This window comes from bacterium endosymbiont of Pedicinus badii, assembly GCF_002075085.1.
In the GTDB taxonomy this organism is placed as follows: domain Bacteria; phylum Pseudomonadota; class Gammaproteobacteria; order Enterobacterales; family Enterobacteriaceae; genus PRUG.
This window is the reverse complement of the sequence record NZ_LKAS01000002.1, coordinates 57,672-115,342: the sequence shown is the minus strand read 5'-3', so window position 1 is coordinate 115,342 and position 57,671 is coordinate 57,672. Positions and strand designations below refer to the sequence as shown.

At 24.9% G+C, this 57,671-nt stretch carries 60 protein-coding genes and 4 tRNA genes (2 of these 64 cut by a window edge); 34 read left to right on the top strand and 30 right to left on the bottom strand.

From position 1 onward, the window contains the following. Positions 1-234: the 3' end of a superoxide dismutase gene (locus tag AOQ89_RS01870; RefSeq protein WP_080873347.1), read on the top strand. The gene continues 390 nt to the left of window position 1, outside the view; 234 of the gene's 624 nt are visible here — the last part of the coding sequence; its start codon lies beyond the left edge, outside the window; it ends in the stop codon at positions 232-234. A 53-nt stretch (positions 235-287) separates the two neighbouring features. On the opposite strand, the gene glyS is transcribed toward AOQ89_RS01870, so the two are convergent. Together glyS and glyQ are read right to left on the bottom strand one after the other, a co-directional pair. After that, the gene (glyS, locus tag AOQ89_RS01865; RefSeq protein ID WP_080872897.1) at positions 288-2,288 is read right to left on the bottom strand and encodes a glycine--tRNA ligase subunit beta; all 2,001 of its coding nucleotides are present in this window, start codon (positions 2,286-2,288) and stop codon (positions 288-290) included. 7 nt (positions 2,289-2,295) lie between these two features. After that, positions 2,296-3,183 (bottom strand): glycine--tRNA ligase subunit alpha, encoded by an 888-nt coding sequence (glyQ, locus tag AOQ89_RS01860; protein WP_080872894.1) that lies wholly within the window; start codon positions 3,181-3,183, stop codon positions 2,296-2,298. 120 nt (positions 3,184-3,303) lie between these two features. Here glyQ and AOQ89_RS01855 point away from each other — a divergent pair, with 120 nt between their 5' ends. Then, the gene (locus tag AOQ89_RS01855; RefSeq protein WP_080872890.1) at positions 3,304-4,305 is read left to right on the top strand and encodes an AI-2E family transporter; all 1,002 of its coding nucleotides are present in this window, start codon (positions 3,304-3,306) and stop codon (positions 4,303-4,305) included. 4 nt (positions 4,306-4,309) lie between these two features. Here AOQ89_RS01855 and gyrB read toward each other — a convergent pair whose 3' ends face one another. The 4 genes from gyrB to AOQ89_RS01835 are packed head-to-tail and all read right to left on the bottom strand — an operon-like array spanning position 4,310 to position 8,491. Continuing rightward, a complete protein-coding gene (gene gyrB / locus AOQ89_RS01850; protein WP_080872886.1) occupies positions 4,310-6,727 on the bottom strand; it encodes a DNA topoisomerase (ATP-hydrolyzing) subunit B in 2,418 nt (805 codons plus the stop codon). A 48-nt stretch (positions 6,728-6,775) separates the two neighbouring features. Continuing rightward, positions 6,776-7,876, bottom strand: coding sequence for a DNA polymerase III subunit beta (gene dnaN / locus AOQ89_RS01845; protein WP_080872881.1), 1,101 nt, complete (start codon positions 7,874-7,876; stop codon positions 6,776-6,778). Continuing rightward, positions 7,851-8,210 (bottom strand): helix-turn-helix domain-containing protein, encoded by a 360-nt coding sequence (locus tag AOQ89_RS01840; protein ID WP_195909765.1) that lies wholly within the window; start codon positions 8,208-8,210, stop codon positions 7,851-7,853. The genes dnaN and AOQ89_RS01840 overlap by 26 nt, the downstream gene beginning before the upstream one ends. Next, positions 8,177-8,491: a DnaA N-terminal domain-containing protein gene (locus AOQ89_RS01835; protein ID WP_080872877.1), complete on the bottom strand. Its 315-nt coding sequence runs from the start codon at positions 8,489-8,491 to the stop codon at positions 8,177-8,179. Before AOQ89_RS01835 ends, AOQ89_RS01840 begins: the two co-directional genes overlap by 34 nt. A 113-nt stretch (positions 8,492-8,604) precedes the next feature. Between AOQ89_RS01835 and rpmH the strand changes: the two genes are divergently transcribed. Genes rpmH through mnmE form a run of 5 tightly spaced genes read left to right on the top strand, consistent with a single transcriptional unit; the run spans position 8,605 to position 12,322 of the window. Then, positions 8,605-8,748, top strand: coding sequence for a 50S ribosomal protein L34 (gene rpmH / locus AOQ89_RS01830; protein WP_080872875.1), 144 nt, complete (start codon positions 8,605-8,607; stop codon positions 8,746-8,748). A gap of 8 nt (positions 8,749-8,756) precedes the next feature. After that, entirely contained in the window at positions 8,757-9,107 is a 351-nt protein-coding gene (gene rnpA / locus AOQ89_RS01825) for a ribonuclease P protein component (protein ID WP_195909764.1), read from the top strand. Continuing rightward, positions 9,104-9,343, top strand: coding sequence for a membrane protein insertion efficiency factor YidD (yidD, locus tag AOQ89_RS01820; protein ID WP_243469330.1), 240 nt, complete (start codon positions 9,104-9,106; stop codon positions 9,341-9,343). Before rnpA ends, yidD begins: the two co-directional genes overlap by 4 nt. Beyond that, positions 9,344-10,948 (top strand): membrane protein insertase YidC, encoded by a 1,605-nt coding sequence (gene yidC / locus AOQ89_RS01815; RefSeq protein ID WP_080872869.1) that lies wholly within the window; start codon positions 9,344-9,346, stop codon positions 10,946-10,948. 12 nt (positions 10,949-10,960) lie between these two features. Continuing rightward, the gene (gene mnmE / locus AOQ89_RS01810) at positions 10,961-12,322 is read left to right on the top strand and encodes a tRNA uridine-5-carboxymethylaminomethyl(34) synthesis GTPase MnmE (protein ID WP_080872867.1); all 1,362 of its coding nucleotides are present in this window, start codon (positions 10,961-10,963) and stop codon (positions 12,320-12,322) included. Between the two features lie 8 nt (positions 12,323-12,330). Here mnmE and glmS read toward each other — a convergent pair whose 3' ends face one another. The 3 genes from glmS to mnmG are packed head-to-tail and all read right to left on the bottom strand — an operon-like array spanning position 12,331 to position 17,464. Continuing rightward, positions 12,331-14,181 (bottom strand): glutamine--fructose-6-phosphate transaminase (isomerizing), encoded by a 1,851-nt coding sequence (glmS, locus tag AOQ89_RS01805; protein ID WP_080872865.1) that lies wholly within the window; start codon positions 14,179-14,181, stop codon positions 12,331-12,333. 4 nt (positions 14,182-14,185) lie between these two features. Further along, positions 14,186-15,535: a bifunctional UDP-N-acetylglucosamine diphosphorylase/glucosamine-1-phosphate N-acetyltransferase GlmU gene (gene glmU, locus AOQ89_RS01800; RefSeq protein ID WP_080872863.1), complete on the bottom strand. Its 1,350-nt coding sequence runs from the start codon at positions 15,533-15,535 to the stop codon at positions 14,186-14,188. Between the two features lie 42 nt (positions 15,536-15,577). After that, positions 15,578-17,464, bottom strand: coding sequence for a tRNA uridine-5-carboxymethylaminomethyl(34) synthesis enzyme MnmG (gene mnmG / locus AOQ89_RS01795; RefSeq protein ID WP_143715379.1), 1,887 nt, complete (start codon positions 17,462-17,464; stop codon positions 15,578-15,580). 107 nt (positions 17,465-17,571) lie between these two features. Here mnmG and AOQ89_RS01790 point away from each other — a divergent pair, with 107 nt between their 5' ends. Both AOQ89_RS01790 and AOQ89_RS01785 read left to right on the top strand, forming a co-directional pair. Then, a complete protein-coding gene (locus AOQ89_RS01790) occupies positions 17,572-18,219 on the top strand; it encodes a DsbA family protein (protein WP_080872861.1) in 648 nt (215 codons plus the stop codon). Positions 18,220-18,222: 3 nt separating this feature from the next. After that, the gene (locus AOQ89_RS01785; protein ID WP_080872860.1) at positions 18,223-19,083 is read left to right on the top strand and encodes a 5'-3' exonuclease; all 861 of its coding nucleotides are present in this window, start codon (positions 18,223-18,225) and stop codon (positions 19,081-19,083) included. Here the strand turns inward: AOQ89_RS01785 and gmk are convergent. The 3 genes from gmk to coaBC are packed head-to-tail and all read right to left on the bottom strand — an operon-like array spanning position 19,060 to position 21,332. After that, a complete protein-coding gene (gene gmk / locus AOQ89_RS01780; protein WP_080872858.1) occupies positions 19,060-19,686 on the bottom strand; it encodes a guanylate kinase in 627 nt (208 codons plus the stop codon). The two genes, AOQ89_RS01785 and gmk, sit on opposite strands and share 24 nt — an antisense overlap. A 1-nt stretch (position 19,687) precedes the next feature. Further along, entirely contained in the window at positions 19,688-20,149 is a 462-nt protein-coding gene (gene dut / locus AOQ89_RS01775; protein ID WP_080872855.1) for a dUTP diphosphatase, read from the bottom strand. Beyond that, positions 20,118-21,332 (bottom strand): bifunctional phosphopantothenoylcysteine decarboxylase/phosphopantothenate--cysteine ligase CoaBC, encoded by a 1,215-nt coding sequence (gene coaBC, locus AOQ89_RS01770; RefSeq protein WP_080872852.1) that lies wholly within the window; start codon positions 21,330-21,332, stop codon positions 20,118-20,120. The genes dut and coaBC overlap by 32 nt, the downstream gene beginning before the upstream one ends. A gap of 94 nt (positions 21,333-21,426) precedes the next feature. Here coaBC and rpmB point away from each other — a divergent pair, with 94 nt between their 5' ends. Together rpmB and rpmG are read left to right on the top strand one after the other, a co-directional pair. Beyond that, complete coding sequence (rpmB, locus tag AOQ89_RS01765) at positions 21,427-21,654, top strand: 50S ribosomal protein L28 (RefSeq protein ID WP_080872849.1); 228 nt, start codon at positions 21,427-21,429, stop codon at positions 21,652-21,654. A gap of 3 nt (positions 21,655-21,657) precedes the next feature. Beyond that, on the top strand, positions 21,658-21,816 hold the full coding sequence (rpmG, locus tag AOQ89_RS01760) for a 50S ribosomal protein L33 (RefSeq protein ID WP_080872847.1): 159 nt from the start codon (positions 21,658-21,660) through the stop codon (positions 21,814-21,816). Here the strand turns inward: rpmG and coaD are convergent. The 3 genes from coaD to waaC are packed head-to-tail and all read right to left on the bottom strand — an operon-like array spanning position 21,813 to position 24,562. Beyond that, positions 21,813-22,310, bottom strand: coding sequence for a pantetheine-phosphate adenylyltransferase (gene coaD, locus AOQ89_RS01755; protein WP_080872844.1), 498 nt, complete (start codon positions 22,308-22,310; stop codon positions 21,813-21,815). The genes rpmG and coaD overlap by 4 nt on opposite strands. Continuing rightward, a complete protein-coding gene (locus AOQ89_RS01750; protein ID WP_080872841.1) occupies positions 22,292-23,599 on the bottom strand; it encodes a 3-deoxy-D-manno-octulosonic acid transferase in 1,308 nt (435 codons plus the stop codon). Before AOQ89_RS01750 ends, coaD begins: the two co-directional genes overlap by 19 nt. A gap of 12 nt (positions 23,600-23,611) precedes the next feature. Further along, positions 23,612-24,562, bottom strand: coding sequence for a lipopolysaccharide heptosyltransferase I (gene waaC / locus AOQ89_RS01745; RefSeq protein ID WP_080872839.1), 951 nt, complete (start codon positions 24,560-24,562; stop codon positions 23,612-23,614). Between the two features lie 246 nt (positions 24,563-24,808). Here waaC and AOQ89_RS01740 point away from each other — a divergent pair, with 246 nt between their 5' ends. From AOQ89_RS01740 to pfkA, 3 genes are read left to right on the top strand one after another with little or no spacing between them, the layout of a single operon-like run. After that, the gene (locus tag AOQ89_RS01740; RefSeq protein WP_080872837.1) at positions 24,809-25,237 is read left to right on the top strand and encodes a rhodanese-like domain-containing protein; all 429 of its coding nucleotides are present in this window, start codon (positions 24,809-24,811) and stop codon (positions 25,235-25,237) included. 43 nt (positions 25,238-25,280) lie between these two features. Next, positions 25,281-26,288, top strand: coding sequence for an NAD(P)H-dependent glycerol-3-phosphate dehydrogenase (locus tag AOQ89_RS01735; protein WP_080872835.1), 1,008 nt, complete (start codon positions 25,281-25,283; stop codon positions 26,286-26,288). A 31-nt stretch (positions 26,289-26,319) separates the two neighbouring features. Beyond that, positions 26,320-27,285 carry a 6-phosphofructokinase gene (gene pfkA, locus AOQ89_RS01730; protein WP_080872833.1) on the top strand — a complete coding sequence of 322 codons (966 nt, stop codon included), beginning with the start codon at positions 26,320-26,322 and terminating at the stop codon, positions 27,283-27,285. Between the two features lie 6 nt (positions 27,286-27,291). On the opposite strand, the gene tpiA is transcribed toward pfkA, so the two are convergent. The 5 genes from tpiA to AOQ89_RS03025 all read right to left on the bottom strand — a co-directional run bounded on the left by tpiA (position 27,292) and on the right by AOQ89_RS03025 (position 30,921). Continuing rightward, positions 27,292-28,032 (bottom strand): triose-phosphate isomerase, encoded by a 741-nt coding sequence (gene tpiA / locus AOQ89_RS01725; RefSeq protein ID WP_080872831.1) that lies wholly within the window; start codon positions 28,030-28,032, stop codon positions 27,292-27,294. Positions 28,033-28,056: 24 nt separating this feature from the next. Beyond that, entirely contained in the window at positions 28,057-28,800 is a 744-nt protein-coding gene (locus AOQ89_RS01720) for an FAD-binding oxidoreductase (RefSeq protein WP_080872827.1), read from the bottom strand. A 22-nt stretch (positions 28,801-28,822) separates the two neighbouring features. Next, on the bottom strand, positions 28,823-30,154 hold the full coding sequence (gene hslU / locus AOQ89_RS01715) for an ATP-dependent protease ATPase subunit HslU (RefSeq protein ID WP_080872822.1): 1,332 nt from the start codon (positions 30,152-30,154) through the stop codon (positions 28,823-28,825). 9 nt (positions 30,155-30,163) lie between these two features. After that, entirely contained in the window at positions 30,164-30,694 is a 531-nt protein-coding gene (gene hslV, locus AOQ89_RS01710) for an ATP-dependent protease subunit HslV (protein WP_080872818.1), read from the bottom strand. A 71-nt stretch (positions 30,695-30,765) separates the two neighbouring features. After that, entirely contained in the window at positions 30,766-30,921 is a 156-nt protein-coding gene (locus AOQ89_RS03025) for a hypothetical protein (RefSeq protein ID WP_195909763.1), read from the bottom strand. A gap of 39 nt (positions 30,922-30,960) precedes the next feature. On the opposite strand from AOQ89_RS03025, the gene rpmE reads away from it, so the two are divergent. The 3 genes from rpmE to AOQ89_RS01695 all read left to right on the top strand — a co-directional run bounded on the left by rpmE (position 30,961) and on the right by AOQ89_RS01695 (position 32,109). Beyond that, complete coding sequence (rpmE, locus tag AOQ89_RS01705; protein WP_080872814.1) at positions 30,961-31,176, top strand: 50S ribosomal protein L31; 216 nt, start codon at positions 30,961-30,963, stop codon at positions 31,174-31,176. A gap of 18 nt (positions 31,177-31,194) precedes the next feature. Beyond that, a complete protein-coding gene (gene murI / locus AOQ89_RS01700; protein WP_080872809.1) occupies positions 31,195-31,977 on the top strand; it encodes a glutamate racemase in 783 nt (260 codons plus the stop codon). A gap of 59 nt (positions 31,978-32,036) precedes the next feature. Continuing rightward, positions 32,037-32,109, top strand: a tRNA-Glu gene (locus AOQ89_RS01695). A 2-nt stretch (positions 32,110-32,111) separates the two neighbouring features. Here the strand turns inward: AOQ89_RS01695 and coaA are convergent. Further along, on the bottom strand, positions 32,112-33,065 hold the full coding sequence (coaA, locus tag AOQ89_RS01690) for a type I pantothenate kinase (protein WP_080872804.1): 954 nt from the start codon (positions 33,063-33,065) through the stop codon (positions 32,112-32,114). A 137-nt stretch (positions 33,066-33,202) separates the two neighbouring features. On the opposite strand from coaA, the gene AOQ89_RS01685 reads away from it, so the two are divergent. The 12 genes from AOQ89_RS01685 to rpoC all read left to right on the top strand — a co-directional run bounded on the left by AOQ89_RS01685 (position 33,203) and on the right by rpoC (position 46,198). Further along, positions 33,203-33,275: transfer RNA gene (locus tag AOQ89_RS01685), tRNA-Thr, on the top strand. A 47-nt stretch (positions 33,276-33,322) separates the two neighbouring features. Further along, positions 33,323-33,395 (top strand) — tRNA-Gly (locus AOQ89_RS01680). Between the two features lie 3 nt (positions 33,396-33,398). Then, a tRNA-Thr gene (locus tag AOQ89_RS01675) sits at positions 33,399-33,471 on the top strand. 81 nt (positions 33,472-33,552) lie between these two features. After that, positions 33,553-34,737 (top strand): elongation factor Tu, encoded by a 1,185-nt coding sequence (tuf, locus tag AOQ89_RS01670; RefSeq protein WP_080872802.1) that lies wholly within the window; start codon positions 33,553-33,555, stop codon positions 34,735-34,737. Between the two features lie 67 nt (positions 34,738-34,804). Further along, the gene (secE, locus tag AOQ89_RS01665; protein ID WP_080872796.1) at positions 34,805-35,179 is read left to right on the top strand and encodes a preprotein translocase subunit SecE; all 375 of its coding nucleotides are present in this window, start codon (positions 34,805-34,807) and stop codon (positions 35,177-35,179) included. Position 35,180: 1 nt separating this feature from the next. Further along, complete coding sequence (gene nusG, locus AOQ89_RS01660) at positions 35,181-35,717, top strand: transcription termination/antitermination protein NusG (protein WP_080872789.1); 537 nt, start codon at positions 35,181-35,183, stop codon at positions 35,715-35,717. 12 nt (positions 35,718-35,729) lie between these two features. After that, a complete protein-coding gene (gene rplK / locus AOQ89_RS01655) occupies positions 35,730-36,152 on the top strand; it encodes a 50S ribosomal protein L11 (protein WP_080872787.1) in 423 nt (140 codons plus the stop codon). A 3-nt stretch (positions 36,153-36,155) separates the two neighbouring features. Then, a complete protein-coding gene (gene rplA / locus AOQ89_RS01650) occupies positions 36,156-36,851 on the top strand; it encodes a 50S ribosomal protein L1 (RefSeq protein ID WP_080872785.1) in 696 nt (231 codons plus the stop codon). A 43-nt stretch (positions 36,852-36,894) separates the two neighbouring features. Beyond that, complete coding sequence (gene rplJ, locus AOQ89_RS01645) at positions 36,895-37,389, top strand: 50S ribosomal protein L10 (RefSeq protein WP_080872783.1); 495 nt, start codon at positions 36,895-36,897, stop codon at positions 37,387-37,389. Between the two features lie 62 nt (positions 37,390-37,451). Beyond that, a complete protein-coding gene (gene rplL, locus AOQ89_RS01640; RefSeq protein WP_080872781.1) occupies positions 37,452-37,832 on the top strand; it encodes a 50S ribosomal protein L7/L12 in 381 nt (126 codons plus the stop codon). Positions 37,833-37,901: 69 nt separating this feature from the next. Beyond that, the gene (gene rpoB, locus AOQ89_RS01635; protein ID WP_080872779.1) at positions 37,902-41,924 is read left to right on the top strand and encodes a DNA-directed RNA polymerase subunit beta; all 4,023 of its coding nucleotides are present in this window, start codon (positions 37,902-37,904) and stop codon (positions 41,922-41,924) included. A 29-nt stretch (positions 41,925-41,953) separates the two neighbouring features. Next, positions 41,954-46,198, top strand: coding sequence for a DNA-directed RNA polymerase subunit beta' (gene rpoC / locus AOQ89_RS01630; RefSeq protein WP_080873344.1), 4,245 nt, complete (start codon positions 41,954-41,956; stop codon positions 46,196-46,198). Here the strand turns inward: rpoC and thiH are convergent. From thiH to aroQ, 8 genes are all read right to left on the bottom strand, one after another. Then, positions 46,167-47,291: a 2-iminoacetate synthase ThiH gene (gene thiH, locus AOQ89_RS01625; protein WP_080872776.1), complete on the bottom strand. Its 1,125-nt coding sequence runs from the start codon at positions 47,289-47,291 to the stop codon at positions 46,167-46,169. The genes rpoC and thiH overlap by 32 nt on opposite strands. Positions 47,292-47,295: 4 nt before the next feature. Then, a complete protein-coding gene (locus tag AOQ89_RS01620; RefSeq protein WP_080872774.1) occupies positions 47,296-48,057 on the bottom strand; it encodes a thiazole synthase in 762 nt (253 codons plus the stop codon). A 2-nt stretch (positions 48,058-48,059) separates the two neighbouring features. Next, positions 48,060-48,260, bottom strand: coding sequence for a sulfur carrier protein ThiS (gene thiS / locus AOQ89_RS01615; protein WP_195909762.1), 201 nt, complete (start codon positions 48,258-48,260; stop codon positions 48,060-48,062). A gap of 20 nt (positions 48,261-48,280) precedes the next feature. Beyond that, positions 48,281-48,991 (bottom strand): HesA/MoeB/ThiF family protein, encoded by a 711-nt coding sequence (locus AOQ89_RS01610; protein ID WP_195909761.1) that lies wholly within the window; start codon positions 48,989-48,991, stop codon positions 48,281-48,283. A 48-nt stretch (positions 48,992-49,039) separates the two neighbouring features. Further along, on the bottom strand, positions 49,040-49,684 hold the full coding sequence (locus AOQ89_RS01605; RefSeq protein ID WP_080872767.1) for a thiamine phosphate synthase: 645 nt from the start codon (positions 49,682-49,684) through the stop codon (positions 49,040-49,042). 71 nt (positions 49,685-49,755) lie between these two features. Next, a complete protein-coding gene (gene accC, locus AOQ89_RS01600) occupies positions 49,756-51,111 on the bottom strand; it encodes an acetyl-CoA carboxylase biotin carboxylase subunit (RefSeq protein ID WP_080872766.1) in 1,356 nt (451 codons plus the stop codon). Positions 51,112-51,122: 11 nt separating this feature from the next. Further along, entirely contained in the window at positions 51,123-51,569 is a 447-nt protein-coding gene (locus AOQ89_RS01595; protein ID WP_080872764.1) for an acetyl-CoA carboxylase biotin carboxyl carrier protein, read from the bottom strand. A gap of 17 nt (positions 51,570-51,586) precedes the next feature. After that, positions 51,587-52,030, bottom strand: a complete 444-nt coding sequence (gene aroQ, locus AOQ89_RS01590) for a type II 3-dehydroquinate dehydratase (protein ID WP_080872761.1) — start codon at positions 52,028-52,030, stop codon at positions 51,587-51,589. 187 nt (positions 52,031-52,217) lie between these two features. Between aroQ and AOQ89_RS01585 the strand changes: the two genes are divergently transcribed. The 5 genes from AOQ89_RS01585 to AOQ89_RS01565 all read left to right on the top strand — a co-directional run bounded on the left by AOQ89_RS01585 (position 52,218) and on the right by AOQ89_RS01565 (position 57,480). Beyond that, positions 52,218-53,261: a rod shape-determining protein gene (locus tag AOQ89_RS01585; protein ID WP_080872758.1), complete on the top strand. Its 1,044-nt coding sequence runs from the start codon at positions 52,218-52,220 to the stop codon at positions 53,259-53,261. A gap of 17 nt (positions 53,262-53,278) precedes the next feature. Continuing rightward, positions 53,279-54,100, top strand: coding sequence for a rod shape-determining protein MreC (mreC, locus tag AOQ89_RS01580; protein WP_080872756.1), 822 nt, complete (start codon positions 53,279-53,281; stop codon positions 54,098-54,100). Positions 54,101-54,121: 21 nt separating this feature from the next. After that, positions 54,122-54,457, top strand: coding sequence for a rod shape-determining protein MreD (mreD, locus tag AOQ89_RS01575; RefSeq protein ID WP_080872754.1), 336 nt, complete (start codon positions 54,122-54,124; stop codon positions 54,455-54,457). Between the two features lie 178 nt (positions 54,458-54,635). Further along, entirely contained in the window at positions 54,636-56,093 is a 1,458-nt protein-coding gene (gene tldD, locus AOQ89_RS01570) for a metalloprotease TldD (protein ID WP_080872752.1), read from the top strand. A 28-nt stretch (positions 56,094-56,121) separates the two neighbouring features. Beyond that, positions 56,122-57,480, top strand: coding sequence for a metallopeptidase TldD-related protein (locus tag AOQ89_RS01565; RefSeq protein WP_143715377.1), 1,359 nt, complete (start codon positions 56,122-56,124; stop codon positions 57,478-57,480). Between the two features lie 5 nt (positions 57,481-57,485). Here the strand turns inward: AOQ89_RS01565 and AOQ89_RS01560 are convergent, their stop codons facing one another. Then, positions 57,486-57,671, bottom strand: partial view of a murein transglycosylase domain-containing protein gene (locus tag AOQ89_RS01560; protein ID WP_080872745.1) — the end only. 867 nt of this gene lie beyond the right edge of the window; only the last 186 of its 1,053 coding nucleotides appear in the window; its start codon lies off the right edge, out of view — the gene reads right to left on this strand; its stop codon occupies positions 57,486-57,488.

Here is a 57,671-nt window from a genome sequence, read left to right as displayed (position 1 = left end):
TGGCTAATTAAAAAAGATAGTACTCTTTTTGTAGAGTCCACTAAAAATCAAGATAATCCTATAATGGGGGAAAATATTACAGGAGTAAAATCAGGAACTCCAATTTTGGGAATAGATTTATGGGAACATGCGTACTATTTAAAATATAGAAATGAAAGAATTAAGTATATTAAGGCTTTTTGGAATGTAGTAAATTGGGATCAGGTTTCTTTGCTTTTCAAAGAAAGTAAATAATAAATAAAAAAGAGCAAAAATACTTGCAAACTATTTTTGCTCTTAATAAGTAATTATAGAAAAAATTGAAAATGTCCAAATTTTAGAAGAATAAATTTTATTTTGTTTAACAGAAGTATTCTATTTTCTTTTATTTCTTTTTCTTTAGTAAAAACTACAACATTTTTAAAAAATTTCTCTATAGGTAAGTATAGTTCTTCTATTTTACACAGAATTTTTTGGTATTTTTTTTCTTTGTACAATTTTTCAGTAAATTTACTAACTTCTAAAATTTTTAAAAATAGTTTTTTTTCAAATTTTGATTCAAATAGAGAGTTTTGTATTTTTTTTGTATCAGAAATTTTTTGATTTTTTAGAATTTTAAAAATTCTTTTAATGATAAAAAAGAATTTTCTGTCTCTTTTTGTATAAAATTTTTGCAATGCATGTATTCTTAAATAAATATCGTAAATACAATAGTTTTCTAGAGAGAAAATAGAATTAATAGTTTCTTTTTGGTATTTTTTTTTTAATAAAATTACTTTTAATCTAGAGAATATAAAAAAAATAATTTTTTTTATAAGACTTTCTTCTTTTATGAACAAATTAGTATTCTGAAAAATTCTATTTTTTTTATATAAGAAAATAGATTTTTTTATTACTTCCTTAAAATTTAAAAAAATTCTTTTATTTATTAAAATATTAATAATACCAATTGAAAGTCTTCTTAAAGAAAAAGGATCTTTTTTACTATTTGGAATTTCATTTTCTATAAAGCATCCAACAATATTATCTACTTTTTCCGATACGGCTATTACACAGCAAAAATTATTTTTTGGTAAAGAATCTTTTAAAAATCTAGGGTGGTACTGTTCTTTTTGAGCAAGATAGATATTTTTTTCTTCTCCTTGTATTTTTGCATAGCACATACCAGCAATTCCTTGCAATTCCGGATACTCAAAAACTATTTTAGTTACTAGATCACATTTAGAAAGTAAAATAGCTCTACCAATTTTTTTTAAAAAGTTAGATTTTAAAAAATTTTTTGCTATATATCTAGCAATATGGTACATTCTTCTAGTTTTATCCATCATAGATCCTAAATTTTTTCCAAAACTTAAATTTTTTAGTTTTCTTATATTTTTCACAATTGGTACTGCAGCATCTTTTTCAAAAAATTCTATTGTATCTTTCAATTTAGAGTTTAGAAATTTTTCATGATCTAAAACGACCATTTTGCTAAGATTTTCAATTTTGTTAGTAATAAATATAAAAAAAGGCAGCAAAATTTTTTTTTGATCGTACACAGGAAAATATTTTTGTATATTTTGTAAAATATGTATCAAAATATTGTTTGGAAGAGCTAAAAATTTTTTTTCAAATCTACCTAGAATAGCTACAGGATATTCGACCAATGAAGCAATTTCTTCTAAAAATTTTTTTTTTATCCTAACCACTCCTTTTACTATTTTTTCTATTTTTTTTATTTCATGTTTTATAATTCTTTTTCTTTTTTCTAAATTTGGTATTATAAAGCAGTTTTTTTCTAAAAATTTTGGATACTGTTGTGCATTTTTAAGAGACAAACTATTTGAATTTTCAAAAAATTTATTTTTTGCTATAATTCTGTTACTAGAGATTCCCATAATTTCAATTGAAAGCAATTCTTTATTTAAAAGACAAGTTACAGTTTTTATTCTTCTTACAAATTTAAAATTTTTATTATACCAATACATACCATCTATAGAAGATATTTTTTGTACAGAAAAAGTTATAATTTTTTGAAAAATCTTTGTAATTAAAGTAAGAAAATTTTTTTTTTCTATATGAAAAATTACTTTTTTATTCTTTGTATAATTAGAAATTTTTTGCACTTTATCAATTTTGAAATTGATAGAAGATACTTTTATTGCAATTCTAGTAGGAGATGCATACCAATAAATTCTTTTGTACTTTATAAAAAATTTTTTTAGATTTTTTTTAAAATACGATAGAAAATTTTTTGCTATTTTTTGTAGAGATTTAGAAGGAATTTCTTCTGTCCCTATTTCTAGTAAAAATACAAATTTTTTCATCTTTTCCTCAATTTCTTTTTTTTATGCTTGAAAAATATAATTTTGCTATTTTTTTAGATATAGATTGTAGTTCTAGAATAATTTTTTTTCTTCTAAATTGTGATATTTTATTTTTTGCTTCTATTAAATTAAATGTATGTATAGCTTTTAAAAGTTGTTCATAAGAAGAATACAAAAACTTATTATTATTTTTAATAAGATTTTTTGCCTCATCTATATAATTATATAAACAATAATTTAAAAACTTTTCGTTAGAAAATTCAAAATTATATTTTGATTGTTCAAATTCTTTATTATAATGAATTTCATGGTATTTAATATTCTCAAAATTATTTTTGTTCCATACAATTTCTTGTATGCTGTCTGTATTTTGTATATGCATAGCTATTCTTTCTAATCCGTATGTAATTTCACATAAAACTGGATTACAATCAATATTTGCTATTTTTTGAAAATAAGTGAATTGTGTTATTTCTACTCCATTTAATCGTATTTCCCAACCTTTTCCTACTGCACTCAAGCTAAAATTTTCCCAATTATCTTCTAAAAACTTAATATCGTTATTAAATATTTTTATTCCAATTGATTTTAATGATTCTAAATATAGATCTTGTATGTCTATAGGTGAAGGTTTGACAATTACCTGGAATTGATAATAGAATTGCGATCGATAAGGATTTTTTCCGTATCTACCATCTATAGGCCTTCTAGAAGGTTGTATATATACAGCACGAATTGGATTAGGATTAATAGCACTGAAATATGTAATTGGATGAGATGTACCTGCTCCTACTTCCATATCAAAAGGAATTATTAAAGTATATCCTTTAGAAATCCAAAATTTATGCAAAGAAATCACTAATTTTTGAAATGTATCACAGTTTCGTCTATTCATAAAAATTTAATTTCTTATTTTTTTTTAATATAATAATAAAAATACTATGTAAAAATTGGTTAAACAATTCTTAGCAAAAAATGCTACTTGAAATTACAAAATTAAAGTTTTGGAAATTTTATGTCTATCAAAAATAATATAGAAATATTTTCTTATTTTTTAATTTTTACTTTTTTATTACTTTTAATTCCTTTACATTTATTTCCTTGTTTTTTAGCAGGATCTATAATGTATGAAATAATATTTTCTTTAACTCCATATCTAGAAAAATTTTTTGGAAATTATAAATCAAAATTCTTTATTATTATTATAATATCGATTTCTATTTTTGGATCTGTATCGATAGGATTATTTAGTTTAGTACACTTTTTAACATCTGAAAAACAATATGAAATAGATATCTTAAAAGAAGCAAATCAAATATTTCTAAATCTAAAAAATAGTTTATCTAAACATTTTCCGTATTTTCTTCCCAATAATACAGAAGAATTAAAAGAAAAATTATTTTTTTTTCTTAAATCTAATATTTCTATTATTAGAAAAATAGGAAAAAATTTTCTTCATGGAGTAATGACTGTATTTATAGGTATAGTAATCGGATCTATTATATCTCTTAATAAACCTTCAAAAAAAAAAAAAACATACTTTATTAAAAAAATTTGTGAAAGAATATCTATTCTTTCTAGTGCATTTAGAAATATTATTTTCGCTCAACTGCAAGTTTCTTTAATTAATACATTTTTAACTTCTATTATGATACTAATTTTATTTCCGATTTTTGGAATGAATTTATTTTTTAAAAAAACTTTAATTTTGATTACTTTTATACTTGGACTACTTCCGATAATTGGAAATCTAATTTCTAATTTTATAATTATTGTATCTGCAATTTCAATTTCTTTTACTGCTGGATTTATAATGACAATATACTTGGTACTAATACATAAATTAGAGTATTTTTTAAATGCTGAAATTGTTGGAAATAGAATACAAGCTAAATCTTGGGAAATACTACTAGCTATGCTAATTTTTGAAGCAGCTTTCGGAATACAAGGATTAGTTGCTGCTCCAATTTATTATGCTTATTTAAAATCTGAATTAAGAAAAAAGAAAATTATATAAATTTTTATATATCTACATTTTTTGCGTATTCGCAATTTTCTTCAATAAATTTTCTTCTTGGTTCTACTGAATCACCCATGAGAGTTGCAAATAAGTGATCCGCTATTTTGCAGTCTTGAATATTAATTTTTACTATTCTTCTTGTTTTTGGATTCATAGTAGTTTCCCAGAGTTGATCTGGATTCATTTCTCCTAATCCTTTATATCTTTGTATCAAAATTCTAGATTTTAAATTTTTTTCTAACCAATTTATTGCTTCATCTATAGATAAAATTTTTTTTATCTTTTTATCTTTTTGAATGTATGTTTGATTTTGAAAAATATTTCTTACTATTTCAGAGAATTTTTTAGTTTTTTTAAAATCTATAGAACAAAAAAAGTTTTTATCAAATAAAAAAATTCTTTTTTTATCAGAATTTTCTTCTTTTATGAAAAGAAAAAATTCATTTGTTCTTTCTTTTTTTAAAATTTGTAATTTGTATTTTTTTTTCTTATTAGAATGTTCTTGTAATTTTTTAAAAAAAACTTCTAAAAATTCTTGCATACTTTTTTTACAAAAAAACATTTTTTCTTTAAAAAATGAAAAAGTATATAAAATGGTAGAAAGTACTTCAATAGTGTAGTTTTTAATTTTTTTAATTAATTCTTTTTTAAGAAGTGTGTATTCAATAAATAATTTTTCTAAATTTGATTCAGAAAATAAAATTTCTTTTTTATGATTAAGAATAGAAGAATTTTTACAGAATAGATGAATTTGGTATTTATACATAGATTTCTCATCTTTTATATATTTCTCTTTTTTTCCTATTTTTATCTTATATAGAGGAGGTTGAGCAATGTATAAATAGCCATTTTGTATAATTTTTGGAAGTTTTCTATAAAAAAATGTCAATAAAAGAGTTCGAATATGCAGTCCATCTACGTCTGCGTCTGTCATAATAATTATATTGTGGTATCTGAGTTTTTCTAAACTAAATTCTTTTTTTGCTACCCCGCATCCTAATGCTGTAATTAGTGAAGTTATTTCTGAGGAAGAAAACATTTTTTCAAAACGAGCTTTTTCAATGTTTAAAATTTTTCCTTTTAAAGGAAGTATAGCTTGATTTTTTCTATTTCTTCCTTGTTTTGCAGATCCTCCAGCAGAATCTCCTTCTACTAAATATATTTCAGAAAGATTTGGATCTTTTTCTTGACAATCAGCTAATTTACCAGGAAGACTTCCAGTTTCATTTCCTATTTTTTTTCTTGTTATTTCTCTAGCTTTTTTTGCGGCAATTCTTGCTTGTGCAGCAGAAAAAATCTTATTTAGTATAGATTTCGTATCGCTAGGATTTTCTGATAAAAATTCTAAAAATTTTTCGATTATTATAGATTCTACTATCGATTTTATTTCTGAAGATACTAATTTTTCTTTTGTTTGAGAAGAAAATTTTGGATTAGCAAACTTTATAGAAAGTACTGCAGATACTCCTTCTCTAATATCTTCTGCTATAGGATGAACTTTAAATTTATTTTTGTATTTCTCTTTCTGTATATAAGTATGTATTGTTCTAGTTAAGGCTGATCGAAATCCTGATAGGTGTGTTCCTCCACTATTTTGCGGTATATTATTTGTAAAACAAATTATATTTTCTAAAAAACTATTGTTCCATTGTAAAGCTAATTTAACTTGTATACTGTCCGTTTTTTTAGAAAAGTAAAAAATTCTATTGTGTATGATTTTTTTATCTTTATTGAGATATTTTATAAATCCTTTTATTCCTCCTTTTTCATAAAATAAGTACTTTTTTTTATTTTTTTTATTTTCTAAAAAAATTTTTATTTTAGAATTTAAAAATGATAGTTCTTTTAATCTTTTGATTAGTATTTTTTCTTGAAAATATACATTTTTTTTGAATATATTTAAATCTGGCCAAAATCGTATATAAGTTCCTGTTTGTTCAGTTTTTCCAATTTTTTTTAAAGGAAATTTCGGAATGCCAAAATGGTATTTTTGTAGATATACTCTACCTTCTTTTTTTATAACTAATTCTAATTTTTTTGATAAAGCATTTACAACGGAAATTCCTACTCCGTGTAAACCTCCAGAAATTTGATACGATTTATTATCAAATTTTCCTCCAGCATGCAATATTGTCATTATAACTTCTGCAGAAGATATTTTTTCTTGTGGATGAAGATCGACTGGTATCCCCCTTCCATCATCTTCTACTGATATAGAATTATCTTCATGCATTACAATTATAACTTTTTTACAAAAACCAGCTAAATATTCATCAATAGAATTATCTAGTACTTCAAAAGCCATATGATGCAATCCAGAGCCATCTTCTGTATTTCCTATATACATTCCAGGTCTTTTTTTAACTGCATCTAGTCCTTTCAGAATTTTAATATTTGAAGCATTATAGGTATTTTTCATATTTATTTTTTAAAAGTAATTTTAATTTCAAGAATATTTGCAATCATATTATAAATATATTGGCATTAAAAGATACAAAAGATTTTTTTCTTCTTCGTTTTGTATTTTTATACTAGAATGTTCGTTAGTAATAGAAATTTTTATTTCTTTGCATTTTATAGTATTTATAATTTCTATAAGATAGTTGACATTAAATCCCATTTCTATTGGATAACCTATATATTTAACATTTAAGATTTCTTTTGCACTTTCTGTACTAAAATTTTCAGAAATTATTTCTAATTTATTTTTTTTTAAAAGAAATCTAGTATTTTGAAAATTTTCACAAGATATAATAAGAACTCTCTTTAAGGCTTTTTTAAATTCACTACAATTTATGTATAAAAATCTATTTGGATTTTTTGGAAAAACGCTATGATATTTCGGATATTCCATAGATATAGTTTTAAAAGAGAAAACTAATTTTTCAATACTCATTTTTATACTACTTTTAAAAATTTGAAATTCTACAATTTTTTCGCTATTTTCTACTATTTTGTATATCTCCATAATTGAAACTCTAGGAACTATAAATTTTTCTTTAATATTAGTATTTTCTATGGTATCTAAAAAATAAGCCAGTCTATGTCCATCGGTTGCAACTACACAGATTTCTTTATTTTTGATTTCAAATAGCATTCCATTTAAGTAGTATCTAGAATCTGATTTTCCTATAGCAAAATAAGTGTATTGAATAAGATTTTTTAATTTTTTACAAGAAATAAAAAATACTTTTTTTTCTCCAATTAATTCTATATTTGAAAAATTTTTTGTTTTACAAATTGATAAAGTATACGAACTTCCATTTGAAAAAATAGAAATTTTTTTTTTTTCAACACGAATAGTAATTTTTTGTTTTTCTGATAAAAATCTAAATATATCAAAAAATTTTTTTCCAGGAATAGAAAATACTTTTTTTTTGTACTTTTTCTTTAAAAAAATTTTTGCAACAATTTCCATATCTAAGCTAGTAGATTTGATGTACATTTCGTAATTTTCTACTTCTATAAAAAGATTTTCTAATTCTGGAATAACAGATTTTTTACTAATAATACTAACTACTTTTCTCAAAGGTTGTAACAAATCACTTTTTGTAATATCTATTTTCATAATTTTTAGTTATTATCTGTTCGATTTTTTTAATTTTTTCTTTAAATTTTACGTCTTCTTTACATTTTTTCTCTATTCTTTTTAAAGAATATACAATAGTAGAATGTTTTCTATTAGAAAATATTTTTCCTATTTCTTTTAAATTGAGAATAGTTATATTTCTAATTGTAAAAATAGAAATTTGTCTGATTAAGTTTAATCTTTTCGAGTCTTCGTAAGAAATTAATTCTGAATATCGAATATTATGAATATTAGCTATTTTTTTTTGAATTTTTTTAGCATACTGAATTTTTTTTTCTTTTAGTAATTTTTTAGATGATCTTTTTTTCTCCAAATTTTTTTTTTTAAATCTGAATTTTTTTTTCCCACTGTAAAAAATAAAGAAATATTTTTTTTTTTCATACTTCTTTTAAAAAAAAGTGCAATATTTTTTGCATACAAATTTTTTATTTTTTTTAAAATAAAAAAATTAGGTGTATATATAAAAAAAATATTTTTTTTAAATTCGACTTGTATTGGTTGAATAAGACTATCGAATTCTTTTTTAAGAATCTTATTTTTTAGTTTTTTAGTATACTGATTCCAAATTTTTATTAAGAAATTCTTTATACTCATAAAAATTGTATAAATAATAAATGTATTGTTTACTTTATTAAACTTTTTTTTTATAATAAAAAAAATTTATAATTTTTATTATAAACTAAAAATATACTAAACTTATATATTTTATGAAAAGAACTTATCAACCTTCCGTACTAAAAAAAAATAGAAAGCATGGATTTCGTTCTAGAATATCTACTAAAAATGGTAGAATCATATTGGCTAGAAGAAGAATGAAAAATAGAATTCATCTAACAGTTTCTTCTAAATAATTTTAAAATTGAAGAATTTTGGTTTCTCTAAAAAATTCAAATTACTAAAACATCAAACACACTTTAGTTCTTTTTATTATAGAAAATATTTTTTTTGTAAAGAAATAAAAATTTTTTTCAAAATAAATTATTTAGCACATCCTAGATTAGGAATAAACATACCAAAAAAAAACGTTTCTTACTCTTTTCAAAGAAACAAAATAAAAAGAATTATTAGAGAAACATTCAGAAAGAATAAAGTTTTTCTTAAGAATATGGATTTTCTCATTTTTTACAATAAAAAAATAAAAAAAGTAAAAGATTGTTCTATACTGCAAAAAAAAATGGTGAAACTATGGAAAAATTTCTACTATATATGAATTATAAAATAAAAAATTTTTTTCTTCTTTTGTTGATTTTTTATCAAAAAGTTATTAATCCTATTATAGGAAAAAATTGTAGAAACATACCAAGCTGTTCAGAATATGCTATAAAAAAAATTTATAAATTTAATCTAGCAAAGTATACTTATTTAGTTTTCAAAAGAATTTTTAGATGCCATTCCATAAAACTATCATTATTTAATAAACATTCTAATTTTAAAGAGAAAAAATAGATGGATTCACAAAGAAACTTTCTTTTTATTTCTCTATTACTAATTTCTTTCATAATATTCAATATATGGAAAGAAGAAAATTCTCAGAAAAAACATCTGCAAAAATTTGAAGAAAAAAAAGAAGATTACAAAAATGAAATTGTTCAAAAAGATGGGAAAAAACAGTATATTTTTGTAAGTACAAATTTTTTATCAACTTCTATTAACTTATTTGATGGAAATATTGAGAATGCCACCCTTAATACGTATTTGGATTCAATTTACTCGAGAAAACCATTTTGTTTATTAGAAAAAAATTCAAATTATGCATACTATGTAAAAAGCGGTTTTTTAGATTCAAATGGTCCTTTAGATAGAGAAAACAACAGATTTTATTTAACTAAACAAGAGGATTTATTACAAGGTTCTAAGAAAATTAAAAAAATTGAATTGGTAAGAAAAAGTAAGTCAGGTGTTCTAGAAAAAAAAATATTCACATATTTAGAAGGAAAATTTTTAATCAATATTTCTCATGAAATTTTTAATTTCAGTGATAAAGATGTGACGGTACAATTATATAATGAAATTCATCAAACTACCTATCCAACTCAAAAAACCACAAATTCTAGTTTTTTTTTACAATCTTATAAAGGTTTTGCGTATTCTTCTGACGGGAATAGATATAGAAAGTATGATTTTAAAGAAGCAAAAAAACAAAATTTATATGTACAGACTTTTTCTGGATGGATTTCTGTAATACAAAAGTATTTTTTAACTGCTTGGATACCTAAATACCCAGAAGAAAAAATATTTTATACGAAAAATTTTGGTAAATTTTCCATTATAGGATCTAAAACGTATCCAATAGAAATAAAAAAAAATACTTTCAAAAAGTTTTCTACAAACTTATGGATAGGTCCAGAAGTACAAGAAGAGCTCTCCAAAGTAGCTCCGAATTTAGATTTAACTATAGATTATGGATGGCTTTGGTTTATTTGTAATCCGTTATTTAAATTACTCAAATTTATACATAGTTATATAAAAAATTGGGGATTTTCTATAATATTGATTACTCTGATAGTAAGAGGTCTTATGTATCCTTTAACAAAATCACAATATATATCGATGGCAAAAATAAAAATGCTACAACCAAAATTATTAGAAATAAAAGAAAAATTTCCTGATAATAGACAAAAACAGAGTGAACAAATAATGAATTTGTATAGAAAAGAAAAAGTTAATCCTTTAGGAGGATGTTTCCCAATATTAGTGCAAATGCCTATATTTTTATCTTTATACTATATGTTATCTGGATCAATAGAATTAAGGCATTCTAAATTTATTTTTTGGATTTTAGATCTTTCTTCAAAAGATCCGTACTATATTCTTCCAATTATCATGGGATGTACTATGTTTCTAGTTCAAAAAATTTCTTCTTCTTATAAAGAAGAAAAAAGTATAGATCCAATACAAAAAAATATTGCAAATATGATACCTATAGTGTTTACAGTTTTCTTTCTTTGGTTTCCTTCTGGTTTAGTTTTGTATTATATAGTAAGTAATTTGGTTACTATACTACAGCAAAAAGCTATATACAGAGTACTAAATAAGAATAAAAATAAATAAATAAAAATAACTATGTTTCATGATACTATTGCAGCAATTTCTACAGCTAATGGAATTAGTGGAATAGGAATAATTAGAATATCAGGAAAATTAACAAGAAAAATTTCAAAAAAAATTCTTAGAAAAGTTCCTGAAATAAGAAAAGCAGAAGTTTTACCTTTTTATATTAAAAATATTCCAATTGATACAGGAATCGCAATATTTTTTTCTTCTCCTCATTCCTATACAGGAGAAGATATTTTAGAATTGCAAGGTCATGGAAATCCAGTTATTTTGCAAGAAATACTAAATTATATTATATCTTTTAAAAACACAAGGATTGCAAATCCAGGAGAATTTTCTGAGAGATCTGTACTAAATGGAAAAATGAGTGTACCACAAGCAGAATTAGTATCTGAACTGATTTATGCAGAAAATTCGTATTTTGCATACTCTATATATTCATCGTTAAAAGGAAATTTTTTATTACATATAAATAGAATAGAAAAAAAAATTAAAGATATTAGGATCTTCATAGAATCTAGAATCGATTTTATAGAGGGAGAAATTGATGAACTATACTATCAAAAATTATTAGAAAAAATTAATAAGGTAGAATATATTTTAAAAAATTTTATAGAAAAAAACAAAAAAAATTTTTCTCTTTATAAAAATAAAAATATAGTAGTTTTCGGACCTCCAAACGTTGGAAAATCTACTTTATTTAATAAAATAGTAGAAAAAAAATCTTCCATTGTTACTAGTACTCCGGGTACTACAAGAGATATTATTTCAAATAGAATTTATATAAAAGGAATACCTATAACTATTTCTGATACAGCAGGAATAAGAAAATCTAAAAATCGAATTGAAAAATTAGGCATAAAAATAGCAATAAAAGCAGTCTTAAAATCTTTTCATGCAATTTTAGTATTAGATGCTAGAAAATATAAATTTGAAAATTGTATACCTAAAGAAATAATTAATCGTATAAAAAAAAAATCTATCACTATTGTAAGAAATAAATCTGATCTTTCTGGAGAAAAAGAACAAGAAAAAATTATTAGAGGATATAAAATAATTACAGTATCTGCAAAACTTGAAAAAGGACTAGATTTTCTTAAAAAAAGAATAGAAAAAATTGTTATAAAAAAGAAAAATAAAATATTTAAAAAAGAGTCTTTCTTTATAAGAGAAAGACATATTCATCTTTTAAAAGAATCCTATTTTCATATATTAGAATGCAAAAAAATTTTTTTAGAAAATAAAAATTGTTTAGATATTTTAGCAGAAGAAATTAGAATTTCTGAAAGAAAAATACTAGAAATACAAGGAAAAAAAAGAAAAGAAGAAATAATGAAAGAAATTTTTTCAAAATTTTGCGTAGGAAAATAATTAACAACTTATTCTACAGTAACCGATTTAGCTAAATTTCTTGGTTGATCTATATTGTTTCCTTTAAATAAAGCAGAATAGTAAGATAAAATTTGTACCATAATGGTCTGTAAGATAGGAGAAATAGTATCTTCTATTTTAGGAATAGTCAAAATATTAGAAATTTTCTTATGTTTAAAATGCAAAGATACGTCTTCATCGCAAAAAATATAGACAAGTCCGTTACGACAAATAATTTCTTCTACATTATTAATAACTTTTTTTGTAAAAGAATTTTTACTTATTAGCACTAAAACTGGCATACTTTGGTCTATTAAAGCTAAAGAACCATGTTTTAATTCTCCTGAAGTATACGCTTCTGCATGAATATAAGTTATCTCTTTAAATTTTAATGCACATTCCATAGCGATTGGGTATAGTTTACCTTTTCCTAAAACAATCAAATTTTTGTACAAATTTAATTTTTTAGAGATACTTTTTATTTTTTTTCTTATAGAAAATATTTTTTTAATTATTTCTGGAATTTTTTTAATAGATTGAAGAATTTTAGCAATTTTTTTTTCTTTTATTTTATTTTGAATTCTACCTATATAAAGACAGAAAATTAATAAACAGGTCATTTGAGAAGTAAAGGATTTAGTAGACGCTACACTGATTTCTAATCCAGAAGGAATAATGATAGAAAAATCAGAATTTCTAGAAGCAGAAGAGTATTCAGAATTACATACGCTTAAAGAAGCTAAATACTTAAACTTTTTTATTAAATTTAAACTTTCTAATATATCTGCTGTTTCTCCAGATTGTGAAACTGTAACAAATAAAGTATTATTTTTTACAACAAATTTTCTGTATCTAAATTCTGAAGCAATTTCTACTGAACAAGAAATTCTGCATATTTCTTCCACCCAATATTTAAATACTAAAGAAGCATGATAAGAACTTCCGCAAGCTACTACTTTTATACTTTCTACTTTGGAAAGTAAATCTTTTGCTTTTCTGCATTTCAAATTTTCTATAATAATTCCTTTTTTTACAAAAAATTTTTTTGTTATTTTTTCCAAAATTTTAGGTTGTTCTAGTATTTCTTGAATCATGTAGTGTCCTTTAGAAACTTGAGTAAAATTTCTAATTTTATTTTTAAATACTTTAAAATTTCTAAATATTTTTTTTCCACTTTTATCCCAAATATCTATTTTTTTTTCTGTTATTTTTGCTATGTCTCCTTCTTCTAAAACAATAATTTTTTTAGTAAATGGTAAAATTGCAAAAATATCAGAAGATAGAAAATTTTCCTCCTTACCTATTCCTACAATAAGAGGACTTTTAAATCGTACTAAAAATATTGCATTTGGATTATAAGAATCTATTATAGCTAAAGCATATGATCCAGTAATTTCTTGAAGAGTGTTCTTAATAGATTTTACAGAGGTTTGATTTTTTGAATTATTTTTTACAAACCAGTGAAGCAAATGAGCTATTGTTTCACTATCTGTATCACTTTGAAATTTGTATCCTAAATTTTTTACTTTTTTTTTCAAAAAATCATTATTTTCAATAATTCCATTATGAACCAATGCAATATGATCGGATATATGAGGATGCGCATTATTTAAATTTGGTATTCCATGAGTTGCCCATCTTGTATGAGCGATACCAATTTTTCCATGTATTTTATAATCTTTAATTTTTTTTACTAATTTTTCTACTGTTCCTACGGTTCGAAATCTTTTTATACGATTATTTTTATCGATATATGCTATTCCAGAAGAGTCGTATCCTCTATACTTAAGAAAAAATAGTCCTCTTAGTAATTTCTGTATTACATCATTTTTTGAAATTATTCCAAATATTCCACACATAAATTTAAAATTTATTTTTTTTTATAGAAAACTGTTTTACTCTACTAATTACGATATCTGTGTTTTTAACATCTTTGGTAACTACTGTGCCAGCACCTATAAAAGCACCTCTTCCTATTTTAATAGGAGCAATGATTTGACTACTTGATCCTATAAAAGCTTTGTCTTCTATAATTGTTTTTTGTTTTTTATATCCATTATAATTACAAGTAACAACTCCTGCTCCAATATTAACTTTTTTTCCTATTTTAGCATCCCCTAAATAGCTAAAATGCTTAACTTTGCTTCCTTTTCCTAAAAAAGTATTTTTCATTTCTACAAAATTACCTACTTTAGAATTTTCTTTAATAATATTTTTGTTTCTAATTCTCGCAAAAGGTCCAATATGACAATTTTTTTCTATATGAGAATTTTTTATAATACAATTGGAATAAATCTTAGTATTGTCTCCTATTTTTACATTTTTCAGAATACAATTTTCCTCTATTCTAACATTGTTTCCAAGTAGTATTTTTCCTTTTAGTATAACATTTATTCCAATATACACATCTAGACCATATTTTATACTTCCAAATATTGCAAATTTATCTGGATTAGCGATAAATAATCCATGAATAATCAATTTTTTAATCTTTTCTTTTTGTAAAATATTCTCTATTTCTATTAAATGCAATTTAGTATTTACCCCATATACTTCTCTTTCTTTTTTAGGGAAAATAGAAAGAATGCTTCTATTTTCTTTATTAGCAATAGATATAATTTTAGTTAAATAGTTCTCTTTTTTAGAAGAAAATCTAATTTTTCCTATCCATCTTTTTAAATTCTTTACGCTACATGAGAAAATTCCAGTATATATTTCTTTAATATTTTCTACTTTTTTGGATTTTATTTCATTTTCTTCAATAATTCTATAAATTTTTCTTTTTTTTCTAATAATTCTTCCATACCCTTTTGGATATTTCACTTTTGCTGTTAATAAGGAAATTGAGCATTTTTTTCTTAATTTAATTACTTTTTTTATAGTTTCATAAGAAACTAAAGGAACATCAGAATAGAGTACCAATATTTCTTCTGATTCTTTTAAAAAAGGAAGTGCTACTTTAATTGCATGAGCAGTTCCCAAAGATTGTTCTTGAACAATCCAAAAAATTTTTTTTTTAAAAAAGATTTTTTTTAATTTTTCAACTTTCTTACTATAGACTATAAATATTCTACTGTTTTCAATTTTTTCTGCTGTATTTAAAACTCTTTCTACAATCATTTTTCCGGAAATTTTATGAAATATTTTCGGAATTTTTGAAACCATTCTTTTACTTTCTCCAGCACATAAAATAACTATGTTTAATTTTTTCATTTTTATAATCAACATCCTTAAGTAATCTCATAAAAAAGAGAATTATCGAGATTTTATAAAATTATTTTTTTTCATCCAAATAATCAAAGTTGTAATAGTTGCTGGTGTTATACCAGAAATTCTAGAAGCTTGCCCTATAGAATTTGGTTTGTATTTTATAAACTTCTCTACAGCTTCTTTTGAGAGACCAGAAATTTTTAAAAAATCTATTTTTTTAGGAAAAAGAAATCTATCATACTGAAATATATTTCTAGTATAATTTCTATTTTTTTTAATATAACCTTCGTATTTTGACTCTATCTCAATTTGTTTATAAATTTCCTTATTTTTAATGGAAGGAGAAAAATTTTTAATTTTTGTTAATTTTTCGTAGTCTAATTCTTTTCTTTTTAGTAATTGTATTCCATTTACTTCTTTTTTTACTAAAAAAGAAAGCTTTTTTTCTATTTCTTTGATATTTTTTTTATTTGGACCTATCCAAATATTTTTTAGTCTATTTTTTTCTTTTTCAAAAATTTCTTTTTTTTTACAAAATTGTTTCCATCTATTCTCTTTAACAGTTCCTATTTTTTTTCCTATTTCTGTCAAACGAAAATCGGCGTTATCTTCTCTTAAATATAAACGAAATTCAGATCTAGAAGTAAACATTCTATAAGGCTCATTTGTTCCTAAAGTGCATAAATCATTTACTAAAACTCCAATATAGGAACTTTCTCTTGTTGGAATCCACATTTCTTGATTTAAAGATAATTTAGCTGCATTTATTCCAGACACTATTCCTTGTGCAGCAGCTTCTTCATATCCAGTGGTGCCGTTTATTTGTCCTGCAAAAAATAGATTTGATATTTTTTTGCTTTCCAAAGTGAGGTACAAGTCTTTAGGATCAAAAAAATCATATTCTACTGCATAACCAGGTTGACATATTATAGATTTTTCCAATCCATAAATAGATTTTACTATTTTTTTTTGTATTTCTATAGGCATACTATTAGAAATTCCATTTGGATATATTATTTCGCTATTTATTCCTTCTGGTTCTAAAAAAATTTGATGTGATTCTCTTTCTGAAAATTTAACAATTTTATCTTCTAGAGATGGACAGTATCTTGGACCAATTCCTTGAATTATTCCAGAATACATAGAACTTTTTTTTAAATTTTCTCGAATGATTTTGTGCGTATATAAATTTGTTTTTGTTATAAAACAGGAAACTTGAGGTAAAAATTTTTTTTTATTTTTTAAAAAAGAAAATTTCGGTATGGGAAAGTCTCCATCTTGTTTTTCCAAACAATTGAAATTAATACTTTTTGCAAGTATTCTAGGAGGAGTACCCGTTTTTAATCTTTTTATACTAAATATATTTCTTTTCTTTAAGTTATTTGCAAGAACACGAGATGAAAAATCATTTTTTCTCCCCCCGTAAAACTTTTTAGTTCCAATATAAATTGCTCCATTCAGAAATGTTCCTGTAGTAAGAATTACGCAATCAGAAAAAATTTTTTCCCCTTTTTTGGTTTCAACCCCATATGCTTGGTTTTTTTTTATTATAATATCTACTACTTCTGATTCTAAAATCCTAATATTTTTTTGCTTTTTTAAAAAATTTATAATAAATTTTTTATAAAATTTCCTATCTGACTGAACTCTTGTAGAATGAACTGCATATCCTTTACTCAAATTTAATTTTTTAAATTGAATTCCTGAGTAATCTGCAGCTAGTCCCATTATTCCTCCTAATGCATCTATTTCTTTTACTAATTGTCCTTTACCGATTCCTCCAATAGATGGATTGCAAGACATTTCTCCTATAGTTTTAATACTATTAGTTATTAAGAGTACATTACATCCTATATTTGAAGCTGAAATAGCTGCTTCTGTACCAGCATGACCTCCTCCTATAACAATAATTTGAAAATCTTTATGCATCATACAATAATACAAAATTCTGTAGAAGAATTTAAAATTATTTAATAATATAGTACATAAGATTTTTCTTTTCAAGAAACCTATTTAGTTCCTACATAAAGGATATTTTTATGCAAAAATTTTTTAGAAATAAGCTATATATAGTCTCTATTCTACTAATAAATACTTTTTTTTTCTATAGATGTCAAAGTTCAGATTTTATAGAAAATAAACACTATTTTAGTGTAAAAAAACCAATTTTAGTTAAAGAAAAAATAATAGAATTTTTTTCCTTTTATTGTGAACACTGTTACCAATTTAATAAAGAATACAAAGTTTCTTCTGAATTGGAAAAAAAACTACCAGATACTATAAAAATTAAAAAGTACCATATTATTTTTAATAACCAGTATAAAGAGAAAGAGCTAACAAAAGCTTGGATTATAGCTAATGAATTGAATATAGAAAAAAAAATATTTGACAAACTTTTTTTTTTAGAATTTTCTAATAAAAAAAACTTTTCTAAAAAAATAAAAAAAATTTTTTTGCAAGTAGGAATTAAAGGAAAAACTTTTGAAGCAATTCGAAATAGTAAAAAAATAAAAAAAAAATTAGAAAATCAAGAAAAAATTTTTGAAGTTTTACAAATTAGAACTATACCTTCAATTTTAGTATTGGGTAAGTACATTATTAATATGGAAGAAATAGAATTTAGTACAAAAAATAAATACATTTATCAACTATCTAATTTAATAAAATTTCTTTTATCCAAAAATTAATTTATGAAACAAAAAAAATTAGTTTTAATTGATGGATTTTCTTATCTTTATAGAGCTTATTATGCGTTTCCAAATTTAAAAGACAAAGAAGGACAATTCATAGGAGCACAGTATGGAATGACAAAAATGATGAAAAAAATTTTTAGTCAAGATTATGTAAAGTATGCTTCTATTATTTTTGATGCAAGAGGAAAAAATTTTCGTCATAATTTATTCAAACAGTACAAAAGAAATAGAAATCCTATGCCAGAAAATTTAAAAACGCAAATTTATCCTATTTTAAATACTATAAAAAATTTTGGAATACCAATAATTATAAAAAAAGGAGTAGAAGCAGATGATGTTATTGGAACAATAGCAAAAAAAGCAGAAAAGGAAAAATGGAAAATACTTATATGTACTAATGATAAAGATTTTATTCAATTAATATCTAAGAATATTTTCATTACAAATCGTAATTTAGACGAAATATTAGGAATTGAGGAAGTATTACAAAAATTTGGCATACATCCAAATTTATTTGTAGATTATATTGCTTTGGTTGGAGACAGAGCAGATAATATTCCTGGAGTTCCAGGAATAGGAAAGGTTACTGCTGTTAAATTACTTTCAAGAATAGGAAATTTAAAAAAAATTTATTATAAAATAAAAAATTTAGAAAAAAATAAAATAGTAGATCTTAAAAAAATATTTTTAATACTTAAAGAATACAAAAAAACTGCTTTCTTATCCTATAAATTAGCTAAAATTAGAACCAATTTAGATTTAAAAGTAAATTTAAAAAACTTTTTTTTAAATAAAAAAGAAATTTTAAAAAATATTAAAAGTGCAGAAAAAATTTTAAATCTTAAAAATTTTTTCTGAAAAAATTTTTTCTATCAAACTAATGCAAAATTTTCTATTTCTTTTCATTTTTAAATTTTCTGCAACTATTATACTTTCTATTTTTTGTACTGTTTTATCTAAATCATCGTTAACAATAAAATAGTCGTACAATAAATAGTTTTTTATCTCTTTAGAAATGGTGTTTGTTCTAAATATAATTGTTTTTTTTTTATCTCGGTCTCTTTTTTTTAGTCTAAAAATCAATTCTTTTTTAGAAGGAGGTAGTATAAATATACTTTTCATTTTCCAATTGCTTTTTCTAATTTGTTTTTCTCCTTTCCAATCTATATCTAAAATAACATTTTTGTAAATTCTACAAATATTTTGTATTTTTTTTTTTTCAGTTCCGTAATAATTTCCAAAAACTTTTGCATATTCTAAAAATCTTTTTTTTTCTATCATATTTTGAAACTTTTTTAAAGAAACAAAGTAGTAATTTTTTTTATTTTTTTCTCCTTTTCTCATACTTCTTGTAGTATAAGAAATAGATTGCCCTATACTAATAAGGTTTTTTCTTTTCAATAGTTTCTTGATTAAAGTTGATTTTCCTGTACCGCTAGGAGCAGAAATAATGTATAGCATGCTAATTTCTTATTCCAGAATGGCCGAATCCTTGTGTATTTCTTGAGCTTTTTACTTTAAAATTTTTAACTAGTTCAAATTCTACGCGTATCGTTGGAAAAAAAACAATTTGTGCTATTCTATCTTTTGGGAGAATTAGAAAATCTACCATACTTCTATTCCATAGAGAAACAAAAATTTCTCCTTGATAGTCAGAATCTATTAGTCCAACAGAATTTCCTAATATAATTCCTCTATGGTGTCCTATTCCAGATCTAGGTAGAATCATTCCAGAAATATTTCGATCTTTAATATTAATCGCAATTCCTGTAGGAATTAATAAACTAGAATTTGCTTTTAAATTTATTTTTCTTTTAATACAAGCATATAAATCTAAACCAGATGATCCGTAAGTAGCATATTTTGGTATATATTCTTCGGAAAAAGATTTATTAACTATTCGAATTTCTATTTTTTTTTTCATAGTTTTTTATAATTTCTTTAATTAGTTTTTTCGCTAATACACTCTTTTTTTGATAAGGAAAATTTTTTTTTTTATTTTTCCAAATTAAAGAAAGAGCATTTTTATTGCAACTAAAATTTTTACTAAAGTTGGTAACATTATTTGCACAAATTAAATCTAGTTTTTTTTCTTTTATTTTTTTTATTGCATTTTTTTCTATATTGCAAGTTTCTGCAGCAAATCCAACTACATAAGGTCTATTTTTTTTTAGGTGTCCAATAGATTTAATAATATCTGGATTTTTAATAAAATTTATCTTTATTTTGTTTGAATTTTTTTTTATCTTTTCTTTAGAAAATTTCTGTATTCTATAATCAGATACTGCTGCACATCCTATAAAAATATTTTGTCTATCTATTCTTTTCATTACCTCTTTTTGCATTTCAAGGGCACTAATAACATTAATTCTTTTGACTCTTTTAGGAGTAGGTAAATTTACAGGTCCAGAAATTAAAATAACATTTTTACTTATACAAGAAGCAGCTTCAGCTAAAAAAAATCCCATTTTTCCAGAACTAAAATTACTAATAAATCTTACTGGATCTATCATTTCTCTGGTAGGTCCAGCTGTGATCATAAAATTTAAATTTTTGTAATTATTTTTTTTATGGAAATATTTTATTACTAAATTAACAATTTTTTGAGTATTCATCATTCTTCCTATTCCAAAACAACCACAAGCTTGTCTACCAATTTCTGGATAAAAAATTTTCATTCCAAATCTTTCTAATCTTTTTATGTTATATTGAACAGATTTTGATACGTACATATTTCGATTCATAGATGGAACTATAATAATTTTAGATAAAGTTGCTAAACAAACTAAAGTTAATAAATCATCTGCAATACCACAAGATAGTTTTGCAATTATATTAGCAGTTGCAGGAGCTAAAATAACTAGATCTGCCCAATTAGCTAATTTAATATGACTAATGCTATTCCCTTTAACAAAATTTTCTAAAATAGGAAGTCCAGAAACTACTCTAAGTGTACATTTTGTAACAAATAAATTAGCGGATTTTGTAAGTATAACTCTAACAGAAGCACCTTCTTCTTTTAATTTTTTTATAATTTCTATTGTTTTATAAGCAGCAACTCCTCCAGTTATACCTAATATAATGTTTTTTTTGAATAGAATCTTCATCTTGTAATAAATCTATAATATTTTTCTTAAAGATATTTTAGTTGATAAAAAAAAAATATTGTAATATAATTACAAAAAAATTCTACTATTTAAAATGTCTAAAATTTGTATAATTACTAAAAAAAAACCCTTATTTGGTAATAGAAGATCTCATGCTATGAACGCTACAAAAAGAAAATTTTTTCCTAACTTACAGGTTCGCAAATTTTGGTCTTCTGAAAAAAATAGATTTTTTAAAATTAAAGTATCTACGAAAGGTATTCGTATAATTGATAAAAAAGGATTTGATCTTTTTGTGAAAAAAATAAAGAAAAAAAAATAAAAAATGGCTAAAAAAAAAAGAAAAAAAGTAAAATTAATGTCTGAAGAGAACACTCATTTTTATACAACTACTAAAAACATTAAATCTAAAAAATTAGTTTTAAAAAAGTTCAACCCGATACTACGAAAAAGGATCTTATACTTTGAAAAAAAGATAAATTAGTAATTTAAAAACTTTTTTTCAATCTCTTTTATAATTTTTTTTGAAACGTACTTTTTTATATCTCCTTTATAAAAAGCTATTTCTTTAAGCATACTTGAAGAAATAAAATTTTTACAATAATTAGTTATAAAGATAGTTTCTATTTTTGAATTTATAGAATAATTTGTTCTAAGCATTTTCATTTCATACGCAAAATCTGATGAATCTCTTATTCCTCTAATTAAAAAGTTAGATTTTTCTTTTAAAGCAAAATTTACTACTAATTCATTGAAAGACTTAATACTTATATTTTTTATTCCTGTAGTAGATAATTTTGCAAATTTTATTCTTTGTGAGATACTAAAAGTAAGATTTTTATTTGAATATTTAGATATAGCTAAAATTACAGTATCAAAAATTTTTAAAGATTTTTTTAATAAATATAAATGTCCATTAGTAAAAGGATCAAAAGTTCCTGGATAAATACCTATTTTATTCATAATTTTTTTTTGCATTCGAAATACCTAGATATTATTTGAAAAATTTTTTTAGAGGCTCCTTTATTGTTTTTTGCTATAAATTTAGCTTTTTCTCCTATTTTTTTTCTTAATGTATCGTTTTGTAAAAGTTTTTTAATAGATTTTACTATAGAATTTAAATCTTTGACTATTATAATAGTTTTTTTTGAATGCATATTTTCATAAATTTCTCGAAAATTTTTATAAAAAGGACCTACTAGTATTGGAATTGAATTTATTGCAGCTTCAATTGGATTATGACCACCAAACTTATCTTTCATACTTCCTCCTATAAATGCAACATTTGAAATAGCATAGAATAACATTAATTCTCCTATAGTATTGCCTAAAATTACATCAACTTCTTTATTGATATTCCGAATATTATTTCTAGTAATATAATTTAATTTATACGAAGAAATAATTTTTTCTACCTCTAAAAATCTTTCAGGATTTCTTGGAAAGATAATAAGTAAGAGATTAGGAAAAAATAGTTTTATTTTTTGGTATGCTTGTAGACAAAATTTTTCTTCTCCTCTATGAGTACTAGATGCAATCCATATTTTTCTTTGATTTCTAAAAATTTTTTTTAAATTTGCAATTTTTTTTTTTAATTTTTTTTCTATTTGTGTATCAAATTTTATATTTCCAAATTCTAAAATTTTATTTTTCTCTACACCTAAATTAAAAAATTTATTTGCATCATACTTGCTTTGTACTGCAAAAAAAGTAATTTTCTCTAGTATTTCTTTAGCAAAAATTTTAAATATTTTATATCTTTTAAAAGATTTATCTGAAATTCCAGCGTTTACTATAATTATAGGAATTTTTCTAATTTTTGCTTGCATAATCAAATTTGGCCAAATTTCTTTTTCTACTAGAATTATTAAACTTGGTTTTACTAAACTAAGAAATTTTTTTATTAAATGCAGTACATCATACGGAAAATAAAGAAAAGAAACTCTATTTTTTGGAAATAGCATATCAAATTGCTTTTTTCCAGAATCTGTAACACTACTTATTGTAATTGAAAGTTTTGGATACTTATTAATTAAATATTTTACTATTAAATATATTGATCTTATTTCTCCTACAGAAGCTGCATGAAATAAAATTCCATTTTTTACTATTTTCTTTTTTTTTGGAAAAAAAATTTCTTGGATCTTTTTTCGATCATAGTATTTACATTTTTTTTTTAGAAAAAAATATAAAAATACTATTGGTTGTACTAAATAAATAAAAAAATTGTATACAAAAAGTACAAAAAATATAAGAATTCTTTTCATATTTTTCTTTGACTAATACTTAAAATATAAAATTTTTTCAAAATTTTTCCAAACATATTCTGCACAGAAATTATTCATATCTCTATTTTTTGCTACTAAATATTTTTGATTTTTTTTTACACAAGTATTAACTGTATTAGGATCTGTCGGTCCATATAGCATAATATTATTACAATCTATAGCTGATGCTAAATGACCTAAACCAGTATCAACTGATACTACTCCCTTAGAAGAAGCCATTTTCTGACAAATTTCTTGAATTGATTTTCTATATAAAATTTTTACTAAAAGATTATTTTTTAAACATCTTTTTGCAAAATAGTAATCTTTTTTTTCATAACAAGGTAAATTAACAATAAATTTTTTTTTATTTGCTAATTTTATCAAAGATATCCAAAAATCTTCTGAACATTTTTTATTTATTCTACTAGTTGCATATAGAAAAAATAACTCCATTTTTTCTTTCCTTTTAATTTGTAAATTGTATTCAATTTTTTTTCTTGATTTGTATCCTATACCATAGGAAAATAAATCTTTTATTTTTTTAATTATATGTTTTTCTGAAGTATAGTATTTTTTATCATAAAAAAAGCTAGCCATTTTTTCTTTAATTATGTTATTGTCAAAACCAATGATTTTTCTACCATAAGCAAATTTTGCTATTATTGCGCTTTTTAATAAACCTTGTGCATCTATTACTAAATCATACTTAGTATTTTTTAAATTTCGAATAGAGTGAAAAGATTTTATCATTTCTCTAAAATTACAAAAAACCCTTTTCCAATTTCTCAAAGAAATTGGAATAATATTATCTATGTAAGAATTCATTTTAACAAGAGAAATAAATTCTTTCTCTACTATCCAATCAAAAGAAATATCTATTCTATTTTTAGCATCTGATATAGCTGGAAAAGTATGCAGTATATCTCCCATAGAAGAAGTCTTTACTATTAAAACTTTCATAAAATAACAAGATAAAATTATAAAATAAGAATAAAAATATTATATAAAAATTTTTGTAATTCTTTCATTATTTATATAGTATTTTATAAATAAATATTTAAAAATAGAATTTATGTAATTATTTATAGGAATATTTTTCAATTTTGTTTAAAATTAAACTCTTTATTAAGATATTTAAATTTCTATAAAAACTTGAAAAATCTTAGTTTTTAAATTTAATGTCTCATATACGAAACGGTAACAAATATGCAAAAAATTATACAATTTTCTATCGATCATATTTTTTTACTTATAGTTTGGTTAATAACTTTTTCTATTTTAATATTTACTGTATTGCAAAAATTTTTTTCTAAAGCAAAAGAAATTTCTAAAAATGAAGCAATTTATTTAATAAACAGAAAAAAAGCAGTTGTTCTGGATCTGAGAAATGCTTCTGAATATAAATCCGGTCATATTATTAATAGTATAAATATAGAAGCAAAAAATATAAAAATAGAAAATATTAACTTTTTAAAAAAATTTAAAAATTATCCAATTATTGTAGTAGGAATAACAGAAATTTATGCGTATTATCCTGCAAAAAAGCTTTTTAAATTAGGATTTGATAAAATATATATTTTAAAAGAAGGAATATCTGGATGGATAAGAGAAAATTTGCCAATCGTAAAAAAATGATTTTAAAAAACTGTATACTAAATAAAATAAATTTTTTATAAAGATGCTAAAAGAGAAAAAAATTAGTATTATTGGAACTGGAGCATACGGAACAGCTTTAGCATTATTTCTTTCAAAAAACGGATACGAAGTTATTTTATGGAGTAAAAATGCTAAATACTTAAGAGAATTAAAAAAAGAAAGAAAAAATAAGTTTTTTTTTCCTAATATTCGATTTCCTAAGAATCTAAAAATAGGAATTTCTCTTGCTATGGTTGCTTCCTTTAGTAAAAATATTCTTATTGTTGTTCCAAGTCAAAAATTTAAAAGAATTTTACAAGAAATAAAACCTTTCTTAAAAAAAAATTCTAGAATTGTTTGGGCTACGAAAGGTCTGGAAAAAAATACTGGAAGACTTTTACAAGAAGTAGCTGAGGAAATTCTGGGAAAGAATATTCCTTTAGCATTTATTTCCGGACCAACTTTTGCTCATGAAGTGGCTGTAGGATTACCAACTTCTATAGTGGTTTCTTCTAAAAATAAAAAATTTAGAGAAGATTTAAAAGAAATATTATGTTCTGAAAAATATTTTTTAGTGTACAAAACCTCTGATTTTATCGGTGTACAAATATGCGGTGTAGTAAAAAATATAATTGCAATAGGATCAGGAATTTCTGATGGAATTGGATTAGGATCAAATGCTAAAGCTTTTTTAATTACTCAAGGATTTTCCGAAATGGTTGCTTTAGGAACTGCTATGGGTGCGATAAAAAAAACTTTTTTTGGAGTTGCTGGGATAGGAGATTTAGTTTTAACTTGTACTACAGATCATTCAAGAAATAGATCTTTTGGAATATTAATTGGAAAAGGAAATTCAATAAAAAAATCAAAAAGAATATTAGGAAAAACAGTAGAAGGATACAACAATATTAAAGAAGTGCTAATACTATCAAAAAGATACAATATCAATATGCCTATCGTAAAACAGATATACAAAATTTTATATCGTAAAAAAAATGCTAAAAATTCTTTATTATCTTTAATGTATAATCTAAAAATTAGAAATAATTAAATTAAAACGAATAAAAACAAAATTAAATTATATGAAAATAACAACAGTTGGTGTTTTAACTAGCGGTGGTGATTCTCCAGGTATGAATGCAGCTATTAGAGGAGTTGTGCGATCTGGAATATCTTATGGATTACAAATGTACGGAATATACGATGGATATTTAGGATTATTTCAAAATAGAATGATCAGATTAGATAGATACAGTGTATCTGATATGATTAATAAAGGAGGAACATTTTTAGGTTCTGCTAGATTTCCCGAATTTTCAAAAGAAAAAATTCGATCCGTTGCTATAAAAAATATGAGAAAAAAAAATATAAATGCTTTAGTCGTAATAGGAGGAGATGGATCGTATATTGGAGCTAAAAAATTAACTGAAATGAATTTTCCTTGTATAGGAATTCCTGGCACTATTGATAATGATGTTTCTGGAACAGATTACACAATTGGATATTTTACAGCTTTGAATACAATTGTGGAAGCTATCGACAAACTAAGAGATACTTCAACATCTCATCAAAGAATTTCAATAGTAGAAGTTATGGGAAGAAATTGTGGAGATTTAACTATGTCTGCAGCTATAGCGGGAGGATGTGAGTTCATAGTTATACCAGAAAAAAAATTTAGTCCTAAAGATTTAGTTGAAAAAGTACAAGTTGGACTTTCTAGTGGTAAAAGACATGCAATAATAGCTATTACAGAACATATATGTGATACCAATAGTTTAGCGAAATACATAGAAAGAAAAACAGGGAAAGAAACTAGAGCTACAGTACTAGGTCATATACAAAGAGGAGGAGCTCCTGTGGCTTATGATAGAATTTTGGCTTCAAGAATGGGATGTTATTCTATAGAACTTTTACTAAAGGGATATAAAGGTCATTGTGTAGGAATTAAAAAAAATAAGTTAGTTCATAATGATATATCTAAAGCAATTAAAAAAATGAAAAAAAGTTTTAAGTTTGGAATTTTTGAAACCGCTAAAAGACTGCTATAGTTATCATTATAGCATAGAAATTTTAGAAAATTCTTTTGGATCTAAAGATGCTTTTCCTAAAAGCACTCCATTTATTTCAGTTTTATCGTAATACTCAATTACTTTTTCATAGTTTACTGAACCCCCGTACAAAATATTTATTTCTTTTGCAACTTTTTTATCGAATTTAGAAATATATTCTTTTATGAATTTAACTGTTTTTTGTATTTCTTTATAAGAAGCTGATTTTCCTGAACCTATTGCCCAAATTGGTTCATAAGCAATAATGGAATTTTTGAAGCAAAAAACTCCAAATTTTTTTAAAATACAGTCTATTTGTTTTTTGTAAATTTTTTCTGCAATTCCTTTTTTTCTTTCTTTATAATTTTCTCCTATGCAAAGTACAGGAATTAATCCTGCTTTTTTAGCAGCAAAAAATTTTTCTGATATAAAAGAATTTCTTTCTTTGTGCAGTATTCTTCTTTCTGAATGTCCTATTAATACGTATTTTACATTCATATCTACTAGCATTTCTGGAGATGTTTCTCCAGTAAAAGAACCAGAATTATTTTTATCTACGTTTTGAGCACAAATGAAAAATTTCTTATTTCTTATTAACTTTTTTACTAAATCTATGTATATTGTTGGAGGAGAAAAAATTATAGTATTTTTTTCTAATAGAATATTTTTTTTTATTTTTTTAATTAGAATAGTAATTTTTTCTGTATTTCCATTTAATTTCCAATTACCTATTATTATTTTTTTCATAAATTTTAGAAAATTAGAGTTATTTTACCAATACCTTTCTGTTGTGATATTACCAGGATTTTTAAAAAAATTTTTTTTCATTCTAAAAGAATTTTTTAATAATTTTTCTGTTTCTTTGACCATATTTGGGTTACCACAAAGCATTACATGAGTATTTTTATAATGAATCTTAGAATTTGTAATTTTCTGTAGAACTTCTTTTTTTATTAAATCTGGTATTCTTCCTCGTAAACAATTCTGAACTTTTTCTCTACTTACAATAGGTTGAAAGAAAAGTTTTTCCCCGTATCTTTTTTTAAATTTTTCTATTTTTTCTAAATAACTAAAATCTTTAAAAAATCTTACAGCATGAACTAAAAATATATTATCAAATTTTTCTAAACCTATTTCTGTTTCTAAAATCGATAAATAAGGTCCTATTGCAGTTCCTGTAGAAATCATCCATAAATTTTTAAATTTTGGAATTCTCTCTAAAGTAAAAGATCCAGAAGCTTTTTTAGAAATCATCAAACTATCGTATTTTTTTAAAGAATACAATTTTTGACTTAGTTTACCATTTTTAGCAGTCACTAAATAGAACTCTAAGTTTTTATTTTTTGGAGAGTTTACATAAGAATAAGCTCTTTGCACTTTTTTTCCTTCTAATTCTAAAGAGATTTTTGCAAATTGTCCTGCTATAAAAGGATCAATTGGTGCATGAACGATGATACTAAATAAAGAATCTGTCCAATGTTTAACATCTACTACAGTTCCTTTAACCCATTCCATGTTTATCCTCTTTTTCTAAATTTTATAAAATAAATCTACTTAGGTCTTCATTAAATACTAAATCATCTAAATGATGTTTTACATACTTAGAATCTATAAGCACCGTTTTTCCATTCCATTCACTTGCATCGTACGAAACATTTTCCATTAGTCTTTCTAGCACAGTATGCAGTCTTCTAGCTCCTATATTTTCTGTACTTTCATTTACTTGCCAAGCAGCTTCTGCTATTTTTTTGATTCCATCTTTAGTAAACTGCAATTTTACTCCTTCTGTAGACATTAAAGCTATGTACTGATCTGTTAAACAAGCACTAGGTTCTGTCAAAATTCTTTCAAAATCTTCTGTAGTAAGTGCTTTTAGTTCAACTCTTATAGGAAGTCTTCCTTGCAGTTCTGGTATTAAATCTGAAGGACTAGATATTTGGAATGCTCCAGAAGCAATAAATAAAATATGATCAGTTTTTACCATACCATGCTTAGTCGAGATAGTACATCCTTCAACTAAAGGAAGAAGATCTCTTTGTACTCCTTCTCTTGATACATCTATTCCTGTTGTTTCTCCTCTACGACAAATTTTATCAATTTCATCTATAAAAACAATTCCATTTTGTTCTACAGCTTCAATTGCTTTTTCTTTTAGTTCTTCTGGATTCACTAATTTTGCTGCTTCTTCTTCTATTAAAAGTTTCATAGCTTCCTTAATTTTGACCTTTCTAGTTTTTTGTTTTTGTCCAGCTAAATTTTTAAACATCGATTGAAGTTGGTTTGTCATTTCCTCCATTCCAGGAGGAGCCATGATCTCTATACCCATTGGAGCAGCAGAAAGATTAATTTCTATTTCTTTTTCATTTAATTCTCCAGAATACAATTTTTCTTTAAATTTTTTTCTTGCTATATTTAGAGAATTTTTTTCTTCTTCAGAATTCCAGTTTTCTTTTGTAAAAGGAACTAAAACATCTAATATCCTTTCTTCAGCTAATTTTTTTGCTCTATATCTATTCTCTTTCATAGATTGTAAACGCATCATTTTTACGGAAGTATCGGTTAAATCTCTAATTATAGAATCAACTTCTTTTCCAACATATCCAACTTCTGTAAACTTAGTTGCTTCTACTTTAATAAAAGGAGCATTCGCTAATTTTGCTAGTCTTTTTGCAATTTCTGTTTTACCAACTCCTGTTGGACCAATCATTAAAATATTTTTTGGAGTAACTTCATGACGAAGTTCTTCATCTAACTGCATTCTTCTCCAACGATTTCTTAAAGCAATTGCTACAGCTCTTTTTGCATGATACTGACCTATTATATACGCATCAAGTTCATTTACAATTTCACGAGGAGTCATATTTGACATTTTATTTTCCTATACTTTACATTGTAGTTCTTCAATAGTACAAAAATGGTTTGTATAAATACAAATATCTCCAGCAATAAGAAGAGATTTTTCAGTAATTTCTCTAGCACTTAGATTCGTATTTTTTAAAAGTGCGATTGCTGCAGATTGTGCATATGCGCCACCAGAACCAATTGCAATTAAATCATTTTCGGGTTGTATGACATCTCCACTTCCGCTTATTATTAGAGATGCATTTTTATCCGCAACAGCTAAAAATGCTTCTAATCTTCTTAAGATTCTATTGTTTCTCCAATCCTTTGCTAGTTCAACAGCAGATTTTACTAAATGTCCTTGATGAATCTCTAATTTTTTTTCGAAAAGTTCAAATAGAGTAAAAGCATCTGCTGTACCTCCAGCAAATCCAGCAATTACTTTTTCGTGATATAAGCGAAGAACTTTTTTAACATTTTTTTTTATTATAGTATTACCTAAAGTAGCTTGTCCATCTCCTCCTATTACAACTTTTCCGTTTCTTCTAACACTTAAAATTGTCGTCACTTTGATATCCTAAAATTTTTAAGATAGATAATTAACATTTTACAAAATTAAAATAGAGATTATAGAGAATATTATTCAAACTTAAGATTCATAAGTAGTTCTAAGATATTAAATTTATATAATAGAAATGATTTCAAAGTTCCTATTTTTTTAAAATATGATATCATATTTAAAAAAATAAAAAAATCTATTGAAAAAGAATTTTTCTCTTCATTTAATTTAAACAAATTTTAAAATTTTTAAAATAATAATTTAAACTTTAGAATATGAAAAAAAATATTCATCCTAAAATTTTTTCTGTTCAAGCAATTTGTTCTTCTTGTAATAATGTTATTAGTATAGTAACTACTATAAAAAAAAATTTTTCTATAGAAATATGTAATAAATGTCATCCTTTTTATACAGGAAAACAAAGATCAATAGGAAAAGGTAGTAGAATTAGTAGATTTAAAAAACAATTTCGCAACACTATTAAAATTTAAAATAGAAAACTTGTAAATATGATTTTTATAATAGATTCTGGAATTGGAGGTCTATCAATATACAAAAAAGTCAGAAAAATCATTCCAAATGAATCTTATATATATTTTTTGGATAATCAAGGTTTTCCTTATGGAGAAAAAAAAGAAAAATTTTTACTAAAAAGAATAAAAAAAATATCTCAAAAAATAAATACTTTATACAAAATTAGACTAGTAATATTAGCATGCAATACAATTAGCACATTAGCATATTTTAAAATACAGAATTATTTTTTTTGTCCTACTGTAAGAACAACTCCTGACTTTCAAAAAGCATTTAAACTTTCTAAAAATAGAATAATAGGACTTTTGTCAACAAAAGTGACTAATTCTTCTAGATACGTAAAAAATAAAATTAGAAAATATTCTGGTATATTTAAATTTTTAGTTCTAGACGCAAATAATATGACTGTACTGTCAGAAAAGAAATTCATAGGAAAAAAAGTATGTAAAAAATCTATTTTTAATATTCTAAAACCAATTTTAGGAAAAAAAAATCTAGATACAATTATTTTAGGATGCACGCATTTTTATATTTTAAAAAAAGAAATTTTAAGTTTTTTTTCAAAAAAAATATATCTAGTAGACTCTGTGGAGTCTACTATAAAAAAAATACCTTCTTATTTTATTGGTAGTAAAAATAGTCAGAAAAGAACAATTAATAATTATCTTTTGTATTCTAAAAGCATTAATAATTTTAAAATTTTTAAAAAAAATTTAGAACAGTACAATTTTTTTCGAATTAAAAAAATAGAAATTTAAACGATAAAAATTATTTGACTGTCTAAGCAATAAATATTAGAATTTCTCAAATTTAATTAGTCCCCTTCGTCTAGAGGACTAGGACATCGCCCTTTCACGGCGGCAACAGGGGTTCAAATCCCCTAGGGGACGTTTCATCTGTTCTTAATTCTCATATTTTCTATATTATGATCAGATTTTTTTTTAAGGATTAAACTGGCATTTTCTTTGTTAGGAAGTATATTGATTCGTAAGTTTTTTCTGTTAGTTTGATTCCAAATTGAAGAAGCAATTTGTCTTATTTCTCTTTTAGAAAGAAAAGAATACTTATGAAAATAAGATGCAGCATTGTAAAAGGAGTTTTTGCAAATTTTTATAAATCTATTGATATACCAGTTTTTTAAAAATTTTTCTGGAGCATCTATATAAATTGAAAAATCTATCAAGTCTGATAAAGAAATTTTATTTATTCTATTGTTTAACCTATATTTATAGAGTATATTAATTCCTTCTAAAATTAGTACATTAGGTTTTTGTATTATAATTTTTTTATTTGGAACAATATCATACTGCATTTTAGAATAGAATGGTGTATCTATATAAGGAAATCCAGATTTAAGTTTTAGTATGCAATTGACTAGTTCTTTTATTTTATACGTCTCAGGAAATCCTTTCTTCTTCATTAATTTTTTTTTTTTTAGGAATTCATTCGAGTATAAAAAATTATCAGTAGTAATTATTTCTACTCTATAATTTTTAATTTTTCTTTTTAGAAGTATTTTTAAAATTTTTGCTGTAGTACTTTTTCCTACAGCAATGCTTCCGCAAATTCCTATAATATATGGAGAAAATTTATAAATTCCTTTAAAAATTTTATTAAAATATTTTTTCTGCAAATAGTTAAAATTAATATAAAAATTTAGTAAATTTGATAAAGGCAAATAGATATTAATAACTTCTTGAATCGACAATTGATTATTAATATTTTTTAAAAATAAAATTTCTTTTTTAGAAAGTTTTTTTTTATGTACGTTTTGTAATTCAAAAAATTTTTTTTTATTAGAAACATTTTGAAAATAAGAAAAAAATTGTAAAAGTTTATCTTGCATTATGCTCCATGTATTTTTAATTTTTTAAAATAATTTTTAAATACAAATAACTTTTAAAAATATAAAATAATTTTTTAATTAAAATTATCTTGTATTGCGATTTTTTTTTGTTATATTTATTATAAACAAAATAGTAAGTCGGTATAGCTTAACAGGTAGAGCAACTGATTTGTAATCAGTAGGTTAGAGGTTCAATTCCTCTTACCGACATTCAGTTTTACTTCTTCAGTACAAGTGTTTTATAATACAAAATTTATGCGGGCATAGTATATCGGTTTATTATATTAGCCTTCCAAGCTAATGAGATGGGTTCGATTCCCATTGCCCGCTAAAGCTGATATAGCTCAGATGGTAGAGTTCATCCTTGGTAAGGATGAGGTCGGCAGTTCGAATCTGCCTATCAGCAAAATTTTAATTTATTCTTCAAAATAAAAATTTAAATTTGTGTTACTATAAATAATAACACCTTCTTGTTAAAGGATAATTAATGTCTAAAGAAAAATTTCAAAGAAATAAGCCTCATGTTAATGTTGGAACAATAGGTCATGTAGATCATGGAAAAACAACATTGACATCAGCCATAACTCATGTACTAGCTAAAAATTTTGGTGGAGATGCTAGAGAATTCGAACAAATTGACAATGCTCCAGAAGAAAAAGCAAGAGGAATTACTATAAATACTTCTCATGTAGAATACAATACTTCTGTTCGACATTATGCTCACGTTGATTGTCCAGGTCATGCAGACTATGTAAAAAATATGATTACTGGGGCTGCTCAAATGGATGGAGCAATTTTAGTAGTAGCAGCAACTGATGGACCTATGCCGCAAACTAGAGAACATATTTTATTGGCCAGACAGGTTGGTGTTCCTTACATTGTAGTTTTTATTAATAAATGCGATATGGTAGAAGACAAAGAACTACTTGAATTAGTAGAAATGGAAGTAAGAGAATTATTGTCTCAGTACGATTTTCCAGGAGAACAAACGCCTATCATTAGAGGTTCTGCATTAAAAGCTTTAGAAGGAGAAGAAATTTGGACAAAAAAAATTTTAGAACTAGCAGAATCCTTGGATAAATACATCCCTATTCCAGAAAGATCAATAGAAAAGCCTTTTCTTATGCCTATAGAAGATGTATTTTCTATTTCAGGAAGAGGAACTGTGGTAACTGGAAGAATTGAAAAGGGAATAATAAAAGTAGGTGATGAAATTGAAATAGTAGGAATCAAAAATACTATTAAAACTACTTGCACAGGAGTTGAGATGTTTAGAAAACTCCTAGATGAGGGTAGAGCTGGAGACAATGTAGGAATTTTACTAAGAGGAATAAAAAGAGAAGATGTAGAAAGAGGTCAAATTTTATCAAAACCAGGAGCAATTAATCCACATAAAAGATTTGAAGCAGAAGTGTACGTATTAAGTAAAGAAGAAGGAGGACGCCATACTCCGTTCTTTAAAGGATACAAACCTCAATTTTATTTTAGAACTACAGATGTAACTGGAACTATAGAACTTCCAGAAGGAACAGAAATGGTTATGCCTGGTGATAACATAAAAATGAAAGTAAATCTTATTTCTCCAATTGCAATGGATAGCGGATTAAGATTTGCAATTAGAGAAGGAGGAAAAACAGTTGGTGCAGGAATTGTCACAGATGTTTTGGAATAAAATTCTAAATTATGAGCATTTCTTGCTCATAATTTTTTTTTAAAAGTTATTATATTTTTCAATTCTTATGAATGCGAAATTAGAACATAAAAGTCATTTAGAAAAGTATTCTTGGATTTTAATATTCTTTTTGCTAATTTTTGAAATTATCTTTTTATTTTTGAAGAAAAAAATAAACATTTATTTTTTTACTGCAGTAAATTTTACTATTTTTCTAGCAATTCTATTTTTTTTTCTAAAAACTAAAAAAGGAAAAAAATTTGTAGTATTTCTGCAAGAAGTAAAACAGGAATCTAAAAAAATTTGCTGGTCTTCTTTAAAAGAAACTGTACAAACAACTTTTATGGTTTCTTTAATAGCAATGATAATTTCAATTATTTTATGGTGTATAGATAATTTACTTATTAGAATTATAGCAACTATAACAAATTTTAGAATCTAATATGCTGGAAAAAAAGTGGTATATAGTTCAAGTATTTTCAGGATTTGAAAGAAAAATAGAAGAGTCCTTACAAAAAAGAATCAAATTGTACAATTTTTCTAAATTTTTTGGCGATATTATGATTCCAACAGAAGAAGTTATTGAAATTAAAAGAGGACAAAAAAGAAAAAGTGAAAGAAAATTCTTTCCTGGATATATACTAATTAGAATGAATATGAATGAAAATACTTGGCATTTAGTAAGGGGAATACCAAAAGTTTTAGGGTTTGTAGGAGGAACTTCCGAAAATCCAATACCAATTAGTAAAAAAGAAGTAGATACTATTATTAAAAAATTAAAACAAATAAAAAATAAACCAATACCAAAAACTCTTTTTGAACCAGGAGAAGTTATAAGAGTCAACGATGGTCCTTTTTCTGATTTTAATGGCACTGTTGAAGAAGTAGATTACGAAAAAAGTAGATTAAAAGTTTCTGTTTCAATATTTGGAAGATCAACCCCAGTAGAACTGGATTTTAGTCAAGTAGAAAAAAACTGATATCATAAAAAAATGAAAAAAATTCAATCTTATGTTAAATTACAAATTCCTGCTGGAATGGCTAATCCAAGTCCTCCAGTAGGTCCAGCTTTAGGACAAAAAGGAATCAATATTATGGAATTTTGTAAGTCTTTTAACGAAGTTACAAAAAAACTAGAAAAATCTATTCCAGTACCTGTAGTAGTAACTATATATTCTGATAAGTCTTTCTCATTTATTACGAAAACAACGCCTACCTCAATATTATTAAAAAAAATAGCAAAAATTGATTCTGGTTCAAAAAAAGCTAAAACTGAAATAGTAGGAAAAATTACAAAACAACAAATAATGGAGATTGTAAAAATTAAGAAAAAAGACATGAATAGTTTAGACGAAAAAGCAATATTTCGTTCTATATTAGGAACAGCAATTTCTATGGGTCTTAAAATGGAATAAAAAATGAAAAAAAGATTATCTAAAAAAAAAAAAGAATTTGCTAAAATTTTTTCCGAACAAAAAAAATATACCATAAAACAAGCCCTATGTATTTTAGAAAAAATAAAAGTTTTTTCAAAATTTAATGAAAGTGTCGATGTTTTTATAAAATTAAATATTAATCCTAAAAAGACAGAACAAAACATTAGAGGATATTCTACACTTCCTCATGGAAATGGAAAGAAAAAGAAAATTGCTGTTTTTTCCAGAGAAAACATAAAAGAACTAAAAAAAATAGGTGCAAATTTTGTTGGTATGGAAGATTTAGTAAATTTATTTAAAAATAATACTATTCAAGTTGATTTAGTACTAGCTAAACCAGATTCTATGTCTATAATCAGTCAAATTGGACAAATTCTAGGACCAAAGGGACTTATGCCAAATTTAAAATCTGGAACTTTAACAAATAATTTATTTGAATCTTTAAAAAATTTTAAAAAAAAACAAATACTATATAAAAACGATAAAAATGGAATTATTCATACAAGCATAGGAAAAATAAACTTTGAGAGTTATAAAATAGAAGAAAATATAAGATATTTTATTCAATCAATACAAAAAAATAAACCAAACTCTGTAAAAGGAAATTTTATTAAAAACTTTGGTTTATGTACTACAATGGGTCCAGGAATAAAAATTGAAATGAGTGATATTATATAATTTCTTTATACTACTATAATATTTAAAATTTAAAGGAAAAAAAATGGCATTAAGCCTAAAAAAAAAACAAAAAATCGTTTCTAAAATAAAAAAACTTGCCGATGAATCTATTTCTGTAGTAGTAGCAGATTTTTACAAAATTAATTCTGAAAAAATGAACACTTTTAGAAAATGCTGTCAGAAATCTGAAGTTTTTGTGCAAGTTGTGAAAAACACTTTATTAAGAAGAGCATTCAAAAATACTAAATTTCAACAACTAGAAAGCAATTTTTGCAGCTCTACTTTGGTTGCTTTTTCCAAAAACAGTCCTGGTTCTGCAGCGAAAGTACTTACAAAATTAAAAAAAGAAGATATCATTTTTAAAATTAAAGGTATCATTTTCGATGGAAAAATAATTCACCCTTCAAAAATAAGTACTTTAGCAAGTTTACCTAATAAAAAAGAAGCAATTCAAATACTATTAATTTTATTGCAAGAATCTTGCATATTAAAATTAATAAAAATTCTATCATATATTTCAAAAAAAAAAAAATTATAGGAATCTAATGTTCTATTTTTCCTATTTCTTACAAGAAATTCACTTTTAGGAATATAATTACTATGTCTATATCAAAAGAACAAATTATAGAAGAAGTATCTAAAATGTCTGTTATGGAAGTTTTAGAATTAGTTTCTATGATGGAAAAAAAATTTGGAGTTTCTTATAAAGAAATAATTAGTCAAAATGTTTCTACTAATAATGTACCATCAGAAAAAGAAAAAGAAGAAAAAACGGAATTTAGTGTATTTTTACAAAATATAGGAAAAAACAAAATTGCAGTAATAAAATCAGTTAGATCTATAGTAGGTTTAGGACTGAAGGAAGCAAAAGATTTAGTAGAATCTGCTCCTGTTTTAATAAAAGAAAAAGTTAAGAAAGAAGAAGCTGATTCCTTAAAAAAATTAATAGAATCAACTGGCGCAATTGTAGAAATAAGATAAAACTATAAAACTAATTGGCTGGTTTATAAAAAACCAGCCTAAAATTTATATAATTTTTTTAATAAAAATATGTACTCTTATACAGAAAAAAAAAGAATTAGAAAAGATTTTGGAAAAAGACCAAAAGTATTAGATATTCCTTATTTATTAGCTATTCAAATTGATTCTTTCAAAAAATTTATAGAAAAAGATCCTGAAGGACAGCACGGCTTAGAAGCCGCTTTTCAATCTATTTTTCCAATAAATAGCTATAACGAATCTTCAGAATTACAATATGTAAGCTATTCTTTAGGAGATCCAATTTTTGATGTACAAGAATGTTTAACTAGAGGATCTACTTATTCTGTTCCTTTAAAAGTAAAATTAAGACTTGTTATTTATGAAAAAGATTCACTAAATAATAAAATAAAAAACATAAAAGAACAAGAAGTATACATGGGTGAAATACCAATAATGACGGAAAACGGAGTATTTGTAATAAACGGTACAGAAAGAGTCGTAGTTTCTCAACTTCATCGTAGTCCAGGAGTTTTCTTCGATAGCGATAAAGGAAAAACACATTCTTCAGGAAAACTATTGTACAACGCTAGAATAATACCATACAGAGGATCTTGGCTAGATTTTGAGTTTGATTCAAGAGATAATCTTTTTGTTAGGATAGATAGAAGAAGAAAGTTTCCTGTAACTATTTTACTAAGAGCGTTAAATTATAGTACGGAAGAAATGTTAGAAATATTCTTTCAAAAAGTACATTATAAAATATACAACGATTATCTTTTGATGGATTTAGTGCCAGATAGGTTAAGAGGAGAAACTGCTTCTTTTGATTTTAAAGTAGAAAATAAAATTTATATAGAAAAAGGAAGGAGAATCACTGCTAGACATATAAAAAAACTAATAAAAGATAAAATTAAAAAAATACATGTTCCTTATGAATATATTTTTGGAAAAGTTTCTTCAAAAAATTATTTTTGTAAAAACAAAAAAAAAATTATAGTAAAAGCAAATGAAACTATTAGCGCATCAATAATAGAAAAACTAAAAAAATCCAAACAAAACGAAATAGAAGTTTTATTTACTAATGATTTAGATCATGGACCATATATATCTGAAACATTAAAAATTGATTCTACAATAGACAAAAATAGCGCTTTATTAGAAATTTACAGAATGATGCGTCCTGGAGAACCTCCAACTAAAGAAGCTGCAGAGTTACTTTTTAAAAATCTTTTCTTTTCAGAAGAAAGATATGATTTATCTGCTGTAGGTAGAATGAAATTTAATAGATCTCTTTTTAGAAAAGAAATAGAAGGTTTAGGTATTCTTAACAAAAAAGATATCATAGATGTGATAAAAAGACTTATAGATATAAGAAATGGAAAAGGAGAAATAGACGATATAGATCATTTAGGAAATAGAAGAATTAGATCTGTAGGAGAAATGGCAGAAAATCAATTTAGAATTGGTCTAGTAAGAGTCGAAAGAGCAGTTAAAGAAAGATTATCTATGGGTGATTTAGAAAATATCATGCCTCAAGATATAATTAATGCAAAACCAATTTCTGCAGCTGTGAAAGAATTTTTTGGTTCTAGCCAATTGTCTCAATTTATGGATCAAAATAACCCATTATCTGAAATTACACATAAAAGAAGAATTTCAGCATTAGGTCCTGGAGGGTTGACTAGAGAAAGAGCCGGTTTTGAAGTTAGAGACGTTCATCCTACTCATTATGGAAGAGTTTGTCCTATAGAAACTCCGGAAGGACCAAATATTGGACTAATAAATTCTTTATCTGTATATGCAAGAACTAATGAATACGGTTTTTTAGAAACTCCGTACAGAAAAGTAGTAAATGGTAAAGTAACTGATGAAATACATTATCTTTCTGCAATTGAAGAAGGAAATTTTGTAATAGCTCAAGCAAATAGTAATCTTAAAAAAGATGGTAGTTTTGTAAATAAATTAATAATTTGTAGAACAAAAGGTGAATCTGGTCTTTTTAATAGAAAACAAATTGATTATATGGATGTTTCTACACAGCAAATTGTCTCTGTTGGAGCTTCTCTAATACCTTTTTTAGAACATGATGATGCAAATAGGGCACTAATGGGAGCAAATATGCAAAGACAAGCAGTACCTACAATTGTCACTGATAAACCTTTAGTTGGAACTGGAATGGAAAGAATTGTAGCAATAGATTCTGGAGTAACTGTAATTGCTAAAAGAGGAGGAATTGTTCAATACGTAGATGCATCAAAAATTGTAATCAATGTCAAACAAAATGAGATTCAAGAGCAAGAAAGTGGAATAGATATCTACAATTTAACAAAATTTTCTAGATCAAATCAAAATACCTGCATTAATCAAAAACCTTGTATTAATTTAGGTGATGAAATTCAAAGAGGAGATGTACTAGCAGATGGACCTTGTACAGATTTAGGAGAATTAGCTTTAGGTCAGAATATGAGAATTGCATTTATGCCTTGGAGTGGATACAATTTTGAAGATTCTATGCTAATTTCAGAAAAAGTAGTTCAAAAAGATAAATTTACTACTATTCATATACAAGAACTTTCTTGTATTTCCAGAGATACAAAATTAGGTGTAGAAGAAATCACAGCGGATATACCTAATATAGGAGAATCTGCACTATCAAAGTTGGATGAATCTGGAATAGTATATATTGGAGCTGAAGTTAATGGAGGAGATATTCTAGTTGGTAAAGTTACTCCTAAAGGAGAAACACAACTTACTCCAGAAGAAAAATTACTAAGAGCGATATTTGGAGAAAAAGCTTCTGATGTAAAGGATTCTTCATTAAGAGTTCCTAATGGAGTTTCAGGTACAGTAATAGATGTACAAATATTTACGAGAGATGGAATAGAAAAAGATAAAAGAACAATAGAAATAGAAGAGATGAAAGTAGAACAGGCAAAGAAAGATCTTTCTGAAGAAATGAAGATTTTTAAATTTGGTCTACTACAACAAATAAAAAGAATTCTGATAGAAGAAAAAATTGAATTTCAAAAAAAAGAACCAGAAGAAATAAATGTAAAAAAAATAAAATTTTCTAGCAAAATAAAAAAAATACAATTTTTAAAAATTTATAAAGAATACAAAAATCTTAAAAAAAAATTTGAAAAAAAGTTTTTACAAAAAAAGAAAAAAATTGTTCAAGGAGACGATTTAGCTCCAGGTGTTTTAAAAGTAGTTAAAGTATATCTTGCAGTAAAAAGACAAATACAGCCAGGAGATAAAATGGCTGGTAGACATGGTAATAAAGGAGTAATATCTAAAATAAATCCTGTAGAAGATATGCCTTATGATGAAAATGGAGTCCCGGTAGATATAGTTCTAAATCCATTAGGAGTTCCTTCAAGAATGAATATAGGACAAGTTTTAGAAACTCATTTAGGTATGGCTGCAAGAGAAATAGGTATAAAAATTGATAGAATGGTAAAAAAAAAAGAAAATATACAAAAACTAAGAAATTTTTTACAAAAAGCGTACAATATAGGAGAAAATATACAGCAATCGGTAAATTTAAAAAAATTTACAGATGAAGAAATATTAGAACTTTCTAAAAATTTAAGAAAAGGTATGCCGATAGCTACTCCAGTTTTTGATGGAGCTACAGAAAAAGAAATTAAAGAACTTTTGAGTCTTGCAGAACTACCTCAATCTGGACAAATTACTTTATTTGATGGTAGAACGGGAGAAAAATTTGAAAGAAAAATAACAGTAGGATATATGTATATGTTAAAATTAAATCATTTAGTAGATGATAAAATGCATGCTAGGTCAACTGGTTCCTATAGTTTAGTAACACAACAACCTCTTGGAGGTAAAGCACAATTTGGAGGACAAAGATTTGGTGAAATGGAAGTTTGGGCTTTAGAAGCTTACGGAGCTGCCCATACACTACAAGAAATGCTTACAGTAAAATCAGATGATGTATCCGGAAGAACTAAAATGTATAAAAATATTATTGATGAATCGCATGCAATGGATCCAGGTATGCCAGAATCTTTTAATGTTTTATTAAAAGAAATTAGATCTTTAGCAATCAATATAGATTTAGAAGAAAAATAAATCTTTTTAATACTTAATGGATGATATTTGTGAAAGATTTGAAAAAAATTCTAAAATTACAAAATAAAATAGAAGAATTCGACGCTATTAAAATTGCTTTAGCTTCACCAGAAATAATTCGTTCTTGGTCATATGGAGAAGTAAAAAAACCAGAAACAATAAATTACAGAACTTTTAAACCAGAAAGAGATGGATTATTTTGTGCTCGTATATTTGGTCCAGTTAAAGACTACGAATGCTTATGTGGAAAATACAAAAGGCTAAAACATAGAGGAGTAATTTGTGAAAAGTGTGGAGTAGAAGTAACGCAAACAAAAGTGAGAAGAGACAGAATGGGACATATAGAACTAGCTTCTCCTACAGCACATATATGGTTTTTAAAATCTCTTCCTTCCAGGATTGGTTTACTTTTAGACATGCCTTTAAGAGATATAGAAAGAGTACTATATTTTGAATCTTACGTTGTTATAGAAGAAGGAATTACGAATTTAAGAAAAGGAAAAATACTTTCTGAAGAACAGTATCTAAATTTTTTAGAAGAATTTGGAGACGAATTTGAAGCAGAAATGGGAGCAGAAGCAATACAAAAACTTTTAAAAAGTATAAATTTAAAAGAAGAATGTAAAAAAATTAGAAAAAATTTAAAAAAAATCAGTTCTGAAACAAAAAAAAAGAAACTAACTAAAAGAATTAAAATAGTGGAAGCATTTTTACAAAGTGGTAATAAACCAGAATGGATGATACTTAGTGTTTTGCCAGTTTTACCTCCAGATTTAAGACCATTAGTTCCATTAGATGGAGGTAGGTTTGCTACTTCTGATTTGAATGATTTGTACAGAAGAGTAATCAATAGAAATAATAGATTAAAAAGACTACTAGATCTTTCAGCTCCAGATATAATTGTAAGAAATGAAAAAAGAATGCTTCAAGAAGCAGTAGATGCATTACTAGATAATGGAAGAAGAGGTAGAGCTATAACTGGATCTAATAAAAGACCTTTAAAATCTTTAGCAGATATGATTAAAGGAAAACAAGGAAGGTTCAGGCAAAATCTGTTAGGAAAAAGAGTAGATTATTCTGGAAGATCAGTAATAACAGTAGGTCCTTATCTTCATTTAAATCAATGCGGGTTACCAAAAAAAATGGCATTAGAATTATTTAAACCATTTGTATATGGAAAATTAGAAAAAAAAGGACTAGCTACAACAATAAAATCTGCTAAAAAAATGGTTGAAAAAGAAGAACCTATAGTATGGGATGTACTAGATGAGGTTATTAGAGAACATCCTATTATGCTAAATAGAGCTCCTACATTACATAGATTAGGAATTCAAGCTTTTGAACCAATTTTGGTAGAAGGAAAAGCAATACAGCTACATCCTTTAGTATGTGCCGCATATAATGCAGATTTTGATGGAGATCAAATGGCTGTGCATATACCATTAACTATGGAAGCACAAAAAGAAGCAAGAAATCTTATGATGTCTACAAATAATATACTTTCTCCTGCAAATGGAGAACCTATTATAGTTCCTTCTCAAGATGTAGTACTAGGATTATATTACATGACAAAAAAATGCAATAATAGTAAGGGAGAAGGTATGATTCTTACTGGTCCTCAAGAAGCAGAACATGTTTATAATTCTGGTCTAGCTGACTTGCATGCAAAAATACAAGCAAGAATTGTAGAATACAGTATAGAAGAATCAGGAAAGAGAAAAAAAATTTTAAAAATTGTACATACAACAGTAGGGAGAGTTATATTATGGAATATTGTTCCTAAAGGATTGTCTTTTTCTTTAATTAACAGAACTTTAGGAAAAAAATCTATTTCAAAAATGATAAACACTTGTTACAGACTACTAGGAATAAAAAAAACTGTAATTTTCGCTGATAAGATTATGTACACAGGTTTTTTCTATGCTTCTAAATCTGGAGCTTCTGTTGGAATTGATGATATGGTTATTCCAGAAAAGAAAACAGAAATTATACAAGAAGCAGAATCAGAGGTTGCTGAAATACAAGAACAATTTCAATCGGGATTAGTAACAGCTGGAGAAAGATATAATAAAGTCATAGATATTTGGGCAGCAGCAAATGAAAAGATATCTCAAGCTATGATGGAAAATTTTACTAAAGAAAAAAATAAATTAACAAACAAAAAAATTGCACAAGATTCCTCTTTTAACAATATATTCATGATGGCAGATTCTGGAGCCAGAGGTTCAGCAGCTCAAATTAGACAATTAGCTGGAATGCGTGGATTAATGGCTCGTCCAGATGGATCTATTATAGAAACTCCTATTACTGCAAATTTTAGAGAAGGATTAAATGTTTTACAGTACTTTATTTCTACACACGGGGCCAGAAAAGGATTAGCAGATACTGCTCTAAAAACTGCAAATTCTGGATATCTTACAAGAAGACTTGTAGATGTAGCGCAAGATTTAGTAGTTACGGAAAAAGATTGTAGTACAAAATCTGGAATAAAAATGACTTCTGTTATAGAAGGAGGAGATGTTAAAGAAGCATTAAGAGAAAGAGTATTAGGAAGAGTAGTAGCAGAGGATATATATATAAAAGAAAAAATTCTAATACCTAGAAATACACTTTTAAATGAAAAATGGTGCGATTTATTAGAAAAAAGTTTTGTAGATAGCATTAAAGTGAGGTCTGTAGTAACTTGTGAGACCAATTTTGGTGTTTGCTCAAAGTGTTATGGGAGAGATTTAGCTAGAGGAAACTTAGTTAAAAAAGGAGAAGCTATAGGTGTAATAGCTGCTCAGTCTATAGGAGAACCTGGGACACAATTAACAATGAGGACTTTTCATATAGGAGGAGCCGCTTCTAGGGCTGCTGCAGAATCAAGTATAAGAGCAAAAAATGAAGGAATTTTGGTAATTAATAATGCAAAATTTGTCTTCAATAAACAAAAAAAAATAATAATTACTTCGAGAAATACAGAATTAAAAATTATAGATAAATTTGGTAAAACTAAAGAAAGTCATAAAATTCCGTACGGAGCAATTTTAAATAAAGGAAATAAGCAAAAAATATTTAGAGGAGAAATTATAGCTAATTGGGATCCTCACACAATGCCTATTGTAACAGAAGTTAGTGGATTCGTTTGTTTTACAGACATGATTGATGGACAGACAATTGTTAGACAAACAGATGAACTAACAGGTCTTTCTTCTATTATAATTTTAGATACATCTGAAAGAACAGGAATTAGTAAAGATCTAAGACCAGCCTTAAAAATAGTGGATAAAAATTATAAAGAAATTTATATACCTGGATCAGATATTCCTGCCCAATACTTTCTTCCAGGAAGAGCTATAGTAAATTTAGAAGACGGTTCAGAAATTTCTATAGGAGACACATTAGCAAGACTTCCTCAAGAAACAAGCGTTACAAAAGATATTACAGGAGGACTTCCTAGAGTAGCAGATCTTTTTGAAGCTAGAAAACCTAAGGAACCTGCTATTTTAGCAGAAGTAAGCGGTACTATATCATTTGGAAAAGAAACAAAAGGAAAAAGAAGATTAATTATTACACCAAATTCAAAAAAAGAAAAACCTTATGAAGAAATGATTCCAAAATGGAGACAACTTAATGTTTTTGAAGGAGAAAGAATAGAAAAAGGAGATATTATATCAGATGGTCCAGAATCTCCTCATGATATTCTAAGATTAAGAGGAATCAATGAAGTTACAGAATATATAGTAAATGAAGTGCAAGAAGTTTATAGATTACAAGGAGTTAAAATAAACGATAAGCACATAGAAGTAATAGTAAGACAAATGCTTAGAAAAGCAACTATTACAGAAGAAGGAGATTCTTCTTTTTTATCTGGAGAACAAATAGAATTTTGTAGAATTAAAATTGCTAATAAAATTCTTAAAAAAGACAATAAAAAGACTATAAAGTATAAGAGAGATTTACTAGGAATTACAAAAGCTTCCTTAGCAACTGAATCTTTTATTTCTGCTGCTTCTTTTCAAGAAACTACTAGAGTACTAACAGAAGGGGCAGTAGCTGGAAAAAAAGACGAACTTAGAGGACTAAAAGAAAATGTTATCGTAGGAAGGCTAATACCAGCAGGAACAGGGTACGTATATCATAAAAATAGAACTAAAAAAAGTAAAGATAAAAATATTAAGAATTCTATTAAAGTAGCAGAAAAAAATTTAAAAAAATTGCTGAATAATTCAGAGATTACAAAAAAAGATGATAAAAGCATCATCTTCCAAAATGAGAATCCCAATCTTTAAAAACAATTTGTAAATCTTTTGATTGTAGGTATTTCATTATTTGATTAATATTTCTGTTATCTTGTATAGAAAATTGTTCTAACTCTTTTTTTTTTTTTGTGTATCCTCCTGGATAAGTTTTAGAATTAACACTAATATTATTTATACAAACTGGAATCATAAAATTTCTAAATTTTTTAGATTCTCTTGTTGACAAATTAATTTCTATTTCTGGAAACAATATTCTGAAAGAACATATTACTTGTATCAGTTCCAAGTCACTAATTCCTAAAAATTTTTTTTTGTTTTTTGAGTAAAAAAAAGGTCTGATTCTTGGAAAAGAGATACTGTATTCGCATTTCCAAAATTTTTTTCTTAAATACATAATGTGCAAATACAAAAAATAGTAGTCTACTCTCCAATATTTTGACAATCCAGATAAAATACCTAATCCTATCTTACTAATATTTGATTGACCTATTCTTTCCGGAGCACTGATTCTCCAAAAAAAATCCTTTTTTTTTCCTTTAATATGATGCTTATTATAATCTGTATAATTATAGGTTTCTTGATATAAGAGTATTCCATCAAGTCCATTTTTTTGAAGTACAGAATACTCTTTGACAGATAATGGCTGTACTTCGAACAGTATCATACTAAAGTATTTTTTTACTATTTTTATAGTATTCAAAAAATACTCAATTCCAACTATTCTATTATTTTCTCCAGATACTACTAAAATATTTTTTATCCCAAGAGATTTAATTTTTTTACATTCTTTTTCAATTTCTTTTGTATCTAAAAATTTTCTTCTAATTTTGTTTTTCGAAGAAAATCCACAGTACGAGCAATCATTTGTACAAAAATTAGAAACATACATAGGTAAAAAAATTTGTATGTTATTTCCAAATTTCTTTTTAGTAATTTCTCTAGATTTTTTAATTAAAAATTTTATGTATTTTAAAGCTATAGGAGAAAGTAAAGCAAGCATATCTTCAAAATTTGGTCTACCAGAAAATATAGCTTTTTGTACATCTTTTTCTGTTTTTTTATTAATGGAAGAATCGATTTTTTTCCAAGAAAGATTTTTCCAAATTTCAAAAAATGATTCCATATTTTTAAAATTTATATTTTTCTTTTACTAATTTAAAAATATCAGTAGATTTTTTTATTTCTTTTTTTAGAAAATATTCTCCACATTGAATAGCATAGTAAAATGATTTTGCAGTACATACAGGATCTAATGAAGTAGCAATAGCAGTATTTACCAAAAATCCATCTATTCCTATTTTCATAGCCTGAATGATATGTTCAGGAGAACCAATTCCAGAATCTACTATTATAGGAACTTCTGTTATTTGCTCTGAAATAATTTTTAAAAAAAATTCAGTTTTTATTCCTTGATTAGAACCAATTGGTGATCCTACTGGCATAACTGCAGAACATCCAACTTCTACCAATTTTTTACATACAACTGGATCTGCAAAACAATAAGGTAAAACTATAAATCCTTCTTTTACAAGAACTTCTGCTGCAATTAATGTTTCTAGAGAATCTGGTAAAAGATATTTTTTTTCTGGATGAATTTCTAATTTTATCCAATTAGTATTCAAAGCTTCTCTTGCTAAATGTGCGGAAAATATTGCTTCTTTTGCATTTTTCGCTCCAGAAGTGTTAGGAAGTATTTTTACTTTCATTTTACTTAAAATTTTTAAAACTGAATCTATTTCTTTTTTACTTATATCTATTCTTTTAATAGAAACAGTTACCATTTCTGATTTGGAAGCTAAAATGGATTCTTGCATAATTTTAGAAGAAGAAAATTTTCCAGTTCCTATAAATAATCTGGAAGAAAATTTAGTATTGGCTATTTTTAACAAATTTATCCTCCTACGATAATCTTAAATATTTCAATTCTATCATTATTCTTTAAAAAATATTTTTTCCATTTTTTTTTTGGAAGAATGTTTCCATTAATAGAAATAGCAATACCAATTAAAGAAAAATTCTCATATTTGAAAAAATCTAGTATGGAGATAGATTTTTCTAAATAAAAATTTTTATCATTCACAATAATTTTCATATTTTTGTACAAAAATTTGGTTAGCAAAATTTACAGTATTTATCCTTAAATATTTTTGCTTTTTTGAATCTCATTTTTCTAATATCAAAAGAAAATAGATAATTTTTTTTTTCTTCTTTAAAGTTTAGTGCTATTTTAATAGCTTCCATTGCTTGTAAAGTACCAGCTAAAGAAGACGAAGAAATAAATATTCCATAATTTTGACAAGTATAATTATTTTTTATCCTAGGAAAAACGCAGGCATAGCAACCATATTTAAAACTTCTAAAAACTAGAATTTGTACTGAATAAAGTATGCAACTTCCAGTAATAAAAACTTTATTGTACTCTATGCAATATCTATTTATTAGATACCTTGTTTTTAAATCATCAGAACAATCTAATACTATATTAGATATTTCGATGCTACTTTTTAATTTTTTTCCAAAAATTTTTTTCGAAAAATAAATATACTCTACATTTGGATTTAAAGAAAAAAGTTGATCTTTAGCAGTCTTGGATTTGGATAATCCAATATCTTTTTCCTTATAGAGAAATTGCCTATTAAGATTACTCTTTTCTACAACATCATAATCTGCTAGTATAATTCTTCCTATACCAACCAAAGATAGCTGCATAGCGCATTGGCAGCCTATTCCTCCTATTCCTATAATTAGTACAGTAGTATCTTTGATTTTCTTTTGTCCAGATATACCAAACTCTTTTAAAATAATTTGTCTGCTGTATCTCAAATATTCTGAGGGACTTAAAAAAATATTTTTAGACATACATCGTAGTGGTTAAAAAAGTAAAGGATATTTATTTCTTAATTCAACAATAGACTTTTTCCATACTGGATTTTCAGTAATAAAACTACTTATAGCAATTGCATTAATTGAACAAGAAAGAACTTTTTTTATATTAGTACTATTTATTCCACCTATTGCAATTATAGGTATACTGCTACTAAATTCTCTTTGAATTTTTTTTACCATTTCCAATCCTATGGGAGGATTTTTCATAATTTTTGTATTTGTATAAAATACGTGTCCTAAAGATATATAGTCAGGGGAAAAACGAACTGCATTTTTAAATTCATCTTTAGAATGTGCAGAAATTCCAAAACAAATATTGTGTTTTTGTATCTTTTTGATATCTATTGATTTTATATCCTCTTGTCCCAAATGAATTCCAAATGCTTGATATTTAATAGCTAATTTCCAATAGTCATTTATAAAAATAAAAGCATTATATTTTTTTCCTAGTATAATTGCTGCTTCTATACTAAAGCATAATTTTTCATAATTAAAGAAATTTTTGATTCTAAATTGTATAAATTTTATGCCAAAATCTAAAACTTTTACCAGCCAAAATAAGGAATCTACTATAGGATATAAGAAAATTTTATTTTTTATAAATTTGCTAAATTTTTTTTTATTATTCATTATTATATTTTAGTATTTTTTAGTATTTTGTACTATTTTATTAAAAATTTTTAGAAAGATAAATTTTTATTTTAAGTTATTTTATTTATTTTTTCTAAAAATTCTGAATTTAAAAAATTTGTACTAATTCTACCATTTTTAAAGTTTTTGTTTCTTAAGATTTTCATTTGTAAATTAATATTAGTTTCTATATTTTCTATTACTAATTCTGATAAAGCATTTTGCATTCTAGCGATTGCTACTTTTCTATTTTCTCCAAAAGAAATTAGTTTTCCAATTAGTGAATCATAAAAAATTGGTACAGAATAGTTTGTATATATATGAGAATCCCATCTTATTCCTAATCCTCCTGGAGCGTGAAATCTGGTTATTTTTCCAGGACTTGGTTGAAAATTATTTGGTTTTTCTGCATTAATTCTGCATTCTATAGAATGTCCAAAAAATCTAATACTATTTTGTTTAAATGACAATTTTTTTCCTGAAGCTATTTTAATTTGTTCTTTTACTAAATCTATTCCAGTAATCATTTCTGTAACAGGATGTTCCACTTGTATTCTTGTATTCATTTCTATAAAAAAGAACTTTTTATCTTGGTACAAAAATTCGAAGGTTCCTAATCCTTTATAGCCGATTTCTACACAAACTGTTTTGCAAAGTTCTGCGATTTCTACTTTTTCACTTTCTTCTATACTTGAAGGAGCTTCTTCTAGAATTTTTTGATGATTTCTTTGTATCGTACATTCTCGATCTCCTAAAAATACTGCATTTCCCTTTCCATCTGAAATAATTTGTATTTCTATATGCTTAGCAGAATCTAAATATTTTTCAATGTATATTGTTCTGTTATTAAAAAATCTCTTCGATTCTTCTTTTACAATTTTTATATATTTTTTTAGATCTTTTTTTGAATGAACTATTTTAATTGCTTTTCCCCCTCCTCCATGAGCAGATTTAATGATTAGACTATATCCAATTTTTTCTGCAATTTTTAGATTTTCTTTTTCATTTTTATTAATCTTAGAAATATTGTTTGGCAAGCAAGGTATGCCAAATTTTTTCATAATTTTAATAGCAGAAATCTTATTTCCCATCATTTTTATAGTTTTTGAATTTGGACCTATAAAAATGAATCCAGATTTTTCTACTTGTTCAGAAAAATTAGAATTTTCTGAAAGAAATCCGTATCCTGGATGTATTGCGTTAGATCTAGTAACTTCAGCAGCAGAAATTATAGCAGGAATATTTAAATAACTATTTTCTGCTCGAGGTGGTCCTATGCATATAGATTCATCTGAAAGAAGAACATGTTTTAATTCTCTATCTATTGTGGAATATACAGAAACAGTTTTAATATTCATTTCTTTACAAGTTCTTAGTATTCTTAACGCAATTTCTCCTCTATTAGCTATAACAATTTTTTTTATCATATAATTATCCTTTATTCGATAATCATTATCGGCTCGTTAAATTCCACTGGTTGTCCTTCAGTAAGAAAAATTTTTTTTACTATTCCTTTTCGATCTGATTCTATATAATTCATAATTTTCATTGCTTCTATAACACATAATATATCACCAACATTGACTTTTTGTCCTATTTTCACATAAGGAGGTTGCCTACTCTCTATATTTCTATGAAATATTCCAACCATTGGAGATCTAATACAATTTTTACTTTCTATAGAATAGTCATAATTATGTTCTTCTATTTTTTCTTTACATTTATGAATTTCATTTTTTTTCGTACTAGTTATGAAATTTGTTTTGTTTTTTGAAAAATCTTGATTACAAATTTTAACTGATTCATTTTTTCCAAATATTTCTAACTTTGATACGCCAAATTTTTTTACCAACTTTATGAGTTTTTCAATTTTTTGAATATTCATGGTAGTTCCAATTTTTTTTATTTTTTTAATAAAAAATATTTTGCTGCTTCAAATGCAAAATAGTATCCTATCTCTCCGAATCCAGATATAGTTCCTACAGCAATGTCAGAAAAAAATGAAAATCTTCTAAACTTTTCATACTTATGTATATTGGAAAAATGAATTTCGAAAAATGGAATTTTAACGGCTAATAGAGCATCTCTTATGGCTATACTAGTATGTGTAAAAGATGCCGGATTTATTAAAATAAAATCTATAGCATTAATAGATCTATGAATTTTTTCTATAATTGCACATTCTGAGTTTGACTGAAAGTGCAAAAAATGAATTTTTGATTTTTTAGAAATTTTTTTTAAATTTTTATTAATTTCTTCAATACTTTTTTCTCCATATTTTTCTTTTTCTCTAATTCCTACTAAATTTATATTAGGTCCATTTATGAGTAAAATTTTTTTTTTCATTTATATGTTTTAGTAAATTTTTATAAATTATGATACAATTGAGTTTTTTAAAATTTAAAAATTTTTAAAAATTTAGAATTCTATAAAATTATACACTATGGCTTTATTTTTTTTAATGATTTATAATTTTTATTATTACAAATAAGAAAAAATTTTCTAATTAGTACAAAATATGAGTTAATTAGAAATGTTTAAGAAAATTAGAGGACTATTTTCTAATGATTTATCCATAGATTTAGGAACTGCAAATACTCTTATTTATGTTAAAGGACAAGGAATTGTTTTAAATGAACCTTCTGTAGTAGCAATTAGATACAATAAATTTGGAAATCCCAAAAATGTTGCTGCTGTAGGTCACGAAGCAAAACAAATGCTTGGAAGAACTCCAGGAAATATTGCAGCCATTAGACCTATGAAAGACGGAGTAATAGCCGATTTTTTCGTTACAGAAAAAATGCTACAACATTTTATTAAAAAAGCACACAGAAACAATTTTATGAAACCAAGTCCTAGAGTTTTAGTATGTGTTCCTGTTGGAGCTACGCAAGTTGAAAGAAGAGCAATTAGAGAATCAGCTGAAGGTGCTGGAGCTAGGGAAGTATTCTTAATAGAAGAACCTATGGCTGCAGCAATAGGAGCTGGTTTACCTGTATCTGAAGCAACTGGATCTATGGTAATAGATGTTGGTGGAGGAACTACAGAAGTAGCTGTAATATCTTTAAATGGAGTTGTATATTCTTCTTCTGTTAGAATAGGAGGCGATCGATTTGATGAATCTATTATAAATTACGTAAGAAGAAATTATGGATCTTTAATAGGAGAAGCAACAGCAGAAAAAGTAAAACATAGTATAGGATCAGCATATCCTACAAATAAGGTACTAGAAATCGAAGTTAGAGGTAGAAATTTAGCAGCTGGAATACCAAAATGCTTTACTTTAAATTCTAAAGAAATACTGGAAGCATTAAAAGAACCTTTATCAGGAATTGTAAGTGCTGTAATGAAAGCATTAGAACAGTGCCCTCCAGAATTAGCTTCTGACATATCAGAAAGAGGAATGGTTTTAACAGGAGGAGGAGCTCTATTAAAAAAATTAGATTCTCTTTTAATGAAAAAAACGGGAATTCCGGTTGTTGTAGCAGAAGATCCCTTAACTTGTGTTGCAAGAGGAGGAGGAAAAGCTTTAGAAATTATTGATGCTTATGGAGGAGATTTTTTTAGTGAAGACTAAATTAAAAAAGGAAAAAAATGTTTACTAAAAAAAATCCTTTTTTAAAATCTAAATTATTTATTCTTATTTTTATCTCTTTTTGTACTATTTTTCTAGATACAAAATTTAATATTTTAAACTCTACGAAATCTTATATAGTAAATTTTATAAATACAGTATACGAATATATATACTATCCAAAAAATTTTTTTATCTTTTCTTTTTCAAAAAACTTTTTAGAAAAATTAATTCAAGAAAAAAAAATATTAGAAGAAAAAATTCTTTTAAAAAATCACGAAATCATGATTTTAAAAAAGTATAAACAAGAAAATATACAATTAAAAAAGTTACTAAATTCTTTTTCAAAAAATAATAGAGTTATGCTTACTAAAGTAATTTTTGTAAATATCAATAAAAACAGTAGTCAAATTAATATAGATAAAGGATACCAAAATCAAGTATACTTAGGACAATCAATAATCAATGAAATGGGAATAGTAGGACAAACTATTTTTGTTAATAAAAATAGTAGTACAGTCCTTCTTGTTTGCGACAAAAATCATGCAATTCCTATAAAAGTTTTGAGAAACAATTTGCATACTATTGGTTTAGGACAAGGTTCAAATTGTCCTATGATATTAGAAAATTTAGACTATGACTTTGATATTCAAAAAGACGATGTTTTAGTAACTTCAGGACTAGGAGGAATTTTTCCAGATGGATATCCAGTTGCAAAAGTAATAGAAATTGTAAAAAATGAAAAAAATTTGCAAAAAACAGTTTTTGCGGAATATTTTATCAAAATAAAAAGTCTAGACTACCTATTGCTCATTTGGAATACAAAAAAGTTTGAAGACTAACATGAAAGTGCTTTATATAAAATGTATCAAAAAAAAAAAATAAATTATTTATCTATATTTTATTCCTTTATTTTAGTTTGTTTTATGCATATTCTTACAAAAAAAGATTTGTATTTTCTACAACCGTATTGGATGCTTTTATTTTTTTTTCATTGGATATTTAAATATCCTGAATTTGCAAAATTGGAATTTAGTTTTATACTTGGAATATTAACAGATTTTTTTTTAGAAAATACATTAGGTTTTCATGCTTTAGCATTTGGAATAGTATCGTTTTTTTTAATAAAAAAATACAATATTTTTAAAAACTTTTCTATTTTTAAACAGTCTTTAATTATTTTTTTTTTTCTATTATAGTCAAAATACTGGTTTTTACTTTAGAATTTTTTGTAAAAAAAAATATTATTTGGGATACGAAAATACTTATTTTTAGAATAAACGATGGAATAATTTGGTATTTAGTATCAAAATTTATTAATAAAATAAAAAAAATTTTTTACTAAAAATAAAGAATTCAATTATCCTTAGGAATAATATGAACAAAAGAAGAATAGAAGAATACTTCTTACTAAGAAATAAGATTAGTAGAATAAATTTAGAAAAAATTTTTGAAATTATAAAAAATAAAAAAATAGAATACACAGATCTGTATTTTCAGTCTAAAAATAAAGAAAGTTGGATTTTAGAAAATAAAATAATTAAAAAAGGAAATTATGTATTTGATGAAGGAGTTGGAATAAGATCATTTTCAGGTGAAAAAACTGGACTTTTTTATACTAATGAAATCAGTTACAAAAATTTAAAAAAGGGAATAGAAATATCTTCTATAGTAGAAGAGAAGAGTACTAAACCTTTTAAAAAAATAGTTCCTTTTTTTGTACAAAAAAATAAGGAAAAATATCTTCCTTTTAATCCTGTTAGATCTATTAAAGAAGAAGAAAAAATAAATTTACTTAATTATATAGATAAATATGCGAGAAAATTAGATAGAAGAGTTACGGAAGTTTTTGCTTCTATAACAACAGAATTTAATAAAATACTTATTATTTCTTCTGAAGGATTAATAACAACAGATTTTAGACCAATGACTTTAATTACAATTAAAGTACAGATTGAAGAAAATGGAAAAATTGAGCAAGGATATTCTGGATTAGGAAGTAGATGCAAATATGATAATTTTATAGAAAATTCTTCTTTTGCTAGAATAAATAAATGGATAGAGAAGTCTGTTCGATCTGCTTTACTTAATTTATTTGCTAAAGAAGCTCCTTCAGGAAATATTCCAGTTGTTTTAGGACCAGGATGGCCAGGAATTCTATTACATGAAGCAGTAGGACATGGATTAGAGGGAGATTTTAATAGAAAAAAAAGTTCAATTTTTTCAGATAAATTAGGAAAATTAGTTGCTTCTGAAATTTGCACAGTAGTAGATAATGGAACAATTTTTGGAAATAGAGGTTCTTTAACTATAGATGATGAAGGAACTCCATCTCAGTACAATATTTTAATACAAAATGGAGTACTAAAAAAATACATGCAAGATAAGCTAAATGCAAAATTGATGAATACTGTTTCAACAGGAAATGGAAGAAGAGAATCTTACGCACATATTCCAATTCCTAGAATGACCAATACCTATATACTTCCTGGAAATTTCAGTCCAAAAGAAATAATTGAAACTATCGAATTTGGAATATATGCTACTAATTTTTCTGGAGGACAGGTTGATATTTCTTCAGGAAATTTTGTTTTTTCTACTTCTGATACATTTCTAATACAAAAAGGAAAAATTAAACATCCTATTAAAAAAGTAACACTTATTGGAACGGGAATAGAAGTTATGAAAAAGATTTCTATGATAGGAAATGATCTTTGCTTAGATTCTGGTTTAGGAAATTGCGGAAAAGAAGGACAAATTATTCCAGTTAACGTGGGACAGCCAACTTTAAAAATAGATAGTATTACTGTTGGTGGAACAAAATCAATTAATTGATAAGATTATTTTTAGTAAAACAACTAAAATGCATAAAGAAAATAGAATTATTACAGAAGAAGATTTTTTAAAAAAGAAAAAAAAAGTTAAATCTTGTGTTCAATATATTTTAGAAAAATCTAAAAAGTACGCTCAATTTGTAGAAATATATTCAAAAATTAAAATTGGATGTACAATTTCAATAAGATTTAAAGAAATAGAAAATATTGAATTTCATAATAGAAACTACATAAAAATTTCTATATATCCAAATATTAGGAAAAAAGGAACAACAGTCATAAGAAATTTAGATGAAGCTGCTATATTTAAATCTATAAAACAAGCATATCAAATTTCTAAGTATACTTCTAAAGATGATTCCTTTTATCCTACAGAAAAACAATTACTTATTCCTTTATCCAAAAATTTAGATATTTTTCATCCAAAAAATATAAAAATTTCTGGTATTTTAGAAATTTTAAAAAAAATAGAAAACTCAATTTTTTCATTTGATAAAAAAATTTTTTCTACAGAAGGAATACAATTTAGTTGTTTTTTTTCAAACACTGGTTTTGCGAACTACGAAATTGAAAAAAACTATGATAGTAGTTTATATACCTATTCTTGTAGTGCAATTGCAAAATACAAAAATAGTATGGAGTTTTCTAATCAATATAGCATAAATAGAAAATTTGCAAATCTATTAAATCCTTATGAATTAGGAAAAAAATGTGCACAGAAAGCAGTAAATAAATTAAATCCTATAAAAATTTGCACTAGAAAAACTCCAATTATTTTTTTTTCTGAGATATCAAGTGAGTTGTTTAGAATTTTATATTTATCTATTCATGGAAGAAATGTGTATAAAAAATCTAGTTTTTTATATAAAAGTCTAGAAAAAAAAATTTTTCCAAATTGGATGAATATTGTTGAATTACCTCATATTAAAAATGGAATTTTTTCTTTTCCTTTCGACTCAGAAGGAGTATCTACAAAAACTATAAAAATTGTCCATAAAGGAATACTAAAGAATTGGTTGTTAGATAATTATAGTGCAAGAAAAATGCATTTAAAAAGTAATGCGCACCACAATTCTGTATATAATTGGAAAGTTTTTAGTAAAAATATTAGTTTTTCAGAAATACTAAAGAAAATGTATAATGGTATACTAATTACAGAAATTATGGGGGATGGAGAAAATATAACTACAGGAGACTATTCTAAAGGATGTTCAGGATTTTTGATTGAAAAAGGAAGTATTAAAAATCCAATTAAAGAAATAGCTATATCAGGAAATTTAAAAAATATGTTTCAAAATATAGTTTGTATCAGCAATGACATTAATTATGAAAACGAAATTCAATGTGGTTCCGTATTAATTTCTGAAATGCAAGTTTCTGGAATATAAGAACTTTAAAAAACTATACTATTTTTATAGTAATTATACAATAAGCTTACTTTATAGAGATAATTTCTAGATTGTGTAGAAGGATGTTTTTCGTATAGAATGCTGTATATTTCATTTTCTTCTAAATTGTTGATAATAGATATTGATTGTTCCATATTATTAGAAAAAATTCTTAAAACTTTATTTACTCC

Bases quoted from the DNA above. Each gene is read 5' to 3' on its own strand.
- AOQ89_RS01735 (WP_080872835.1), top strand. From the start codon at position 25,281: ATGCTAAAAGAGAAAAAAATTAGTATTATTGGAACTGGAGCATACGGA.
- AOQ89_RS01605 (WP_080872767.1), bottom strand. From the start codon at position 49,684: ATGAATAATAAAAAAAAATTTAGCAAATTTATAAAAAATAAAATTTTC.
- coaD (WP_080872844.1), bottom strand. From the start codon at position 22,310: ATGCAAAAAAAAATTATGAATAAAATAGGTATTTATCCAGGAACTTTT.
- yidC (WP_080872869.1), top strand. From the start codon at position 9,344: ATGGATTCACAAAGAAACTTTCTTTTTATTTCTCTATTACTAATTTCT.
- aroQ (WP_080872761.1), bottom strand. From the start codon at position 52,030: ATGAAAAAAAAAATTTTACTCATAAATGGACCTAATATAAATTTAGTA.
- murI (WP_080872809.1), top strand. From the start codon at position 31,195: ATGATTTTTATAATAGATTCTGGAATTGGAGGTCTATCAATATACAAA.
- mreC (WP_080872756.1), top strand. From the start codon at position 53,279: ATGTTTACTAAAAAAAATCCTTTTTTAAAATCTAAATTATTTATTCTT.
- tldD (WP_080872752.1), top strand. From the start codon at position 54,636: ATGAACAAAAGAAGAATAGAAGAATACTTCTTACTAAGAAATAAGATT.
- yidD (WP_243469330.1), top strand. From the start codon at position 9,104: ATGAATTATAAAATAAAAAATTTTTTTCTTCTTTTGTTGATTTTTTAT.
- coaBC (WP_080872852.1), bottom strand. From the start codon at position 21,332: ATGAAGATTCTATTCAAAAAAAACATTATATTAGGTATAACTGGAGGA.
- AOQ89_RS01750 (WP_080872841.1), bottom strand. From the start codon at position 23,599: ATGAAAAGAATTCTTATATTTTTTGTACTTTTTGTATACAATTTTTTT.
- AOQ89_RS01855 (WP_080872890.1), top strand. From the start codon at position 3,304: ATGTCTATCAAAAATAATATAGAAATATTTTCTTATTTTTTAATTTTT.
- nusG (WP_080872789.1), top strand. From the start codon at position 35,181: ATGCTGGAAAAAAAGTGGTATATAGTTCAAGTATTTTCAGGATTTGAA.
- mnmG (WP_143715379.1), bottom strand. From the start codon at position 17,464: ATGATGCATAAAGATTTTCAAATTATTGTTATAGGAGGAGGTCATGCT.
- pfkA (WP_080872833.1), top strand. From the start codon at position 26,320: ATGAAAATAACAACAGTTGGTGTTTTAACTAGCGGTGGTGATTCTCCA.
- glmS (WP_080872865.1), bottom strand. From the start codon at position 14,181: ATGTGTGGAATATTTGGAATAATTTCAAAAAATGATGTAATACAGAAA.
- rpmH (WP_080872875.1), top strand. From the start codon at position 8,605: ATGAAAAGAACTTATCAACCTTCCGTACTAAAAAAAAATAGAAAGCAT.
- rplK (WP_080872787.1), top strand. From the start codon at position 35,730: ATGAAAAAAATTCAATCTTATGTTAAATTACAAATTCCTGCTGGAATG.
- thiS (WP_195909762.1), bottom strand. From the start codon at position 48,260: ATGAAAATTATTGTGAATGATAAAAATTTTTATTTAGAAAAATCTATC.
- AOQ89_RS01595 (WP_080872764.1), bottom strand. From the start codon at position 51,569: ATGAATATTCAAAAAATTGAAAAACTCATAAAGTTGGTAAAAAAATTT.
- AOQ89_RS01790 (WP_080872861.1), top strand. From the start codon at position 17,572: ATGCAAAAATTTTTTAGAAATAAGCTATATATAGTCTCTATTCTACTA.
- rpmE (WP_080872814.1), top strand. From the start codon at position 30,961: ATGAAAAAAAATATTCATCCTAAAATTTTTTCTGTTCAAGCAATTTGT.
- tpiA (WP_080872831.1), bottom strand. From the start codon at position 28,032: ATGAAAAAAATAATAATAGGTAATTGGAAATTAAATGGAAATACAGAA.
- AOQ89_RS01720 (WP_080872827.1), bottom strand. From the start codon at position 28,800: ATGGAATGGGTTAAAGGAACTGTAGTAGATGTTAAACATTGGACAGAT.
- thiH (WP_080872776.1), bottom strand. From the start codon at position 47,291: ATGGAATCATTTTTTGAAATTTGGAAAAATCTTTCTTGGAAAAAAATC.
- glyQ (WP_080872894.1), bottom strand. From the start codon at position 3,183: ATGAATAGACGAAACTGTGATACATTTCAAAAATTAGTGATTTCTTTG.
- rpmG (WP_080872847.1), top strand. From the start codon at position 21,658: ATGGCTAAAAAAAAAAGAAAAAAAGTAAAATTAATGTCTGAAGAGAAC.
- AOQ89_RS01740 (WP_080872837.1), top strand. From the start codon at position 24,809: ATGCAAAAAATTATACAATTTTCTATCGATCATATTTTTTTACTTATA.
- glmU (WP_080872863.1), bottom strand. From the start codon at position 15,535: ATGAAAAAATTAAACATAGTTATTTTATGTGCTGGAGAAAGTAAAAGA.
- dut (WP_080872855.1), bottom strand. From the start codon at position 20,149: ATGAAAAAAAAAATAGAAATTCGAATAGTTAATAAATCTTTTTCCGAA.
- rplA (WP_080872785.1), top strand. From the start codon at position 36,156: ATGAAAAAAAGATTATCTAAAAAAAAAAAAGAATTTGCTAAAATTTTT.
- AOQ89_RS01585 (WP_080872758.1), top strand. From the start codon at position 52,218: ATGTTTAAGAAAATTAGAGGACTATTTTCTAATGATTTATCCATAGAT.
- gmk (WP_080872858.1), bottom strand. From the start codon at position 19,686: ATGCTATACATTATTTCTGCTCCTAGCGGTACAGGAAAATCAACTTTA.
- rpmB (WP_080872849.1), top strand. From the start codon at position 21,427: ATGTCTAAAATTTGTATAATTACTAAAAAAAAACCCTTATTTGGTAAT.
- rplL (WP_080872781.1), top strand. From the start codon at position 37,452: ATGTCTATATCAAAAGAACAAATTATAGAAGAAGTATCTAAAATGTCT.
- accC (WP_080872766.1), bottom strand. From the start codon at position 51,111: ATGATAAAAAAAATTGTTATAGCTAATAGAGGAGAAATTGCGTTAAGA.
- secE (WP_080872796.1), top strand. From the start codon at position 34,805: ATGAATGCGAAATTAGAACATAAAAGTCATTTAGAAAAGTATTCTTGG.
- coaA (WP_080872804.1), bottom strand. From the start codon at position 33,065: ATGCAAGATAAACTTTTACAATTTTTTTCTTATTTTCAAAATGTTTCT.
- mnmE (WP_080872867.1), top strand. From the start codon at position 10,961: ATGTTTCATGATACTATTGCAGCAATTTCTACAGCTAATGGAATTAGT.
- waaC (WP_080872839.1), bottom strand. From the start codon at position 24,562: ATGAAAGTTTTAATAGTAAAGACTTCTTCTATGGGAGATATACTGCAT.
- rpoB (WP_080872779.1), top strand. From the start codon at position 37,902: ATGTACTCTTATACAGAAAAAAAAAGAATTAGAAAAGATTTTGGAAAA.
- AOQ89_RS01835 (WP_080872877.1), bottom strand. From the start codon at position 8,491: ATGAGTATAAAGAATTTCTTAATAAAAATTTGGAATCAGTATACTAAA.
- mreD (WP_080872754.1), top strand. From the start codon at position 54,122: ATGTATCAAAAAAAAAAAATAAATTATTTATCTATATTTTATTCCTTT.
- tuf (WP_080872802.1), top strand. From the start codon at position 33,553: ATGTCTAAAGAAAAATTTCAAAGAAATAAGCCTCATGTTAATGTTGGA.
- hslU (WP_080872822.1), bottom strand. From the start codon at position 30,154: ATGTCAAATATGACTCCTCGTGAAATTGTAAATGAACTTGATGCGTAT.
- dnaN (WP_080872881.1), bottom strand. From the start codon at position 7,876: ATGAAAATAGATATTACAAAAAGTGATTTGTTACAACCTTTGAGAAAA.
- AOQ89_RS01785 (WP_080872860.1), top strand. From the start codon at position 18,223: ATGAAACAAAAAAAATTAGTTTTAATTGATGGATTTTCTTATCTTTAT.
- glyS (WP_080872897.1), bottom strand. From the start codon at position 2,288: ATGAAAAAATTTGTATTTTTACTAGAAATAGGGACAGAAGAAATTCCT.
- rplJ (WP_080872783.1), top strand. From the start codon at position 36,895: ATGGCATTAAGCCTAAAAAAAAAACAAAAAATCGTTTCTAAAATAAAA.
- gyrB (WP_080872886.1), bottom strand. From the start codon at position 6,727: ATGAAAAATACCTATAATGCTTCAAATATTAAAATTCTGAAAGGACTA.
- AOQ89_RS01565 (WP_143715377.1), top strand. From the start codon at position 56,122: ATGCATAAAGAAAATAGAATTATTACAGAAGAAGATTTTTTAAAAAAG.